At 42.6% G+C, this 57,671-nt stretch carries 55 protein-coding genes, 1 tRNA gene and 1 pseudogene (1 of these 57 running past the window's edge); 7 read left to right on the top strand and 50 right to left on the bottom strand.

All coding sequences use genetic code 11. The features are described 5' to 3' along the window. The 8 genes from G5B11_RS08315 to G5B11_RS08280 all read right to left on the bottom strand — a co-directional run. A protein-coding gene (locus G5B11_RS08315; RefSeq protein ID WP_158422505.1) for an aldose 1-epimerase family protein crosses the window boundary here: on the bottom strand, nt 1-107 show its 5' end (the start). It extends 922 nt beyond the left edge of the window; only the first 107 of its 1,029 coding nucleotides appear in the window; its start codon is at nt 105-107; its stop codon lies beyond the left edge, outside the window. An 11-nt stretch (nt 108-118) separates the two neighbouring features. Next, the gene (locus G5B11_RS08310; RefSeq protein WP_173727593.1) at nt 119-1,651 is read right to left on the bottom strand and encodes a xylulokinase; all 1,533 of its coding nucleotides are present in this window, start codon (nt 1,649-1,651) and stop codon (nt 119-121) included. Nucleotides 1,652-1,696: 45 nt separating this feature from the next. Next, complete coding sequence (gene deoC, locus G5B11_RS08305) at nt 1,697-2,404, bottom strand: deoxyribose-phosphate aldolase (RefSeq protein ID WP_173727590.1); 708 nt, start codon at nt 2,402-2,404, stop codon at nt 1,697-1,699. A gap of 1 nt (nt 2,405) precedes the next feature. Next, nucleotides 2,406-3,977 carry a sugar ABC transporter ATP-binding protein gene (locus tag G5B11_RS08300; RefSeq protein ID WP_173727588.1) on the bottom strand — a complete coding sequence of 524 codons (1,572 nt, stop codon included), beginning with the start codon at nt 3,975-3,977 and terminating at the stop codon, nt 2,406-2,408. Nucleotides 3,978-4,061: 84 nt separating this feature from the next. After that, on the bottom strand, nt 4,062-5,081 hold the full coding sequence (locus G5B11_RS08295; RefSeq protein ID WP_173727586.1) for a sugar ABC transporter substrate-binding protein: 1,020 nt from the start codon (nt 5,079-5,081) through the stop codon (nt 4,062-4,064). A gap of 166 nt (nt 5,082-5,247) precedes the next feature. Next, nucleotides 5,248-6,240 (bottom strand): ABC transporter permease, encoded by a 993-nt coding sequence (locus G5B11_RS08290; protein ID WP_173727584.1) that lies wholly within the window; start codon nt 6,238-6,240, stop codon nt 5,248-5,250. Between the two features lie 202 nt (nt 6,241-6,442). Continuing rightward, a complete protein-coding gene (locus tag G5B11_RS08285) occupies nt 6,443-7,225 on the bottom strand; it encodes an SDR family NAD(P)-dependent oxidoreductase (protein ID WP_173727583.1) in 783 nt (260 codons plus the stop codon). A gap of 18 nt (nt 7,226-7,243) precedes the next feature. Further along, nucleotides 7,244-8,011, bottom strand: a complete 768-nt coding sequence (locus G5B11_RS08280; protein ID WP_158422512.1) for a GolD/DthD family dehydrogenase — start codon at nt 8,009-8,011, stop codon at nt 7,244-7,246. 465 nt (nt 8,012-8,476) lie between these two features. Between G5B11_RS08280 and G5B11_RS08275 the strand changes: the two genes are divergently transcribed. Beyond that, nucleotides 8,477-9,502 (top strand): LacI family DNA-binding transcriptional regulator, encoded by a 1,026-nt coding sequence (locus tag G5B11_RS08275; protein ID WP_173727582.1) that lies wholly within the window; start codon nt 8,477-8,479, stop codon nt 9,500-9,502. Nucleotides 9,503-9,868: 366 nt separating this feature from the next. On the opposite strand, the gene G5B11_RS08270 is transcribed toward G5B11_RS08275, so the two are convergent. The 23 genes from G5B11_RS08270 to G5B11_RS08165 all read right to left on the bottom strand — a co-directional run bounded on the left by G5B11_RS08270 (nt 9,869) and on the right by G5B11_RS08165 (nt 34,437). Continuing rightward, nucleotides 9,869-10,237: an ArsR/SmtB family transcription factor gene (locus tag G5B11_RS08270; RefSeq protein WP_173727580.1), complete on the bottom strand. Its 369-nt coding sequence runs from the start codon at nt 10,235-10,237 to the stop codon at nt 9,869-9,871. Between the two features lie 27 nt (nt 10,238-10,264). After that, nucleotides 10,265-12,133 (bottom strand): heavy metal translocating P-type ATPase, encoded by a 1,869-nt coding sequence (locus tag G5B11_RS08265; RefSeq protein WP_173727578.1) that lies wholly within the window; start codon nt 12,131-12,133, stop codon nt 10,265-10,267. 35 nt (nt 12,134-12,168) lie between these two features. Further along, the gene (locus G5B11_RS08260; RefSeq protein WP_158422223.1) at nt 12,169-12,387 is read right to left on the bottom strand and encodes a cation transporter; all 219 of its coding nucleotides are present in this window, start codon (nt 12,385-12,387) and stop codon (nt 12,169-12,171) included. Between the two features lie 181 nt (nt 12,388-12,568). Further along, complete coding sequence (locus G5B11_RS08255; RefSeq protein ID WP_173727576.1) at nt 12,569-12,991, bottom strand: flavodoxin; 423 nt, start codon at nt 12,989-12,991, stop codon at nt 12,569-12,571. Between the two features lie 66 nt (nt 12,992-13,057). Beyond that, a complete protein-coding gene (locus G5B11_RS08250; RefSeq protein WP_191868079.1) occupies nt 13,058-13,627 on the bottom strand; it encodes a DUF3793 family protein in 570 nt (189 codons plus the stop codon). A 319-nt stretch (nt 13,628-13,946) separates the two neighbouring features. Then, nucleotides 13,947-16,028 (bottom strand): heavy metal translocating P-type ATPase, encoded by a 2,082-nt coding sequence (locus G5B11_RS08245; RefSeq protein ID WP_173727574.1) that lies wholly within the window; start codon nt 16,026-16,028, stop codon nt 13,947-13,949. A gap of 2 nt (nt 16,029-16,030) precedes the next feature. After that, nucleotides 16,031-16,366 (bottom strand): DUF6110 family protein, encoded by a 336-nt coding sequence (locus G5B11_RS08240; protein WP_173727572.1) that lies wholly within the window; start codon nt 16,364-16,366, stop codon nt 16,031-16,033. 201 nt (nt 16,367-16,567) lie between these two features. Then, nucleotides 16,568-17,035 (bottom strand): transcriptional repressor, encoded by a 468-nt coding sequence (locus tag G5B11_RS08235; RefSeq protein WP_330603101.1) that lies wholly within the window; start codon nt 17,033-17,035, stop codon nt 16,568-16,570. A gap of 84 nt (nt 17,036-17,119) precedes the next feature. Next, a complete protein-coding gene (feoB, locus tag G5B11_RS08230; RefSeq protein WP_173727570.1) occupies nt 17,120-19,267 on the bottom strand; it encodes a ferrous iron transport protein B in 2,148 nt (715 codons plus the stop codon). 107 nt (nt 19,268-19,374) lie between these two features. Further along, complete coding sequence (locus G5B11_RS08225; protein WP_158422218.1) at nt 19,375-19,596, bottom strand: FeoA family protein; 222 nt, start codon at nt 19,594-19,596, stop codon at nt 19,375-19,377. A 107-nt stretch (nt 19,597-19,703) separates the two neighbouring features. Further along, nucleotides 19,704-19,916: a FeoA family protein gene (locus G5B11_RS08220; protein ID WP_158422217.1), complete on the bottom strand. Its 213-nt coding sequence runs from the start codon at nt 19,914-19,916 to the stop codon at nt 19,704-19,706. 206 nt (nt 19,917-20,122) lie between these two features. Further along, entirely contained in the window at nt 20,123-21,298 is a 1,176-nt protein-coding gene (locus G5B11_RS08215; RefSeq protein ID WP_158422216.1) for an NAD(P)-dependent malic enzyme, read from the bottom strand. 82 nt (nt 21,299-21,380) lie between these two features. Then, nucleotides 21,381-22,253, bottom strand: coding sequence for a phosphoribosylaminoimidazolesuccinocarboxamide synthase (locus G5B11_RS08210; protein WP_173727568.1), 873 nt, complete (start codon nt 22,251-22,253; stop codon nt 21,381-21,383). 111 nt (nt 22,254-22,364) lie between these two features. Further along, nucleotides 22,365-22,625, bottom strand: a complete 261-nt coding sequence (locus tag G5B11_RS08205) for a heavy-metal-associated domain-containing protein (RefSeq protein ID WP_173727566.1) — start codon at nt 22,623-22,625, stop codon at nt 22,365-22,367. A gap of 24 nt (nt 22,626-22,649) precedes the next feature. Then, on the bottom strand, nt 22,650-25,007 hold the full coding sequence (locus tag G5B11_RS08200; RefSeq protein WP_330603100.1) for an ABC transporter permease: 2,358 nt from the start codon (nt 25,005-25,007) through the stop codon (nt 22,650-22,652). Between the two features lie 9 nt (nt 25,008-25,016). Further along, complete coding sequence (locus tag G5B11_RS08195) at nt 25,017-25,715, bottom strand: ABC transporter ATP-binding protein (RefSeq protein ID WP_173727608.1); 699 nt, start codon at nt 25,713-25,715, stop codon at nt 25,017-25,019. 138 nt (nt 25,716-25,853) lie between these two features. Further along, on the bottom strand, nt 25,854-26,774 hold the full coding sequence (locus G5B11_RS08190; protein ID WP_173727565.1) for a transglutaminase domain-containing protein: 921 nt from the start codon (nt 26,772-26,774) through the stop codon (nt 25,854-25,856). Nucleotides 26,775-26,895: 121 nt separating this feature from the next. Next, nucleotides 26,896-28,374 carry an FMN-binding protein gene (locus G5B11_RS08185; protein ID WP_173727563.1) on the bottom strand — a complete coding sequence of 493 codons (1,479 nt, stop codon included), beginning with the start codon at nt 28,372-28,374 and terminating at the stop codon, nt 26,896-26,898. Between the two features lies 1 nt (nt 28,375). Further along, complete coding sequence (locus tag G5B11_RS08180; RefSeq protein WP_173727561.1) at nt 28,376-31,606, bottom strand: penicillin-binding Tp47 domain C-containing protein; 3,231 nt, start codon at nt 31,604-31,606, stop codon at nt 28,376-28,378. Between the two features lie 82 nt (nt 31,607-31,688). Then, a complete protein-coding gene (locus tag G5B11_RS08175; protein ID WP_173727559.1) occupies nt 31,689-32,786 on the bottom strand; it encodes an FAD:protein FMN transferase in 1,098 nt (365 codons plus the stop codon). A gap of 228 nt (nt 32,787-33,014) precedes the next feature. Continuing rightward, a complete protein-coding gene (locus G5B11_RS08170) occupies nt 33,015-33,779 on the bottom strand; it encodes a 4Fe-4S binding protein (RefSeq protein ID WP_173727557.1) in 765 nt (254 codons plus the stop codon). Beyond that, nucleotides 33,776-33,883, bottom strand: a complete 108-nt coding sequence (locus tag G5B11_RS19560) for an FMN-binding protein (protein WP_244092947.1) — start codon at nt 33,881-33,883, stop codon at nt 33,776-33,778. The genes G5B11_RS08170 and G5B11_RS19560 overlap by 4 nt, the downstream gene beginning before the upstream one ends. Further along, complete coding sequence (locus tag G5B11_RS08165) at nt 33,859-34,437, bottom strand: FMN-binding protein (protein WP_244092946.1); 579 nt, start codon at nt 34,435-34,437, stop codon at nt 33,859-33,861. The genes G5B11_RS19560 and G5B11_RS08165 overlap by 25 nt, the downstream gene beginning before the upstream one ends. Nucleotides 34,438-34,621: 184 nt before the next feature. Here G5B11_RS08165 and G5B11_RS08160 point away from each other — a divergent pair, with 184 nt between their 5' ends. Together G5B11_RS08160 and G5B11_RS08155 are read left to right on the top strand one after the other, a co-directional pair. Next, the gene (locus G5B11_RS08160; protein ID WP_173727556.1) at nt 34,622-35,113 is read left to right on the top strand and encodes a Gx transporter family protein; all 492 of its coding nucleotides are present in this window, start codon (nt 34,622-34,624) and stop codon (nt 35,111-35,113) included. Nucleotides 35,114-35,247: 134 nt separating this feature from the next. Further along, complete coding sequence (locus G5B11_RS08155) at nt 35,248-35,958, top strand: glycosyltransferase family 2 protein (protein WP_158422204.1); 711 nt, start codon at nt 35,248-35,250, stop codon at nt 35,956-35,958. A 66-nt stretch (nt 35,959-36,024) separates the two neighbouring features. Here G5B11_RS08155 and G5B11_RS08150 read toward each other — a convergent pair whose 3' ends face one another. After that, entirely contained in the window at nt 36,025-36,462 is a 438-nt protein-coding gene (locus tag G5B11_RS08150) for a GatB/YqeY domain-containing protein (RefSeq protein ID WP_158422203.1), read from the bottom strand. A gap of 78 nt (nt 36,463-36,540) precedes the next feature. Then, on the bottom strand, nt 36,541-37,626 hold the full coding sequence (locus G5B11_RS08145) for a serine/threonine protein kinase (protein WP_173727554.1): 1,086 nt from the start codon (nt 37,624-37,626) through the stop codon (nt 36,541-36,543). Between the two features lie 59 nt (nt 37,627-37,685). Here G5B11_RS08145 and G5B11_RS08140 point away from each other — a divergent pair, with 59 nt between their 5' ends. Next, nucleotides 37,686-38,156: a hypothetical protein gene (locus tag G5B11_RS08140; protein WP_158422201.1), complete on the top strand. Its 471-nt coding sequence runs from the start codon at nt 37,686-37,688 to the stop codon at nt 38,154-38,156. A 143-nt stretch (nt 38,157-38,299) separates the two neighbouring features. After that, nucleotides 38,300-38,848, top strand: coding sequence for an OB-fold protein (locus tag G5B11_RS08135; RefSeq protein WP_173727552.1), 549 nt, complete (start codon nt 38,300-38,302; stop codon nt 38,846-38,848). Nucleotides 38,849-39,000: 152 nt separating this feature from the next. Here G5B11_RS08135 and G5B11_RS08130 read toward each other — a convergent pair whose 3' ends face one another. The 5 genes from G5B11_RS08130 to G5B11_RS08110 form a co-directional block, all read right to left on the bottom strand. After that, nucleotides 39,001-39,735, bottom strand: coding sequence for a class I SAM-dependent methyltransferase (locus G5B11_RS08130; protein ID WP_173727550.1), 735 nt, complete (start codon nt 39,733-39,735; stop codon nt 39,001-39,003). 87 nt (nt 39,736-39,822) lie between these two features. Further along, the gene (locus G5B11_RS08125; protein WP_173727548.1) at nt 39,823-40,380 is read right to left on the bottom strand and encodes an HD domain-containing protein; all 558 of its coding nucleotides are present in this window, start codon (nt 40,378-40,380) and stop codon (nt 39,823-39,825) included. Continuing rightward, nucleotides 40,380-41,504 (bottom strand): DUF362 domain-containing protein, encoded by a 1,125-nt coding sequence (locus G5B11_RS08120; protein ID WP_158422197.1) that lies wholly within the window; start codon nt 41,502-41,504, stop codon nt 40,380-40,382. Before G5B11_RS08120 ends, G5B11_RS08125 begins: the two co-directional genes overlap by 1 nt. 313 nt (nt 41,505-41,817) lie before the next feature. Further along, nucleotides 41,818-41,891 (bottom strand) — tRNA-Arg (locus tag G5B11_RS08115). A gap of 246 nt (nt 41,892-42,137) precedes the next feature. Further along, complete coding sequence (locus G5B11_RS08110) at nt 42,138-43,532, bottom strand: aminopeptidase (protein ID WP_173727546.1); 1,395 nt, start codon at nt 43,530-43,532, stop codon at nt 42,138-42,140. 191 nt (nt 43,533-43,723) lie between these two features. Here G5B11_RS08110 and G5B11_RS08105 point away from each other — a divergent pair, with 191 nt between their 5' ends. After that, the gene (locus tag G5B11_RS08105; protein ID WP_173727544.1) at nt 43,724-45,445 is read left to right on the top strand and encodes an ABC-ATPase domain-containing protein; all 1,722 of its coding nucleotides are present in this window, start codon (nt 43,724-43,726) and stop codon (nt 45,443-45,445) included. 453 nt (nt 45,446-45,898) lie between these two features. On the opposite strand, the gene G5B11_RS08100 is transcribed toward G5B11_RS08105, so the two are convergent. The 5 genes from G5B11_RS08100 to G5B11_RS08080 all read right to left on the bottom strand — a co-directional run bounded on the left by G5B11_RS08100 (nt 45,899) and on the right by G5B11_RS08080 (nt 49,256). Beyond that, the gene (locus G5B11_RS08100; RefSeq protein WP_158422194.1) at nt 45,899-46,303 is read right to left on the bottom strand and encodes a HEPN domain-containing protein; all 405 of its coding nucleotides are present in this window, start codon (nt 46,301-46,303) and stop codon (nt 45,899-45,901) included. Then, the gene (locus G5B11_RS08095; protein ID WP_158422193.1) at nt 46,296-46,631 is read right to left on the bottom strand and encodes a nucleotidyltransferase domain-containing protein; all 336 of its coding nucleotides are present in this window, start codon (nt 46,629-46,631) and stop codon (nt 46,296-46,298) included. The genes G5B11_RS08100 and G5B11_RS08095 overlap by 8 nt, the downstream gene beginning before the upstream one ends. 295 nt (nt 46,632-46,926) lie before the next feature. Continuing rightward, on the bottom strand, nt 46,927-47,877 hold the full coding sequence (locus tag G5B11_RS08090; protein WP_173727542.1) for a hypothetical protein: 951 nt from the start codon (nt 47,875-47,877) through the stop codon (nt 46,927-46,929). Between the two features lie 52 nt (nt 47,878-47,929). Beyond that, the gene (locus tag G5B11_RS08085; RefSeq protein WP_173727540.1) at nt 47,930-48,253 is read right to left on the bottom strand and encodes a hypothetical protein; all 324 of its coding nucleotides are present in this window, start codon (nt 48,251-48,253) and stop codon (nt 47,930-47,932) included. A gap of 277 nt (nt 48,254-48,530) precedes the next feature. Further along, on the bottom strand, nt 48,531-49,256 hold the full coding sequence (locus G5B11_RS08080) for a histidine phosphatase family protein (protein ID WP_158422191.1): 726 nt from the start codon (nt 49,254-49,256) through the stop codon (nt 48,531-48,533). Nucleotides 49,257-49,482: 226 nt separating this feature from the next. Here G5B11_RS08080 and G5B11_RS08075 point away from each other — a divergent pair, with 226 nt between their 5' ends. Beyond that, complete coding sequence (locus G5B11_RS08075; protein ID WP_158422190.1) at nt 49,483-50,088, top strand: outer membrane protein assembly factor BamB family protein; 606 nt, start codon at nt 49,483-49,485, stop codon at nt 50,086-50,088. Between the two features lie 120 nt (nt 50,089-50,208). Here the strand turns inward: G5B11_RS08075 and G5B11_RS19420 are convergent, their stop codons facing one another. From G5B11_RS19420 to G5B11_RS08040, 7 genes and pseudogenes are all read right to left on the bottom strand, one after another. Beyond that, nucleotides 50,209-52,032, bottom strand: coding sequence for a leucine-rich repeat domain-containing protein (locus G5B11_RS19420; protein WP_173727538.1), 1,824 nt, complete (start codon nt 52,030-52,032; stop codon nt 50,209-50,211). Between the two features lie 124 nt (nt 52,033-52,156). Beyond that, entirely contained in the window at nt 52,157-52,681 is a 525-nt protein-coding gene (locus tag G5B11_RS08065) for a hypothetical protein (protein WP_173727536.1), read from the bottom strand. An 80-nt stretch (nt 52,682-52,761) separates the two neighbouring features. After that, on the bottom strand, nt 52,762-53,613 hold the full coding sequence (locus G5B11_RS08060) for a hypothetical protein (protein WP_173727534.1): 852 nt from the start codon (nt 53,611-53,613) through the stop codon (nt 52,762-52,764). 84 nt (nt 53,614-53,697) lie between these two features. Beyond that, nucleotides 53,698-54,324, bottom strand: a complete 627-nt coding sequence (locus G5B11_RS08055) for a DNA-binding response regulator (RefSeq protein ID WP_158422186.1) — start codon at nt 54,322-54,324, stop codon at nt 53,698-53,700. Further along, nucleotides 54,272-55,612, bottom strand: coding sequence for an ATP-binding protein (locus G5B11_RS08050; RefSeq protein ID WP_244092945.1), 1,341 nt, complete (start codon nt 55,610-55,612; stop codon nt 54,272-54,274). Before G5B11_RS08050 ends, G5B11_RS08055 begins: the two co-directional genes overlap by 53 nt. Continuing rightward, nucleotides 55,609-57,276, bottom strand: a complete 1,668-nt coding sequence (locus G5B11_RS08045) for a histidine kinase N-terminal 7TM domain-containing protein (protein ID WP_173727530.1) — start codon at nt 57,274-57,276, stop codon at nt 55,609-55,611. Before G5B11_RS08045 ends, G5B11_RS08050 begins: the two co-directional genes overlap by 4 nt. 195 nt (nt 57,277-57,471) lie before the next feature. After that, nucleotides 57,472-57,671: pseudogene (locus G5B11_RS08040) on the bottom strand (SPFH domain-containing protein); the annotation flags it as partial.

The raw sequence follows: 57,671 nt of genomic DNA, 5'->3' as shown, positions 1-57,671 counted from the left end.
GCCTTTCCCTCTGAAAGTACACAGGGCCTTGCATCAGCAACCTGTGAAGGATCACCCACATATTTCATAAATTCCTCTTTTGTCAATTTCTTTCCATATAATTCCATTTACATCCTCCTTAAAGCTTAGCAAGCTGGTCTCCCATGTCACAAAGCATGTCAGTAAACTGATTATAAAGATCCATCTCTTTATTATAAAATTCCATATTTTCAGGAATAGGTTTTACGTATTCTTCTACCTGATGAAGAGCATCGATCCGCTCAAAATCTTTCCATATGCCAGCTCCAACTGCTGCACATGCTGCTGCGCCAAGAGCTGCTGCCTGCTGATCAATATTTGTCTTCACCACATTCATTCCATAAATATCTGCATAGATCTGTCTCCACAAGGAAGACTTGGAACCGCCTCCCACAAGAAGCATCTCATCTCCCACACTGGTCAGCTTACGAATCTCATCCAGACAGGAACGAAGTCCCATAGTGATGCCTTCCATGGTTGCCCGGATCACATCTGCCCTTGTATGAATCAAATCCAAACCAATATAAGATCCTCTTAAATTATAGCTTTTATTCATAGGCATTCCGCCGCCAAGACTGGGGTTAAAGATCAGTCTGTTGGCTCCTACCGGGGATTTGGATGCCTCACGTGTCATATAATCGTATTCATCCTCCCCAGTCTCTTTTGCAGCCGCTGTAAATTCGTGTGCCAACTGATCTCTGAACCAGCGGAATGCTGTTCCCCCTGCCGTTACACATAGTGCAGATGCGTAAAAGCCAGGTACTACGTGAGTAAATACATATGGTCTTGTATTTACATCTAATAATGGTTCTGTAGAGGATACGGCGATCCAGGAGGAAGAGCCAAGGGAATTGTAAGCCCGTCCTTCTTTAAAAGCTTTTGCTCCAAGTGCCATACAGGAATTATCCACACCACCGCAGACAACCTTTACGCCAGCTTTCAGCCCAAGGCATCTTGCCGCTTCTTCTGACATCAGGCCAACCACATCTGTGGATTTGATCACCTCCGGGAAAAGATCTCTGCCAAATCCCATTGCGTCCATCAATTCTTCTGAATAATCCCATTTCAGAAGATTCCAAACTCCGCATCCGGATGCATAAGACGGATCTGTACAGATCCTGCCAGTCAGTTTATAGTTGATATAATCTTTTGTTCCGATAATTTTCTTTGTTTTTTTAAACATTTCAGGTTCATGGTTTCTGTACCACATCATCTTAAATGCAGTATAAAATCCTGCTGTGAAACCATTTCCTGTCATCTGATACCATTTTTTCTCATCATAGGTCTTAAAAAAATCATCAGCTTCTTTGATTGCTCTTCCATCAGACCAGATGGGGGTATACTCCCGAAGAAGATCCCCATCTTCTCCAATGGGTACTGTTCCAAGAGAATGCCCGGAAATTCCACAGGCTATGATCTCTTCCGGATCCACCCCTGACCGCTTCAGAAGCTTTGCTGTACTTTGCACAACCGCATTCCACCAGTCCTCCGGGCGCTGCTCATGCCATCCATGAGCAGGATAATAGGTATTATATGAAGTAAAATCAGACGCAAGGCAATTTCCTTCTTCATCATACAATGATGCTTTATTCCCTCCGGTTCCAAGATCCCATGCAATAATTTTTTTCCCCATGACAGCCTCCTTTTCCGGCATATAACTCTCTGGATTTTTATATTTTTAAATAGTTAAATAAAGAGTTCCTGTTTCTTCTCTTTCTTTTGCTTCCCCAAGGATTTTCTCTGAAGCTCTGGTTCCGCAACGTACTACTCCGATAGACATCAGTGCCAGACAGTCATCCAGTGTGCGGATACCGCCTGCTGCCTTAACCTTCATCCCCTGTGCATGATCAACCATCACCTGCATGTCCGAAAGCACTGCACCGCCGCCTGCATACCCGGTAGAAGATTTGATAAAATCTGCCCCTGCATTTTTAGCAAGCTGGCAGGCTTTCACAATCTGATCTTCTGTAAGGTAGTAATTTTCAAAGATTACTTTCAGAAGTGCGCCACCTTCATGAGCAGCGGCTGCAACCTCTGTGATCTCGTTCTCCACATAGTCATATTCTCCAGAAAGAAATCTGCCTATGTTCATAACCATATCTACTTCCACTGCGCCCTTTGCAACAGCGTCTTTTGTTTCAAACACCTTTGTCTCCTTTGTACAGGTACCATGAGGAAAGCCGATAACTGTAGTAACAAGAACGCCTGTACCTTTTAATTCTTTATCTGCGATTTCCACATCAGATGGCCTGACGCATACAGAAATGCAATGATACTTTGCAGCCAGTTCACAGCCTTCTTTCAAACCTTCAACTGTAATGTCCGGTCTTAACAGAGAATGGTCAATAGTATCTGCTACATCCTGTACTGTAATTTTTTTATTCATGTTAGTGTCTTGCCTCCTCATATTCTTCAGCTGAACGTTTTCTGTCATCCAGCTCGTCCTGTGTCACTGCATCTTCCAATGTATAGGAAAGAATCTTAACCTGATCTGCCTCATCATTCATCAGCTCGCCACGCTTGTATCCGTGATGCATAACCATGATACGGTCTGCCAGGGAAAGGATCTCCGGCATTTCAGAAGACAGAAGGATAACTGCTACTCCTTCTTTTGCAAGATCATCAATAATCTTGTAAATCTCATTTTTTGCGCCAATATCAATTCCATGGGTAGGTTCATCCATAAATAGCACTTTCGGCTCATTCATCAGCCATCTGGCAACAATGGTCTTCTGCTGGTTTCCTCCTGAAAGACTGGAAACAGGTGTATCCAATGTAGGGGTTTTTACTCTCAGCTTTTCCCTGTAAGCCTGGGCAATGCTGTTACTCTCCTTCACATTTCGGATCCCCATTTTTGCTTTCTGTTTCTCATAAACGATCATCTCGTTCTCTTTTACAGACATTTTCAGGAAAAGTCCCTGAATCTTGCGGCCTTCCGGGATCAGTCCAATTCCCAGCTTGATCGCATCATTACAGTCATTGATGTGAACCTCTTCCCCATTCCAGAAAATCTGTCCGGACTTCATTTTATTAGCTCCGAAAATACACTGAAGCACTTCTGTACGTCCTGCTCCCACCAGACCTGTCAGTCCTAAAACCTCGCCCGGATACAAGTCAAAGGAAACATTTTTCACTTTCCCTGCCATATCATAAAGATTTCGCACAGATAGAATGGGTTTACGTCCTTCATAATTTCTTATAAAATCACGTTTCCCAACGCCCTGGAATTCACGCCCTACCATGTAATTCACCATTTGCTGCTCCGTCATCTGGGATGCCGGCTTTGTGATGATGTGCTGACCGTCACGAAGCACGGTAATGGTATCTGCAATTCTCCGGATTTCTTCCAGCTTATGGGAAATATAAAGAATAGCTACTCCCTGTTCTCTTAGCTGCATAACAACCTGCAGAAGGAATTCAACTTCAGAGCTTGTAAGGGAGGATGTCGGCTCATCCATAATGATCATTCGTGCATTCAGAGAGATTGCTTTTGATATTTCCAGAAGCTGCTGCTCGGAAATACTAAGATTCTTTGCCTTTGTTTTTGGTGAAATATAGCTTACATTCAATCGTTTCAGGTATTCCATACAGTCATTGTTCATCTTCTTATAATCAATGAACCCGAACCTGTTTTTTGGCATACGATTGATAAACACATTTTCGGCGGCAGTCATCTGGGATGCAAGGGATAATTCCTGATGGATCATTGCAATTCCCGCCTGTCTCGCCTCGTTTGTACTTGCGAAATGGCATTCCTGGCCTTCAAAAATAACCCGTCCTCCTTCCGGATGATATACACCTGAAAGAATATTCATCAGGGTAGACTTTCCAGCACCATTCTCACCAACAATCGCATGAATTTCTCCTTTTGCTATATCAAAAGAAACCTGATCCAGGGCTTTCGTACCTGGAAATTCTTTTGTAATATTTTCTATCTTACAGATAATCTCTCGCTCCATATCCTGCCTCCGTCTGTTAAAATAAGGGCGGGCGCTTAAGCAATCCCGAAATAGGAAGCGCCCACCCCATGTATATCTCAGTTTTTATTCAAATAATTCTGGGAACTGATCTTTTACTGTATCCGGAGTTGCGATAACTGCATCATAGGTATTAATTTCGTCACAGTCCTGATCAGCAACCAGTTTATTGAATGCACATACAACCGGCTGATAGCCCTGGTTAAATGGATCCTGATCGATTGCAACAGAGATTGTTCCATCTGCGATATAATCAGCAACTGCATCAAGAACATCGTGGCATACCAGTGTAACCTTGCCGTCCATACCAGCATCTTTCAGAGCCTGAGCTGCACCTGAAGGACCACCAGCTGTTACATAGATGGCTTTGATATCCGGGTTCGCTGTGATAAGGTCTGTTGTAAGGCTGTATGCTGTATTTGCATCATCATTGTTCTCATACTCACCAACAAGTTCCAGTCCTTCCACTTCATCTGTAATGGAGCGGCATCCTGTACGACGTTTCTCGTGACCTGTTACAGAGAAGCTGCCTGTGATGATTGCATATTTTCCACCATCTGGCATAGCATCTTTGATTGCGCTACCAGCAGTCTCACCTGCCTGATAATCATCCATTCCGAACCATGCAGTACGGTCTGTGTCCGGAAGGTCACCATTGAAGCAGTATACAAGGATTCCGGCCTCTGTTGCCTGATTAACAACAGGATCAAGTTCATCAGATACACCAAAGATACAAATCGCATTGTAGTTAGCAGCGATACAGTTCTCAATTGTGGATGTCCAGTTCATAGCTTCAAAATTTTCTACAGAGATAACATCTACTGTACAGTTACGGTCAGCAAGAACCTCTTTTGCGTAGTTCTGTCCTACCATAACAGCTGCGCCCCATGGATTGGTCTGAACACAAATTGAAGCAATTTTGATCGGGTCTTCTGCTACCTGGTCAACAGGAAGTGTTCTTAATGTTTTTCCTGCCGGTACCTCAAGATCTGCTGCTTTCACAAAGTCGTCTGCCATAGCTGTTACCCCCGTACCAGCTACTGCCATCATACCTGCCATCAGCATTGCCATCATTTTTTTCTTCATAAGTCCCTTCTCCTTTCGACTTTGGGGTTGGGCTTTTCCCACCCTTTTCTTTGTATTGTTTTTGAACATCCACTGATGTAAAAACCTTACATTATTTAGTTTTTATTGTTTTAGTTTTTGCTTTATTAGTTTTTGCTTTATTAGTTTTTGTTTTCACTTGAAGCTCTTATCTTGCTTCCCGTTTCTTTCTGCAGCAATCAATTGCTACAGAGAAGATGATAACAATACCAAGAACAACTGTCTGCCAGTATCCTGGCACTGCCACCTGTACGAACAGGTTCTTCAGCAGAGACATCAATGTGGCGCCGAGGATAACACCAAAGATGTTTCCTTCACCACCTGTCATGGAAATACCACCGATTACACAGGCTGCGATTGCATCCAACTCATAACCATCGCCATAGGAAGGGCCAGCCTGTTTCAGCTGCCCAAGCATCAGAAGACCTACAAAAGCGCTCATCAGTCCGCTGACTGCGTACGCAAAAATCGTTACGTTTTCAGTATTAATACCGGAAAGCTTTGCAGCCCTCTCATTACATCCTACAGCGTAAATATTACGTCCAAGCACTGTATATTTCGCAAACATCCAGGCCAGTACTACAACAACGATCATAAAGATTACGGAAACCGGAATAGATCCGATATAAGAACCACCGAATACACTGATCCAGGACTCTCCATACTTAATCGGAGATCCGTTAGAAACAAGAAGTGCGATACCATTTCCTATTTTCAAAACACCCATTGTTGCGATAAACGGTGGAAGTCCGATCTTTGCTACAAGAACACCATTGAGAAGACCAAATACAAGTCCTACTGCAAGGATGATCAGAAGAACCAGGAAAGGATTAACTCCATTCTCTGTATTCAGGTTTGCGTATGTTGCCACACATATGGAGCAGGCGATCACTGCACCAACAGACAGATCAACTCCTCCTGTGATGATTACGAACCCCATTCCTACTGCAAGGACTGCGTAATGTGAAGCCTGTCTAAGTACATTGAAGATATTAATGGTTGTGGGGAATGAATCCGGCCTCACAATAGATAAGTAGATTGCCAGCAAAATGATTACCAATACCACTACCATTTCCTGATGCGCCAGAAGCTCTTTCAGCTTGCCAGCACCTCCCGGCTTATTTTTTGCTTTTACATTCATGTCGTTTCCCCTTTCATGGTGTTTTGTTTTTCGCCTCCGCTGGTTTGTGCGCTTTGCGTTTTTGTTAAATTGATTATAACCAATTTGTTATCGCTTGTAAATACCCTTTAGCATTTTTTACTTTTTGCACAGTATTTATTATATATATTTGTGCAATATTAACGTTTTCTTCTCGTTTTACTCTAATATTGGTTATACTCTTTTATTCGGTTTTAGCACGCTTATACGCCAGATATGCGTTCTGTACCTTAAACATACCACCGTCTACACCAATGATCTCACCGGTAATATAACCAGCTGCATCAGATACAAGGAAACTTACAAGTGCAGCTGCATCTTCCGGTGTTCCAAATCTCTGAAGGCACAAATCCTGTACCTGTTCATCCCCACGTTCTGTGATCATTGCATGTGTCATATCCGTATGGATGATTCCAGGTGCATATGCATTTACCGTGATTCCATAAGGTCCAAGTTCTCCTGCTCCAATCTTTGTCAGCATATCTACCGCTGCCTTGCTGGCTCCATAACCTACAAGGCCGCAGTCCGCAAAATGTCCTGAAATAGAAGATGCATTCACAATACGTCCGTATTTATTTTTCTTCATCCACGGAATAACTGCTTTTACCATAAAGAACTGGCTCTTAAAGTTAATCCCAAGAATACGATCCAGGTACTCCTCTGTCATATCTTCGATATAGCAGAAATCAAAAATCCCCGCATTATTTACAAGAACATCCACTCTGCCCCATTTGTCTGTAACCTGAGCAACAATAGTCTCTGCTGCTTTCTGGCTGGAAACATCTCCGCAGATCACCTGGCATTCAGGCTGAATCTCCTGCAGTTCCTTCTCAGTTTTTAATGCGCTTTCCTGGTTAGAATGATATACAGCATTTACAATGTATCCAGCTTTTGCAAGAGCCACACTCATTGCATGTCCCATACCTCTTGTACCGCCTGTAACGATAGCTACTCTCTTTTCTGTCATGATTTTCTTCCCCCTTATTTAGCCGATGGTAAATCCACCGTCAATTACAATATTTGCGCCATTGATCAGGCTTGCTGCATCACTTGCCAGATAAACAGCACACGCTGCCACTTCCTCCGGATATCCGAAACGTCTTGCAGGAATGGTCTGCTTAAAAGCTTCTCCAGCTGCATTATTCCAGTTCATCTCACCTAAAGCGGTAAGGATAACAGTAGGTGAAATTGCATTGATGTTGATGTTATATCTTGCCCACTCAAGTGCACACTGTTTTACAAGCTGGATGATACCTGCTTTCGTACAGCCATATGCCACATGCTTGTCAAGAGCTACTACACCGGCCTGAGACGCAATGCAGACAATTTTTCCACCGCCGTTCTTCAGCATGGTTTTCCCCACTTCTCTTGTCATCTTAAAGCTTCCGGTCAGATTTACATCAAAAGTTTTCTGCCAGATAGAATCTGTTACTTCTTCTACCTTTTCAAGAATACCGATGCCTGCACAATTAATGAGCACATCGATTTTTCCAAATTCCCGGATTGCTGTATCTACTGCTCGTTTAATATCTTCATCCTTTGTAATGTCACCAACAACACTTACAAATCTGCGTCCAAGCTTCTCAACTTCTTCTTTCGTATGCTCTCCTTCTTTCAGGTCAAAGCACACAATATTTGCTCCTTTTCTTGCAAACATGATTGCAGTTGCCTGTCCGATCCCCTCTGCTGCACCAGTTACCAGAACTGTCTTTCCGTCAGCGCCAAAGTTAATGTCAAAATTCCTGTAATCCATTTTTAAGCCCTCCATTTTGCTTATTTTTATTACATTTATAGGTTATGTTACATTCACAAACATTTGTTTTGTATGTGTATTTTATTGTGCTCGTGCATAATTTCAATATAGCATACATTATATTTGTGTGCAATATCCAATTATCATAAATAGCAATTCTGTTTTTTATCTATTTTCACTATTTGCTTTTATTTAAATATGTGTTTTATTGCTTTTTGCACAATTGTTTTTGTTGTTTTCCACACTTTTTACCATAAGCGCCTTTCTCAAAGAAACCATTTTTTATTATTCTCTTACGCATATTGTGCTCGTGCTCAATACGATATTTTATAATTTTCCCAGCATACGCTATTGCCTGTCAGACTGTTTTGTGTTAAAATTTTTCTAATATCAAGCGGGAACATAACTCATTACAAAGACCGCAGCACAGGATATGTACCGTAGAAGCAAGAGGTGATAAGATCAATGGCTGTTACCATTAATGAGATTGCCCAGCTGGCAAATGTATCCAGGGCAACTGTAGATAAAGTAATACATCACCGTCCCGGTGTTAAGAAAGAAACACGGGAGCGGGTAGAATTTATATTAAAAAATATGGATTATCGTCCCAATCTTCTTGGAAAAGCACTTGTGCACAGTAAGAATCCTATGAAGATCGGAATCATCCTTCCACCGGATTATAATGCTTTTATTCAGGTTCTTCTGAAAGGAATCCACAAAGCCCAGGCAGAGTATGCTCCTTTTGGATTTGAAGTAGTAGTTAAGATGCTTACCTCCCTGGAGCCTGTGGAGTTTATGGGGCTGCTTCTCCAAATGGAAGCCGAAAATGTAAACGGCCTGGCAATGATTCCTATTGATGATCCTCAGGTGATCAAGAAAATCAACCAAATGGAGCAAAATGGTATCCATATTCTTACATTCAATTCCCCTATTAAAGAATTGAATGGATTCTGCTATGTAGGACAGGATCATAAGAAAGCTGGTACTGTTGCCGCCGGTCTTATGGAGAAGCTGCTCCCTCAGGGTGGGAAGATCGGTGTGATCATTAGTTCCCATTCCCTTACCTGTCATACAGAACGTCTGGATGGATTTTGCAGCCGCCTGTCCCAGCGTCCTAACGGGATCCAGATCATTGGCACAGAGGAGAATCAGGACAAACAGGAAGATGCCTTCCGTATTGCCTTAAGTTACCTGAACCGTCATCCTGATCTGATGGGCTTTTACCTGTCCGGTAATGGATGCCGTGGTGTACAACAGGCACTGTCTATTGCCAATATTTCCCACCCTGTAAAGATGATCTGCCATGACCTGGTTCCGGAGTCTGTCCAGATGCTACAGGATGGCTGCCTGGATTTTGTGATCACACAAAATGCCCAGGAACAGGGATATCAGATCGTGAAGCAGCTTTTCGAGTACCTGATGCTTGCCCAGAAGCCTGCAGATTACTTTTATGAAATTCCTATCCAAATTATCACAAAAGAGCTTCTCTGATTTTTTGCTATTTTACTTTTACAGCTTCAAGTCGAACAGTCGCGAGACTTGGCGCGTGATTCTGGTCAGCGTAAGCTGACATATTCTTTACAGAATCACTGCGCATCCTCGCGGAGCGTTTATCTCAGTCGGAGATTGGACTCCCACTGAAACGAACTTGCTGTTACTCACTACCTGAAAGAGGTGGGAGTCTTCTCGACTGAGATAAACCCTTTTTGTAATAGAAACGCTGCGAAGTATTTCGTACTACACAAGACAAAAGCTGCTGTATCTCCGGTTCTTCCAACCAGCATATACAGCAGCTTATATTTTATATCAATTCTGGCAATACCTGATTACGCAGGCCTGCTTATTTACAGATTATGATTACGGTCGATCTTCCTCTATATGATCCCGGCCCTGGTCGATGATGGTCCGCACATGCTCATCTGCAAGGGAATAAAAAATGGATTTTCCTTCCCTGCGGCTCTTTACCAGCTTATTCTGCTTCAGGATCCGAAGCTGATGGGAAATAGCAGACTGATTCATATTCAATACCCTGGCCAGATCGCAGACACACACCTCTGCTTCAAAAAGGACAAACAGAATCCGTATTCTGGTGGAATCCCCAAATACCTTAAATAGCTCTGCCAGATCATATAACTCTGTTTCTTCCGGCATGGTATCATTCACGGTCTTCAGAAGATCCTCATGTACTTCAAAACAATCACACACCTCAAGACCCTTTTCCTCCATACGGTTTCTCCTCTCTTTCTTTTGAATTTAAAGATTCTTTACAAACAAAGCTCTTGTTGCATTCAGTACGGCGATCACCATAACTCCCACATCTGCAAAAATTGCCATCCACATATTTGCAATACCGAGAGCACCAAGGAGCAAGCAAATCCCTTTGATACCAAGAGCAAACCAGATATTCTCATAAACGATCCTAAGACACTTTCTGGAAATCCTGATCGCCTTTGAGATTTTCAGAGGGTCATCATCCATCAGCACCACATCCGCTGCCTCAATCGCAGCGTCAGAGCCAAGCGCTCCCATGGCAATACCGATGTCGGCTCTGGACAAAACAGGGGCATCATTAATACCATCACCTACAAATGCCAGTTTCTCTTTTTGACCTTTTGTAGAAAGAAGTTCTTCTACTTTAGTTACCTTATCTGCCGGAAGCAATTCACTGTAAACCTCATCAATTGCCAGCTCGTCTGCAACCTGATCAGCCACTTTCTTAGTGTCTCCGGTAAGCATGACCGTTTTCCTGACTCCAGCCTTTTTCAGCGCCTGGATTGCTTCTTTTGCATGGGGTTTGATAATATCTGCAATGAGGATGTGTCCCGCATATTTACCGTCAACAGCCATGTGAACAATTGTGCCCACATGATGACAATCAATATATTTAATGCCCAAATGATCCATCAGCTTGGTATTTCCAGCTGCTACGGATATTCCGTCAACCTTGGCAATCACACCATTGCCGCTGATCTCTTCAATATCTGTCACACGACTTCTGTCTATCGCTTTGCCATAAGCCTTTTTCAGGCTTTTGCTGATCGGATGGGAAGATGCACACTCTGCAAGTGCTGCATACTCCAGAAGCTTGTCATCACTCATGTCACTGTGATGGATGCCTGCAACCTCAAACACACCTTTTGTCATAGTGCCTGTTTTGTCAAATACAACGTACTTTGTCTGGGACAATGTTTCAAGATAATTGGATCCTTTTACAAGGATTCCCTGATTACTGGCTCCGCCGATCCCTGCAAAAAAGCTTAGCGGAATACTGATCACAAGGGCACACGGACAACTGATTACAAGGAAAGTAAGTGCTCTGTAGATCCAGTCCCCCCACTCCGGAGAAAGGCCCATAACAGCCATCCTTACAATCGGAGGAATGATCACCAGTGCCAGCGCAGAGTAGCATACTGCAGGTGTGTAATATTTGGCAAATTTGGAAATAAAATTCTCAGATCTTGACTTTTTGGAGCTGGAATTCTCTACCAGATCCAGAATCTTGGAAACAGTAGACTCACCAAACTCCCTGGTGGTACGGATCTTCAACACACCATTCAGATTGATGCATCCGCTGATGATCTCGTCATCACATCCAACCTCTCTCGGAAGGCTCTCTCCTGTAAGTGCACTGGTATTCAGTGTGGATTGTCCTTCCACTACCACACCATCAATGGGCACCTTCTCGCCAGGCTGTACAACGATCACAGTTCCTACTTCCACCTCGTCCGGATCTACCTGGCAAAGGGTACCATTCTTTTCCACATTGGCATAATCCGGTCGGATATCCATCAGCTCACTGATATTCTTCCTGCTCTTACCCACTGCATAGCTCTGGAAAAGCTCCCCGATCTGATAGAACAGCATAACAGCTACGCCTTCTTTGTAATCCTTCAGGGCGATCGCACCGATGGTTGCCACTGCCATAAGAAAATTCTCATCAAATGCCTGTCTATTCAGGATTCCCTTCCATGCTTTTTTCAGAATATCATATCCGATCACCAGATAAGGAATCATAAACAAAGCGAACTGCACGTATCCTTCTACCGGAAGTAATGACAGAATAATAATCAGGGCAGTGGAAATAATAATCCTAATGAACATTTTTTTCTGTTTCTTATTCACAATTCATGCCTCCTGTAAATCTGCCTCTCTAAAGCTTAAAGAAAAATCTCGCAATCATCCTCAACTTTCTTGCAGTTCTTCAATACATCCTGCATAACAGCCTTAGGATCCTGGCCATCTTCAAACTCAACGATCATCTTCAGTGTCATAAAGTTTACAGTAGCATCCTTAACTCCTGGGGTATGCTTGGCAGCGTCCTCCATCTTATTTGCACAGTTTGCACAATCAACGTCGATTTTGTAAGTTTTTTTCATGGTCTACTCCTTTTCTACCTTCACCGGCTGCTTACGATCCTGCCTAAGGTCTTTCATAATTTCGTTTTATCATATGAACATTTATTCATATGTTTGATATTATTATAGCACCCTAGACCTTTTTGTCAATAGGGTGCTATAATATTTTTAGACATTTTCAAAGAAATATCCCATAATATTTTCAGGCAAGTGCTTTTCCAAGATCCTGGCAAGCTGCCTGTGCATCATCATCCGGCTCCTCGTTGCAAAGCACAGGATCAGCGACAAGTGATACACCTGCACCTTTTGCATTTTCTTCCCAGGTACGCATCCACTCTCCGTCTCCCCATCCATAGGATCCGAAAAGACCTACTTTTTTACCTGCAAGCTTTGGCTCACACGCCGCATACATCGGCTCAAAAATAGTATCTTCCAGTTCTTCATCCCCCATAGCAGGGCAGCCGAATGCCAGTCCGTCAAACTCCTCCACTTTGTCAGCAGAGAAATCCTCTGCACTAAAAACAGAAACCTCAGCGCCTGCTTCTTTTGCGCCTTCCGCTACTTTATCTGCCATAGCCTCTGTATTGCCAGTTCCGCTCCAGAAAACAACTGCAACTTTACTCATAATATAAATACCCCTTTCATTCATATTAAATTTTATGTTAAGCAAACTTTTCACCAGGTCAGCCCATCATGCACTGGCACCGGCTACTGTCAGCTGCACAACACTTCTTCCATTTTGCCACAGACTGCGGTAAATATTCCTGCACTTCCGGTACTTATGAAACAGCTTCATAGTTTCACATTCATTACAGTATACTTTCCAACAGCCTGCACACTTATAATTCTGTCCGCTGTTTTTGATAAAACCAATCACATCCCCAAGTGGATAATCTAAAAAAATCCCAATTTCATGAGGAAATTCCTCCTGCCTGGAAAACCGTTCCACAAGGCGGTTCAATGCATACCCTGCATCTGTGGATGTATACCCGTACTTTTCCAGAAAACCTGCAACACCGGATTCGTCCAGCTTTTCCTGCAGCTTTTTCTCACGATATACATATACAAGTGCTCGTCGTCCATGATTACGCAAAACCAGAAGCTTAACTCCCTTTGGATTCATCAGGCGATTCCACTGTTTGACTTGTTCAGCCAATTCCTGGTCATCTTCTATCACTGCATTAAACAGATTGGCCGCCTTTACAGACGCCAGCGTAGGGGAACAATGTTCAATCAGATATCTTTCTATGTTTTCCGCCAAAATGAATCCTCCTTCTTGTATTCATTTAATGATAGGTAATTAGTTATTTGCAATACATATAAGTTACATCTAACCGTCATTTAAAAAAAATAAGGTCATCACCTATTGGTAGTTAGCATTTGCTAACCACATAGATAGATTACTTTATCTATGCTTTTTTGTCAATAGATGATGACTCCCTTATTTGTATAATAATTCTCATTATGATGTCAGTGACTGGTACAGTGAATATTAAGTAACCGCCATATTGACTTACCTGATTTTAACTGTACTAATTAGTCCTCATAATAACCAGATTTTCGCCCATACAAACCTCTGTTTATTCCGGAAGAAGATTCTTCATACTCCTCATCCCGATCAGCAGTGTGGAGGTATTATGAAGAAGTGCTGAAGTAGTAGGCTGCAGGATACCAGCCACCCCCAGAATGATCAGTCCTGTATTAAAGCCTACAATGGTTCTGTAGTTGCATCTGATTCTCTTCATTAGTTCATCACTAATGTATTTCAGTGCAAGAAGGCTATACAGATCATCAATACCAATGGTAATATCTGCCACTTCTCTTGCGATCTGTGCACCTTCACTGACAGCTATACCTGCGTCAGCCGCCGAAAGTGCAGGCGAATCATTGATGCCATCTCCAAGCATCACTACCTTACGTCCTGCGGCTTTTTCCTTGTCTACGAATCTGGCTTTATCTCCAGGAAGGACTTCTGAATAATATTCATCTACCCCAACCCTTTTGGCAACTGCAGCTGCTGTACGCTCACTATCCCCGGTCATCATCACCACCTTGGTAAATCCGGCGTCTTTCAGCCTGCGGATCACCTCCGGTGCTTCCTCCCGCAGCGGATCCTCAATGCAGATCACTGCAGCCAGTTCACCGTCTATAGCAAGGTAAAGGTGGGAATACTCTTCTGGAATCTGTTCAAACTTCTCTTCCATTCCCTGCGGGATCTTGCATTTCTCATCCTCAAATACAAAATGAGAGCTTCCGATCACAGTTTTGTGATCGTTTACAAATGTGGAAATGCCATGGGCCACAATATACTCTACCTTGGAATGCATCTCCTCATGGTCCAGCCCTTTCTGCTTTGCCGCATTTACTACAGCTTTTGCCATGGAATGAGGGAAATGCTCTTCCATACACGCAGCCAGACGAAGCATTTCATCTTCACTGTATCTGCCAAAAGAAATCACCTTTGCTACGGTTGGTTTTGCCTTGGTAAGAGTGCCTGTCTTGTCAAATACAATGGTATCTGCTTCAGCTACAGCCTCCAGGAATTTGCCTCCCTTAACTGTGATCTTATACCGGTTAGCCTCACGGATCGCAGACAATACGGAAATAGGCATTGCCAGCTTCAAGGCGCATGAAAAATCAACCATCAGCACTGCAAGTGCCTTTGTAGCATTTCTTGTGAGAAGATACACCAGACCCGTGCCGCCAAGAGTATATGGAACCAGACGGTCTGCCAGATGTTCTGCTTTGCTCTCCAGTCCGGATTTCAGTTTCTCGGTATCTTCGATCATAGCAGCGATCTTTTCATACCGGCTGCTGCCTCCTACTGAGGAAACAGTAAAGACCACTTCTCCTTCTTCTACAACTGTGCCTGCATACACGGTGTTGCCGGATACACGACGTACTGGTACAGACTCACCTGTAAGAGAAGCCTGGTTCACCATAGCCTCACCTTCAAGGACTGTACCATCAAACGGGATCACATTGCCCATATGCACAACCACACAGTCACCTGGCTTTATCACATCTGCATCAGTTAGTACTTCTTGTTCATCTTCTGTGCGCAGCCATACCTTGCCCACATTCAGGGACATGGTACGAGCCAGATCGCCTACTGATTTCTTATGGGTCCACTCCTCCAGCAGTTCACCTACTCCCAAAAGGAACATTACAGAACCGGCAGTTCCAAAATCTCCCCGGATCATAGAAACACTGATAGCAGTCGCATCCAGTACCGGTACCTCGATCTTGCGCTGCCATAAAGTCTTCAGGCCTTTCCAGATATATTTTGCAGATACCACACCTGTATAGATGGCTGAAAATGGCATTGGAAGCATAAACTTCCTTGCGTAATGAAAGATCACTTTATTAACAAGCTTCTCTTTATACTGTTCATTTAATTCCCTGCCGGAGCTATCCAGCACAGCTGCCGGAACTTTCACATTCTCATAGCGGAAGCACTGCAACTTGCCAAGAAGCTCCTTCCTGTCGCCTTTGTAACTGATGGTGGCATCACAGGTTTTATCATAAACATTTGCCGTTATCACTCCGTCAGTATTTTCCAGATAATACTGCAGGATATCTGCCTGCTGATAAGTCATCCGTTTCTGGAAAATATGGATCCTGATTCTTCCCCGGATCTCATGTTTAATATTAAAACGCATCTTTATTCTGCCTCTTTGAATGTATCCTCTTCTGTTTTATCCTCTTCTGCCTTGACTTCCTGGTCTGTCTTTACTTCCTCGTCTGCCGTATCCTCAAAAGTCTCCTCAGCAGCAGCACGGTCTTCGTTGATCTGCTTTGCCCCCTCATAAATGTCACCGCAGTTTTCCTGAACTGTAGTAACTGTCTTCATAACGCAATCCTTTGCGCGAAGAACAGCTGCTGTGCAGTTGGTATACAGCTTCTTTGCGTCCTTACTGGACAGTGCTTTGATGCCTGCCGTGCCAAATAAAACTCCTGCTGCAAATAATCCTGATTTTTTCCAGTTCAAATCTGCCATAATAGATTCCTCCTTATATTTTGCAGTCAGATAATCTCTGCTGCTTTTCTTCCTTTATAAAAGTTTAAAAGTCAGTATAGCATTCGTATTTTTACTTGTCCAGAAACTTTTTCTTAATCGAGAAACATTCTCAATTATTTAATATTCTCACAGCCAAGAGGTAAAATGCATTCCCATATCCTGTAATTACCCTGCCTGCTTTCAGGCTTCGCATTTGCAAGCCTTCATTTCAATACTGGCGATTTCCTGTTCCTTTATATATCCGCATTCTTTCATGCCTGCCTTCATTACTTCCCGCCACATTCCGGGAGAAAGCCTGCATATTGTATCGTCACTTAATTTTACATAACAGGATTTTTCTTCACAACAGGTACTGCAGTCTGCGATCTTATACATGTTTTTCCGGCTGATGGCTCCAATATTCTCAAGCACGTTCACCATACGGTAAATCGTTGCAGGACCAATATTCTTATCTTTTTTCTGAACTTTAAAATAAATCTCTTTACAGCAGGAGCACTCCTCTGCCAAAATAATATCCAGGATCGTCCTTCGTTGTCTGGTGATCCTGCATCCTTGCTCACGAAGCTTCTGGATCACCATGGTTTTCTGCATTTTCGTCCGCTCATATGACTGAGACTCCCTTGCTGCTTCTTCCTTTCGTTCTCCCACCAAAACTCACCTCCTGTTGCTCTGGGCTGATGCAGTAACAGCCTGCACCCTGTTGGATGCAGGCTGTAAAAGTGCCTGTCTTTATCAGGCTTTTACACTTACTTTTAATGTATTGCTCTCTTTGTATGGTCTGAATAACAGATAAATAAAGCATGCAACCAGTATGAAAGCAACCACTGTGCCAATACCGAAAGTTCCAGTAGTGATCAGTGTACCGATCTGATAGATACAAAGTGAAACCACATAAGCAAGACCGCACTGATATCCGATTGCAAACCAGAACCATTTTTTGTTGTTCATCTCTCTCTTGATGGCGCCCATTGCTGCGAAGCAAGGTGCACAAAGAAGGTTGAATACCAGGAATCCATATGCTGCGATAGGTGTCATAACCTGTGCCAGGTTACCCCAGATCTCAGCGCCGTCTTCTGCAACTTCAGCAAAGCCAAACAGCATACCAAAGGTAGCTACTACGTTTTCTTTTGCGATCAGACCAGTTACAGCAGCAACAGCCATCTTCCAGCCTTCGCCGGCTTTTGTCCAGCCCAAAGGTCCAAAGATCCAGGCAATTGCAGAACCGATCTTTGCAAGGATACTGTTGTTCAGTTCCTCGACCATTCCAAAGGAACCGCCTTCCCATCCAAAGCCCATTAAGAACCACAGAACGATGGTTGAAAGAAGGATGATCGTACCGGCCTTTTTGATAAAGGACCAGCCTCTCTCCCACATGCTTCTTAAAATATTTCCGGCGGTTGGCCAATGGTATGCAGGAAGCTCCATAACGAATGGTGCCGGATCACCTGCAAACATCTTTGTTTTCTTTAAGATAATACCAGAGCAGATGATTGCCGCAATGCCTACAAAGTAGCAACTTGTAGCCACCCATCCACTGTTGCCGAAGAATGCGCCTGCGATCATGGCGATGATCGGAAGCTTTGCGCCACAAGGAACAAAGGTAGTTGTCATGATAGTCATCTTACGGTCTCTGTCATTCTCGATGGTACGGGAAGCCATAACACCAGGAACACCACATCCGGATGCGATCAGCATAGGAATGAAGGATTTACCGGACAGACCAAATTTGCGGAAGATTCTGTCCATAATAAATGCAACACGAGCCATGTAACCGCAGGACTCAAGGAATGCAAGGAAGAAGAACAGAACCAGCATCTGCGGTACGAAACCAAGTACAGCGCCAACACCAGCAACAATACCATCCAGGATCAGTCCCTGCAGCCATGCAGCACAGTGAACAGCCTCCAGTGCAGATTCAATCGCAGGAGGGATGATCTCGCCAAAGAGAACATCATTTGTCCACTCCGTTACAATCGTACCAACCGTAGTTACTGATACATAATAAACAACAAACATTACAACTGCAAAGATTGGAAGTGCAAGCCAGCGGTTTGTCACGATACGGTCAATCTTGTCAGATGTTGTAAGTTTCTTTCCTTTTGCGGATTTTGAATAGCACTGTCCGATAATGGAAGAAATGTATACATAACGTTCATTGGTGATAATACTCTCTGTATCATCATCAAATTTATCTTCAAGAGCCTTAACCTCAATAGATACATCCGGCACGCTTTTCATCTGTTCTGTGATCTTGCTGTCTTTCTCCAGAAGCTTGATAGCAAAGAAACGCTTCTGCTCCTCAGCAACAATACCTGTAAGCTTTGTCTCAACAGTCTTGATCACATCCTCAACTTCCTGAGCAAACTCATGAACAGGTGTTACGCTGCTTTTCTTCTGGGCTGCCGCAATAGCTCTTTCAGCAGCTTTACTGATGCCAGTTCCCTTTAAAGCAGAAATCTCAACTACTTCGCAGCCAAGCTTTTTGCTTAATTTGTCAATATAGATTTTATTCCCTGTCTTCTGAACCAGATCCATCATGTTGACAGCCATAACTACCGGAATGCCAAGCTCCATGATCTGAGTGGACAGATACAGGTTTCTTTCCAGGTTTGTACCATCAACGATATTGATGATTGCATCCGGTCTTTCATTGATCAGGTAATTTCTGGCAACTACTTCCTCCAGTGTATATGGGGAAAGGGAATAAATACCAGGAAGGTCCATAATGATCACATCTTTGTGTCCTTTTAAACGACCTTCTTTTTTCTCAACGGTTACGCCAGGCCAGTTACCAACAAACTGGTTAGATCCTGTCAACGCATTGAACAATGTTGTTTTGCCGCAGTTCGGGTTGCCTGCAAGCGCAATCTTAATCGACATTTTCATGCCTCCTCTTTCTTTCCTGATTTAATTTCGTTTTAAGCTTCTTCCATTTGTTAGAATATACAGTTGTTAATTAGCAATCACTAACAGCCGTGTAAAAAAAATCATTCCACTTCGATCATCTCAGCATCCGCTTTTCTTAAGGACAGCTCATAATCTCTCACTGTTACTTCCACCGGATCTCCAAGGGGTGCAACTTTTCTCACATAAATCCCTACGCCCTTTGTGATTCCCATGTCCATAATACGCCTTTTTACAGGCCCTTCGCCGTGGAGCCTTTTAACAGTAACTGTCTGGCCAACGGCAACTTGACGTAATGTTTTCATAACAAACTCCTTTTCATGAAAATATGTAACTTTTTATTAATTCACAATCCCCGACAGACTCTCATGTCTGTCGGAGGCTGAAAATCTCCAAGGATATAAGATGCTGTTTACACCATAATCTTATTGGCCATGTCCTTACCAATCGCCACACGTGAATCTTTTACATTTACGATCAGATTACCGTCATTCTCAGAAACAACGGTCACTGTACCTCCTACAACAAAGCCAAGGTTTTCCAGGAATTTGCGTATCTCTTCTTTTCCACCGACTTTCCGGATCACGTTCGGCTCCCCTTCATTAACCATAGACAAAGGCATCATTACACTCTCCCTTCACGTTGTCATAGCTATATCTATTAAATATTGTTTCTCGCTTACGTTAATTAGTATATTCTAATATCTTTTAGTAGTCAACTACTTTTTTTATTTTTTTCTCACAATGATTAGCAGCATTTATCTCAATCAAAAAAGGCTGCCGCAAACGAATGCGACAGTCCTTAGTAAATCATTTTACTATTTTAAAAAGCTTATTTAATCCTTGCAACACCGCTCTTGATGGCAGCTTCTGCAGTTGCCTTTGCAACCGCATCTTTTACCCTTGGATCAAAAGCAGCCGGAAGGATGTAATCCGGATTCAATTCTTCATCACTTACCAGTCCTGCAATAGCATAGGCTGCAGCGATCTTCATCTCATCATTGATATCAGATGCACGTACATCCAGTGCTCCACGGAAAATACCAGGGAAGCAAAGTACGTTATTTACCTGATTAGGATAGTCGGATCTTCCTGTGGAAACCACAGCTGCACCTGCTGCCTTCGCTTCATCCGGGAAGATCTCTGGTGTAGGGTTAGCACATGCAAAAATGATCGGATCCTTTGCCATGGTACGTACCATATCCTGAGTAAGTGTTCCCGGAGCAGATACACCGATAAATACATCTGCGCCTTTGATCACCTCTGCAAGAGTACCTTTTTCATGAGCTTTATTTGTGATCTTAGCCATTTCTTCCTTGATTGGATTCAGACCCTCTCTGCCCTCATAGATAGCACCTTTACGGTCAGTCATGATCACATTCTTAAGACCCATGGAGATCAAAAGCCTGATAATAGCAATCCCTGCTGCACCGGCACCTGATGTAACGATCTTAATATCTTCCATCTTTTTGCCAACTACTTTCAGTGCATTGATCACACCAGCCAAAGTGATCACTGCAGTTCCATGCTGATCATCATGGAAAATCGGAATATCGCAGCACTCTTTCAGCTTCTTCTCGATCTCAAAGCATCTTGGTGCAGAAATATCCTCAAGGTTTACACCGCCAAAGCTGCCTGCCAGAAGGCGTACAGTCTCAACAATATCATCCACATTCTTGCTGCGTACACATAATGGAATGGCATCTACATCGCCAAAAGCCTTAAACAGAACACATTTACCTTCCATAACCGGCATACCAGCCTCTGGTCCGATATCTCCAAGGCCTAAAACTGCGGTACCATCTGTCACAACAGCAACCGTATTCCAGCGTCTGGTCAGCTCATAGCTTTTATTAATATCCTTCTGGATCTCCAGACAAGGCTGTGCTACCCCTGGTGTATAGGCAAGACTTAATGCATCCTTGGAGTCTACTGCTGCGCGGCATTTGATCTCCAGCTTTCCTTTCAGGTCATAGTGCATCTTCAACGATTCTTTCGCATAATCCATTTCATTCATCCCTCTCTTTTATTTAATCAAACGACAGTAAATGATCCACCGGATATCCCCACTTATGCCGGTGTTTTAAAGATCAGTCCAGTTCTTTGCCTGTAAGCATTTTATAGCTCTGCAGATATTTCTGAATAGTCTTATCCACGATCTCCTGGGGCAAAGTCCAGTTGTTGTCCGGATTTGCCTTCAGCCAGTCACGGGCAAACTGCTTGTCAAAGGACGGCTGTCCATGTCCCGGTTCATATACATCTGCAGGCCAGAAACGGGAACTGTCAGGTGTAAGCATTTCATCGCCAATGGTAATATTGCCATTCTCATCAAGCCCGAACTCAAACTTGGTATCTGCAATGATGATCCCTTTTTTCAGTGCATACTCTGCACATTTCTTATAAAGTGCGATGGTCAGGTCACGAAGTTTCTCTGCATACTCCTTACCTTTACCAGGATAATATTTCTCCAGATGGTCAATACTCTGTTCAAAAGAAATATTCTCATCATGATCACCGATCTCAGCTTTTGTAGATGGTGTATAAATAGGCTCAGGCAGCTTGTCAGACTCTTTCAGTCCTTCCGGCAGGCTGATCCCGCAAACCTTGCCGTTCTCCTTATAGCTTGCCCAGCCGCTTCCTGTAATATAACCCCGGACAATGCACTCCAATGGAAGCATTTCCAGCTTCTTGCACATCATGCTCTTACCGTCGTATTTCTCCTGTCTGAAAAATTCAGGCATATCATTCACATCTGTAGAGATCATGTGATTTGGAAGAATATCCTTGGTAAGGTCAAACCAGAATTTGGACATCTGAGTAAGCACCTTGCCCTTATTGGTAACTTCATTATTAAGGATCACATCAAAGCAACTGATACGGTCTGTGGCAACCATGATCAGGCTGTCTCCATTGTCGTAGATCTCACGTACTTTACCTTCTTTGATTGGCTTCATTTCCTGCATTTTTTTACACCTCGTCAGCTTCCGTATTTAATTCATTCAACGGGATAAAGGTAACACTATTCCCCCTTTCCTGTCAAGCCAAACAAAGGCTTATTTCTTTCACTCTCATTTTTATTTCTTCCGTAATCTTGAAAAGAACCCTTTCTTCTCATAATGAGCCTTTTCCATCCCCTTATACTCATAGCCAGTTTCTTTGATCACAGCCTGCAGTCTGTCTTCCGGAATATCCTCTTCTGTAAGGATCACAGTTTCTCCTTTTGTGTGAGAGGATGTAACCTTTTTCACAGGAAAAGCCCTGCGGATAGAATCATTGACATGGGACTCACACATCCCACACTGCATACCGTCGATTTTAATAGTAATCTGTATCATATTCTTTTCTCTTTTCTGTTTAATTTATTCCACATTCTTTAATGCCTGATCCATTGGGATCTTCTTAATTTTCCTATACTGCATTGCAGCCACAAAACCATAAACACCAAGCCCCATTGCTACCATTTCCGGATAGATCACAGGATCCAGATACAATGTCAGCCACCCACTGAAATCCATCATGATCACCTTATAAATGGCAGTCATGATCCAGGAAGCAGCTGCCAGACTGAGAATTATGGAAAATATGACCACCCAGGTAGTTGATGTAAGATACAGACTTATGATCTCTTTATTCTCATAACCCAGGATCTTTACCATGGATATGGATGCACTGTTTTTCTCTATGATCAGTTTTGTCAACAGATAGATCAGGATTGCAAAAAGTATAATTGCAAACATATTGACCAGGTAAAACATGCTTCCCATGGACACAGTCAGCTGTCTGGATACCTTAGTCAGATCATCCTCTGTAATGGTTGTGGCAATATACTGTTCATCAATATCTTTAATTTCTTCATTTGAGAAGTATCCGTTAAAATAATCCTCTGCCTTGTCAAAGGTATTCCTGTACTCCTGGATAGGCATGAACACTGCCAGAGCAGCCGGATAATCATAGGTTCCTGCCACCTGAAATGTATAAGTATCGTCTGCATAAGGCTCTTTTAATGTTAATTCATCCCCGATATGGATATTGTATTTTTCAGCCAATCCGTCAGACAGATATACCCCTTCATCCTTAAAATCAAGGTCTACATACTGGCTGTCGTCCTGGATACCGTATACGGTAATGCTCTCTCCATCACGATTCTTCGGCATGTTTTTCAAGGAATAAGCACAGAATTTCTCAGCTCCTTCTGTCTTCGTATCAAGAGACGGTATAAGCATTTTCTCCAGGATTCCCATCAATGTAAGCTTATTTTCTTCTGAATCTGCGTCCGCTTCTTCATCCTCTTCGTCCTCCGGTACATTTAACATGTACTGATACTTTGCGATCATGTTATCCATGATCTTCTTCTGATAATTTGACAGAAGCGGAGTCATCATCATACCAAACAGAAGCAGGATATTGGCAAACAGAATTCCAATAAATAAGGTAATATAGCCTGATTTATTCTGTAAGATAATGCGGATACGAAACCGGTTCATAAAACTGAATGCCGGCAGGCGTACTGCCTTTTTCTTTTTGGATCTGCTTAAATCCCTGCGGAGAAATTTAAGCGGGGAGAGAGTCAGCTTTCGGTAGATCAGCATAATATTGATCACCAGCATCAGCACAATAGGCACTACTGTAGTAAGCACAAATGCCTTTCCATTCCACCGTGTCACATAAGTAGGAAGGCTGTAGCTTCCGTAATACATATCTGCACAGATATCTTTTAAATAAGTATAGCCTAATATATTTCCGATCACAGCAGCTGCCAGTGTTACAAGAATAGGCAGTGCAATATAGTGCCTCAGCAGTTCTCCTCTGGTATATCCTGAAGCTCTTAAAGTACCGATCACAGAAGCCTCTTTTGTGATCGTATTATTAGTAGTGACAGCAAATACAAAGGCCATGATCACGATCAGGATATACAGAAGAACCTCCATCATGGTCTGGTCCCCCCCAATATCATCCCCTGCAAAATGGATCGCCTGATTGGAATACTGTGGGATATAGTCTGTAAGAGAAACATTTCTGGCAAGGACCTTCATAAAATCCTCAGACATATTTTTTTCTTCTGTTTCGTTCTTTGGAGCCTTATCATACTGCCAGGAATACCGGTAGCTGAGATGAGCAGTTCCCAGACTGTCAAAACCGGGATCTGTCATAATAGCAACCCCGAACTTTACAGCGTCAAACATCATATCGCTGTTATCAGAAAAAAGACAGCTGTAATCGGACAAGGCCACCAGCCCTGTGATCTTCATATCCTTATCAGCGATCTTCATGGAATCCCCAACAGACAAATGGTTATTATCCGCATACATACGGTCAATGGCGATCTCATCCTCTGCCTCTGGAAGCTCTCCTTTCATCACACAGATCAGATTCATGCCTGTCCGGTTCTTGTAAATTCTCATGGTTCCGTCTGTCTTCCCGTCAGAATCTGCGTCTGCATCTTCTTCCACAAAGAAGTTTTCTTCAATCCTGACTCCTTCCTTTTCCAGCCTTTCCAGTTGTGCCTGCGAAGCCTTTGAAGACAGTGTAAAATTACCATCTTCTATATTATATTTTTCAAAGCTTTCATCGTAGGCAGCTGACATGCTGGATCCAGCCACCAGAAATCCTGATACAAAGCCAATGGTCAGTGTCATAAAAAGAAAGATCACCAGGTATTTCCCCAGATCTGTCTTTAATTCTTTTGGAAGACGTTTCAATAATGGATTTTTCATCATTTCACCGCCTTACCAGTCAAGATCTTCCGCCGAGATCTTGGTTTCATTCACATAGTTTTTCCGGATCTGACCATCCCTCAGCTTGATCACACGGTCTGCCATATTCTTAATGGCATCATTATGTGTTACCATGATCACTGTATTGCCATATTTACGGTTCACCTCCTGGATCAGCTTCAGGATCTCCTTGGATGTATTATAATCCAAGGCACCGGTGGGCTCGTCACAAAGCAGGATATCCGGATTTTTTACAATAGCTCTTCCAATAGCAGTCCTTTGCTGCTGTCCACCGGAAAGCTGATTTGGCAGCTTGTGTCTGTGTTCATAAAGCCCCAGTGTTTTCAGAAGATCATCTATATCCAATGCCTTATCGCTTAAGTAGGCCCCTACCTCCACATTTTCCTTTACATTCAGGTTCGGGATCAGATTGTACATCTGAAACACATAACCCAGATGCTTTCTTCTGTATTTTGTAAGGGTCTTTTCATTCATATCTGCAGTCTTTTCGCCTTCAATAGAAATATACCCCTCATCTGCATCATCGATTCCACCGATGATATTCAACAGTGTTGACTTTCCTGATCCGGATGGCCCAAGCAACACACAGATTTCCCCTTTTGCAACAGAAAAATCAATTCCGCGAAGAACCTCTGTCCTGCTCTCTCCATCTCCATAGCTTTTTTTCAGATTATGTATTTCCAAAAACATAACTTCTTTTTCTTCCCTTTGGGAATCTCCTTCCTCCTTTTTTGTTAGTATCATCTAACTCCAATTATTCTACTGCTTTTCTCTCCAAAAGGAAATGGCACCAATTGAGTTATTTTTCTCAATTAGTGCCATTTTTCTTTAGAATTTATAAATCTGATCGGAATTATATCGGTTAGGGGAATTAGGTACACCCATTTTATTTCCCATGTTATCCCAGTATCCGCCATTGATCAGAACCCAACAATGAGTCATAGGCAGCTCAATCACATAAGGCTTGTATCCCAGTTCCTTTGCAAGTGCTGCAAATGCATTAGCGAACCCGTAGCAGTTGCCGCACATGGTATCCAGAAGGTCGTAGGCACAGTATTTTGGCCAGTTCTTCTGACTGGTAATAGGAAATTTATTTGACTGGAAACGGATCGTATTCAGGTAATACCAACACTGCCTTAGCTTTGTATTGGTTGAAGCAGAAGGCGTAGTCACTTTATTAATTACTTCCATACATTTGATCTTCAGCCTGGTATTAATATCATCCCTGGCATATCCGTTCCTGGTGAAACGGATCTCCCCAACCTTCCTGCCGGCTGCACATTTACCATTCCTGTAGGAATAATACAGTTTTCCCTTTACCACATTCCATCCGGTAACAGGGGTTCCTGAAGGCTTTACATAATAGTATGCGTTCTTTACCTTCATAATGGCATTACGCCTTGGTGCCAGAAGCTGACCCTTTTCGTTGAAAATATAGTAGGTACCCTTGATCTGTACAGATCCGGTTGCTGCATTGCCATTATTTCCAAAGTAATATTTCCGACCACGGATCTTCTTCCATACCCGGCGTACCTTCTGGCCTTTTACATAATAACAGTAATTCCTGCCTTCCCGAACCAAGCCTTGTTTTTTCTGAACTAAGACCGGTGCTGCTGTATCCGCCTCATTCTGAACAGTTCCTTCCTGGATCTGTGCCTGCGCCTGCAATGGCAGACCTGCAAAAAACCACACAGACGCTGTCGCCAGAAGCCACATTGCTGTCTTCTTCATGTTTACAGTGACTCTCATTGTAACAACTCCTTTTCCCCCAAAAGTATATCCGAATTAATTGTAAATACTTTTGTCCGAATAATCAAGGTGAAAAAACAGTTATAAAAAGATGTTGGGAGGGGCAAAAGTCCTCTTTATTTTATTTTGCCTGGACAAGAGCTGTCTTAACAGCATCCAGAATACCTTCTGATGAAAAAGTTGCCCCACTGACTGTATCGATTCCTTCCGCTTCCTGTTTTGCCAGGATCTGTGGGTAAATGCTTTCCCATGCATCACCAAAATATTCTATGGAATCACTGTTAGTCTGGTTTATAGCTGTGATCCTGCCTCCAGAAACCGTTACCGTTACTGTGACAATACCGCTGTATCCATAGGACTGTCCTGTATAGGTACCATCCTTATAGAGAACAGAAGGTGTAGGCGTAGTTTCCGCTCCTGGTGTAACCTCCGGATTTTCTGGCTCCGGGGCAGGCGTTGGCATCGGTGTTTCTGACGGTATTGGTGTGGCTGTAGGCGCTGGTACAGCTGTGGGTTCCGGATCATCCTGATCCGGCTGGGTAAGTGGAACGTCCTCCGGTACTGTTATCGGCTGTGAGGGAATCTCCACGCTTTTCCTTGCTTTACTAAGAGCTTCGTTTATTGCGCCCATGATTCCGGCGGAAGAATAGGTGGCTCCGCTTACTGCATCCACTCCCTCCAGAGACTGATTTGCCAGGATCTTGGGCTGGATACCCTCCCATGCCTTCTGGAAGAATCTTGGGGTATCCTTGTGACTGGAAGTGATCTGGGTGATCCTGCCATCTGCAATAGTAACCGTTACCGTAACGATCCCGTTAAAGCCCTGAGAGCTTCCCTGATATGTTCCGTCTTCATAACCGTCTGATGCTCCCTCATCAAGCCCGGACAGCATCTGTGACAGATTCTTTTTCATTTCCTTTTCACTTAGATGTTCTTCTTCCTGTGCGGCATCATCTGTACTGGAGCTGCTTTTCCCTGCTTTGGAAAGGGCATTCTGAACAGCAGAAATGATCCCGTTGGAAGAATAAGTGGCTCCGCTTACTGCATCCACATTTGGATTCTGAGCAGAAAGAATCTTACTGATCACGCCCTGCGCTTTGGAAAGATAGCTTCCTGTCTCTCCGGATGCACTTACAATATTCACAGCTGTGATCTTTCCTCCTGCAACTATAACCTGTACGGAAATCTGTCCTCCAAAGCCGGTGCCGCTTCCTGTATAGGTACCGTCCCGATAACCGTCTGACGGAACTGCTGTGGTAGGCGTATGGGTAGTTCCCATTCCGCCTCCAACTGCTGCCCCGGAAGAGGAAGAGGCCGGTCTTGTATGACTGGCCTTCTTAATACTATTCCTCTTATTACTTGTTTTGTCAGACCGGCTTTTTGTGCCTGTCTGACTTTTTGTACCTGTCTGGCTCTTTGTATTTTCCGTTTCAGAAACGGATTCCGTTTTCCAGATTGCCAACTGGGAAGCCTTCACGATCTGTGTCTGTGCAATTTCCTGCCCGGAAAGGACTTCATCGCCCTTTCCGGATACAAGAATGGCTGCTATTACAACCGCCGCTGGTGCAAGCTTTCCCCAATGGCTGTATTTTTTACTCATATTATTTTACTGTCACCTTAAATTTCTTAGATACACCATTGCATTTTACTGTAATGGTTGCTTTTCCTTTTTTTACGCCCTTTACAACACCCTTGGATGTAACGGTTGCGATCTTCTTATTGCTGGAAGTATATGTGAGCTTACCGGAAATATTTGTAGTTGCTTTGATAGAAGTTTTTCCTTTTACCTTGATCACTGCGGAAGACTTCTTCAGCTTCAGCTTCTCATTTACATAAACAGCTACCTTTGTTTTGTAATTTCCGCATTTCACAGTAATCACAGCTTTACCTGTTTTCTTCGCTGTAACTTTACCCTTGGAATTAACAGCAGCAACCTTTTTGTTGCTTGATTTATAAGTTACATTTCCGCTGATTCCGGTAAGTACCGGTACGATAGCTGCGGACTTTCTGGTCTTCAGGTTAAGTACAGCTTTCTTAACAGTAAGAGAAGGTTTCACTTCCGGTGCCGGTGTCTTTGTTGGCTCTACGGAAGGTGTTGGCGTTACGGTTGGTTCTGCAGAAGGCGTTGGTGTGGCAGTTGGCTGTGCCGGCACTGCAGTAGGGACAGGTGCCTTTACAAGTGCTGCGATTGCTGCATTTAAGTGCTGGATCCCTTCATTTAATACTGGTGCCTTAGGTTTTGCTTTTTTAAGTGCATCTTTCAGTTCGCCTAATTCTGTCTGCATAGCAGCCCAGGACTCTGCGGTATAGTCACTTTCTTTCAATGCTTCTGCTGCATTTACTGCAGATGTTGCGGATGCAATTTCCTCTTCTGTAGCATTGGCCATAGCCTTAACTATATTTTCCTCTGCTGCATTAACAATAACCTGTGTATCTGCATATCCAAGTGCATAAACGGTAATCACCCATTTTCCGGTTCCGTCTGTTCCTTCCGGAAGCTGGCAGCGAAGAGAATTTGTCAGTCCAAGCTGGATTCCGTTTGTTTTGTGCATCCAGTTATCTGCTGCGAATTTTGTTCCATAAGATGCGAGAACCGTTTCACCTGTGCCATAGTAATCCCAGCGTACTGCCTGCATATGTGCACCAAGATCACCATAATTGCCGGTAAGATCAACTCTTAAAAATTCTCCGTAGCTTCCATCTGCCGGTTTTACAGTTACGACCAGTCCATCCGCTGTCTTTAACGCCTGATCCTGAAGCCCGGACTCTGTACCTGCATTGTTTCTTGCACTGAATGCAAAGCTTCCGTTCTCCTGTAATACAGCTGTCTTTAAACCATTTGTATTCTCAGTAACAGTTGCAGTTGCTGTGTAAGCACTCAGTTTCTGTTCTCCGTAGCCGCCGCTCATGGCTGCGCCATTCTCTACGATCTTGCTTCCGTAAGCTGCTTTAAAAGCTTCCAGATCCTCATTGTTGACTTTTACAGGCACATATTTCAGCCCATATACATCATACTCTTTCAGGACATGTGAACCTTCAGCATCGGTGATAACGCCTCTTTTATAAGCAGCCGTGCTTCCATCTGTAAGGATCATAGTGCCGCCATCTGCGCTCCAGCTCTGAACCGGGAATGTTTTTCCGTCTGTTGTATAAATAACTGTAGTACACTGGAAGCTTCCTCTTTGAAGTCCGTGATTCACAGTAGCTCTTGTAACTGTATCAAATGCACCTTTGTCATGTTCATCCCTGTCGTCAGTCTCAGCATTTGCCTCTGTGCTTCCTGCCATGTATACGCCTTCGTTTGCCCAATACTCAGACCAGGTAAGGCCTACATACATATAGCTCCATTCATCTGATTCAGACCTTACGGCTGTAGTGGTAAGGTCAGCATAATCATCACTGGTCACCTTTACGGTGTACTCTTTGCCAGCCTGTGCCACCTTCTCATCTGCAAATGTTACTGCTGCAGATCCATCCTCACCGATTGTAACTGCTGTTTCCTCTGCCATGTAGGTCGTCTTGGAATTTCTTCCGGAACCTGTTACATAGTAAACAGAAACCTTTGGATTTTTAAATTTGTCCAGGCCTGTTACTTTGACAGTATTCTTGTTTTCAAAAGATGCTGTTACAGCCTGTTTCATAGCATCTGTAGCCTGTTTCTTTACATAGATTCCATTTGCAAAAGAGTATACATATCTTCCTTCTGGAATAATGTAAGTAATCTCTGTAATCGTTTCTCCCTGAAGACCTGCATCTTTGGAAAATGCCAGTTCATATGGCTGTACCCAGATTTCCTGCAAATGGCGAAGGCCTACTGTCTTGCCGCTCTTTGTTTTCAGGATCACACCCTGTACGTTGGCAGCTACCGCAAAATCTCCTTCTCTGGAATTGCGGAGATACTTTGTGCTTGTCTCATTGACCTTGATCACATAATCTCCCCAGCGTGAAGAGGTTTCCAGTGTTGCTGTTGCATCCGTTACCTTTGTCTGCGCAGCATCTGCTATCTGCCATTTTCCATATGAGCCGCTGGAGCTTAAGACTTTATACTGAACCACTTCATCTGAAGGACTTTCATTCAATACGATCCCTGCCGCTTTTGCATATACACCATCAGAGGGCAGTTCCCCTGCTGCTTCAAGGATCTTTGCCTCTACATAATCCTTATCCCCAACCTTAACACTTACATTTTTTACACCATTGATCTTATATCCATTTTCATCAGGTGTAGTTGCATCTGCATTTGCAAAAAGCTGATTCTTTTTCGTTGTTGCCGAAGTTACTGAATCATAAACCGTGGAGTCAAATGGCCCTGTTTTATAAAAATCTGTATAACTTAAAGTTGTCTTACCATAATAAAAACGCCATGAAAAATAAGTGTTGCTTTCATCTACTTTATAGTAAACGTTTGAATCACCAATCTTATTGTATCCTGTCGGAGCAGTGGAGCCATCTGCAACCTTTGTCCATGGATAGGTGTAACCGGCAACCTGAACCTCACCTCTATCAGCAACATCCTCTGCCTCTAAAGTATCGGTCTCTACAGTCTCTTCTTCAGATGTAAATAATGAATCCTCCTCAGAAGCTGCATCCTCTGTTACCTCTTCAGGCACATCTGCAGTGTCCTCCGGCACCTCTTCTACGCTGGCATCCGTTGGTGCTTCTTCTGCCAAAACATCCTCTGACACTTCTTCTGCGGAAACATCCTCTGTTTCTACAACGGTACCATCACCAAATGCATCTGCTGCCAGGATTGTGGTTGGCATGCTGGTTGCTGCCACTGCCAGGCTTAAGAAAACCGGTGCTGTTTTTTTCAATACATTCCACTTATGCATAACCTCTCTCCTCTCTGAGTTTATAATTTTTCATCTATAGATATCCCGTCCAAAAATGTTTTGGGAATCATCTATCATTTCTTTAATCGGTCTGTAATGCTTTTACTGTGTAGCTGTCCTTTAAAAGACGAAACCGTTCTTTCATCCCATCGGTCATAGTCACATGATGGTCTTCATCTACAAAAAGTGCTTCTGCATTGTATTTTTCCAGAAGTGACTGTGACTTTTCCCTGCCCAGTATAAAACAGGCTGTGGAAAGGCCGTCTGCTGCCACTGCATCATCACACACAACGGTTACAGAACACACACCGCTATTTGCAGGATATCCAGTTTCAGGATCCAGAATGTGATGATATCTGACCCCGTCTTCCATAAAATACTTTTCATAATCTCCGGATGTGGAAAGAAATTCTCCACCGTCAAGGGCAACTGCTCCCAGATAATCCCCTTCTGTTTCCCTTGGATCCGTGATAGCGATCTGCCATTTACTTCCATCTGGCTTTGTACCGTAAGTCAGCACGCTGCTGCCTCCAAGATTTACAAGTCCGGCCGTGATCTTTTGCTGCTTCTGCAGATAATCTGTAACCTCTGCACAGCCGATTCCTTTTCCAACTGCCCCAAGATCCAGAGTACAGCCTTCATCCAAAGTGATCTTGTTTCCCTCCAGATGAACTTTCTCATAACCGGTTAGTGCCAGAAGCTGTTTCAGTTCATCTTCATCCGGAATGTGAGGATTTTCGCCGCCAATATCCCACAAACGAATTACCTGTCCAAGAGTAGGATCCAATGCACCGTTACTGTTTTCACTTAACTGCATTACTTTCTCCAGATAAGAAGCCAGCTGATCCGGTACTTCCATGGTCTGCCCTTCACTTGCGTTGATCCTGGCGATCATAGAATCCTCCTGAGTCCAGGAAAGCCAATCGCTTTCTATCTTCCGAAGCAGGGTGCCAATCTCTCCGGTCACATCTTCCCCGGTGGTGTAAATACTTTCTGTAACTACCGTATCCATGGCAAGATCTGTTGCTGTATATAATTCAGGCTCTGCGGCATATGCAGCCTGACAGAGGGCGATTGTCCCGGCTGCACATACTGCCGCAAGCAAGAATTTCCCATATGGATTTGCTTTTCGGTTTATTTCTTTTTTATTTATTTCTTTTTTTATTTGTCTCTTTCTCATTTATTTCTTTCTCATTTGTTTCTGATCTATCTATTAGTATCATCTAACCGTGCTTAGTTAGTATAATATTGTATAGAAAAAAATGTCAATTCTTTTCAATCAGTCTTATCTAACTTTTTTTATCATTTAAAACGTAAATAAGTTTGTTCTAACCATTGGACATAGAATTACCCTCGACTCATGCTTTAGTTCCATGTCATCATAGTATTTTACAAATATTAACATCCCTTATGCATCGCCTGTATGGATGTTCTGCTTGGGACAAATAGCCTGGCAGGCATGACAGCAGATGCATTCCCCTGATCTGGACGTATCACCGTCAATATCCAGATGCGCAGGACATCTTTTTTTACAGGCTCCACATTTCTGGGGACAATTCGCCCTGTCTCTTTTCAGAAGTGCTCCGGGCACAATGGGAAGAATAGCAAAAACAGCTCCCATAGGACAAAAGAACTGGCAGAAGAACCGTTCCTGGGTACACATTCCTATCATGATCAGAACAAGAAGGAGGACTCCGACCTTATAAGACGCTCCCGGCAGTCTTCCTGCACGAAGCATGGAAAATACATCCCAGGGACTGGTACCCTGAAGCTTTCCGTATGTTCCGGTGGCACAGGCCAGCAAAATAGCTGCCAGGATCACATATTTGATCTTCTGCATAAAATAAACCGCTTTTTCCGGATAAGCCGGTTTCTTTTTCCTGTGCAGGACTTTGATCCAGAACCAGGAAAAGGTCTCATATAAAGCATCCCCAAGACTTCCAAAAGCACAGGCATAACCACAGAAATGACGCCCGAATAAAATCGTTGCAAGCACCAGGATCCCTGTGATATCAAGAAAAGAATTCCATTCTACCGGTGTTCCCTGCGAGATGGAATCGAAAATGGATCTGACTCCTGCAAATGCAGTAGAAAAAAGAGAAGGCGCCAGGATAAAGAACAAAAGCTGTATCCCGGCCCTGATCAGCCGGGTTTTTCTTATTCGCTTTTTCATTGATTTTCCGCCTTTCCCAGGGCATCCTCTACTGCCATCAAAATACCGGTAGAGCTGAAAGTAGCACCGGATACGGTATCTACATCTGTGCTCTGGGCTTCCAAGATACGGGGTCAATCACTGCTTTTCCCTGAGAAAGATACGCACTGTCTTCTTTCTCTGCACTGACTACCTGAATATCCGTTAAGGTATCATCCGCAATGGTGATCTGTACCTGGATATTGCCGCCAAATCCCTGACCATCTCCTGTATAAGTTCCATCCTTATATACCGGATCTGCTGTGTCTGTGCTGGTTGCAGTTTCTGTGTTGTCTGCATTTTCTGTGCTGTCTGCATTTTCTGTGCTGTCTGCATTTTCTGCGCTGTCTGCATTTTCTGCACTGTCTGTATTTTCTGTACTGTCTGCATTTTCTTCGCTTTTTGTCGTTTCTGTTTTCTGCTTTTCGCTTTCTGCCTTTGCCTTCTCCTGTACATCAAAGTTTTCCTGAAGTGCTGTAAGGATTTCCTGCTGCTGCTTTTCCAGTGCATCTACCCGCTTGGTCAGCTCCTCATTCTGTGTCTGATATTCCTTTTCCTGGGTTCTTGAATTATAAAAAAGGACTGCACCAATGATCACCACCAGGCAAAGAACCCGCATATAGAAATTTTGATTTTTCATAAATCTGTTTGCTCCTTTTGCTATTTACCTATTATGTTTCCAACTTGTGAATTGTATCATCTTTCATTTTATATGTCCATAACTTTTGTTACATATGTCTAATTTATATTTTTGTATTCTAACTTTTCATTGCATTTTCTTTTTGACCATGTTATGATTCTCTTTGTATGAAAGGAAGCAATCTATGAAACAAAAAACAGCCTATCTGGGGCTTTTTACAGCTGTAGCCATTATCTTTGGCTACGTAGAAACACTGATCCCGGTTTTCGCCGGGATCCCGGGCATTAAGCTTGGTCTGGCCAATTTAAGTGTTCTTTTTATTCTGGAAAGATACTCATTAAAAGAAGCAACCTTGGTATCTGCAGTGCGGATCCTGGTGATCGGCTTTCTTTTTGGCAATATGTTCAGCATTCTTTATAGCCTGTCCGGTGCAGCCCTCAGTCTTATCGTCATGACACTTATGAAAAAATTCTCAGATTTTTCCATTCCAGTCATCAGCGTAGCAGGAGGCGTCACCCACAATGTGGGACAGCTGCTTGTAGCCATGGTCATTGTGGAAAATACCAGCCTTTTGTATTATGCACCTGCACTTCTGGTGTCTGGTGTGATCACAGGCCTGCTGATCGGATGGCTCACAGATGAAGTACAAAAAAGAGTCCCCGTCTCTTATTCATAATCTGCTCTACGCAGACTGCCGCATATCATCTGCTGGCTACATAGTTCACCAGCATTTACAAACGGCCATGAAAATAGTATCCTATAAGCATCAAAACAGGTGGCAGCTTCGCTACACATTACAAGGAGAATTTCATGGATAAATTATTTATAGTAATCCCGGCTTATAATGAAGAAACCAACATTCGGCGTACCATTGATGAATGGTATCCGATTGTAGAAAAATATAACGGCGATGGACAGTCCAGACTGGTGATCATCAATGACGGCAGTAAAGACAATACCTACCAGATCCTGTGTGATTGCGCCAAGACACGCCCGCTTCTCACCCCTCTTACCAAGCCTAACGGCGGACATGGTCCTACTTTGCTTTACGGATACGATTACGCCATCAAAAATGGGGCTGATTTTATCTTCCAGACAGATTCTGACGGCCAGACCAACCCGGAGGAATTCCATCAGTTTTGGGCAGCTCGTAACAGCTATGATGCAGTGATCGGCCAGCGCAGTGTACGAGGCGACGGCAAATCCAGGAAATTTGTGGAAAATATTGTTTGTTTACTTCTTCGGATGATCTTTGGTATCCGTGTTTCTGATGCCAATGCTCCTTTTCGTCTTATGAAAGCAAACCAGACCGCAGAATTCATCAAAAAGATGCCTGCTGATTTCAATCTTCCCAATATCATGCTTACCACTTATTTTGTATACTACAAAAAGCATGTGAAATTTATTGAAATTTCCTTTAAACCAAGACAGGGTGGTACTAATTCCATCAACATTAAAAAGATTGTGAAAATTGGCTGGAAGGCTCTTGGGGATTTCCGGCAATTAAAAAAAGAGCTGTGATTCGCTCTTATTTGTTGAAATAATATAACGAGGCCGCAAATCGTGGCCTCGTTGTTTTGTCTGGTTTTATTTGCAAATATCAGCCACCACCTGGTTGATCAGCTTGCCGTCTGCTTTTCCTTTCAGATCACCCATTACAGTTTTCATGATCTGGCCTTTATTCTTTGTTGCAAGAAGATCAGCAAATTTCTCTTCCAGATATGCACGGATCTCCTCTGCTCCCATCTGCTGCGGTGCGTATTTGGCGATCACATCATATCTTGCCTGATACTCTGCATGCAGGTCTTCTCTGCTTTCTGGACAGGTATCCAGCTGTTCTTTTACTGTTTTTAATTCCTTAAGAATCACCTGGTCTACCATACTCTCCGGAACATCCTCCCTGCATCCTGCATCAATAGCAGCTTTTTTAACAGCGGAAACCAGAGATGATACCGCATCCTTTGTTGTTTTATCTTTTGCTTTCATGGCTGCAACCATGTCTTTTCTTAAACCTTCAAGAGTCATCCTCAAAATTCCTCCTTTATTCTTTTCTGAAGATATCATAGCACTTTCCGAATTGCTTGTAAAACACAAAATGATTACTCAAAAATACCTGAGGACCATCTCCAACAGTAGTAACAATAAAAAGATCAGACACGTATCCAGAAGAACAATCCCAAGGTAATGAACGCTCCGCTTTTTACTGCCGCATAGGGGCATCAGCTTCTGGATTCCAAGGTAATTTCCGCCTACAAAAACCAATACAAGAGCACAAAGCAGAAAGCAAATCCGATTGATCCAAAGTGACGCCCCATAAGTCTTTTCCACAGTAATCCCCATAGATACACTAAGCAGCACAAAATAGCCTGCAAATGCCAGAAAATTCTTCCACAATACAGGTGTGCGGAATCCCGGCGGGCAGTATTTTCTCCACTGAGTTTCCTTCTGTTCCTGGCTTTTGCCATCACTGTAAGTGAAATCCTTAGTATTCCCCAAAGTACCAGCAAGTTCCTGTACGGATTGATAACGATCCTCTGGGTTCATCTGGGTACACCGCTGGATCACCTTTTCGTAAATCTCCGGAACCTTTTCATATACACGGATCCGTCCTGTCAGTTCCCTGATCAACACCCCCATCCCGTAAATATCCGTAAGCGGGGATGAGCTTCCAAAACCATACTGCTCCGGAGCCGCAAAGCCTTTTGTCCCAATCAGCATGGTGTCCTCTGCTTTTCCCGGAGTATAACTTTTCGCAGCATTAAAATCAATCAGCACTACCCGGTCTTCTGGTGTTATAATGATGTTAGAAGGCTTTATATCTCTATGGATCATCGGAGGCTCCTGCTGATGCAGACTGTTCAGGATCCTGCACAGTTCTCCTGTATATCGACGGATATCCTTTTCCGTTAATCTGCAGGTATCTATTTTTTCTTGAAGGGTATCTCCTGAAATATATTCCTCAATAAGGACCGCCTGTCCTTCCCCTTCCAAAAACTCCCTGATTCTTGGAACCCCTTCCAAATTAAGCTGCTGCAAACGTCGGTAAACTTCACCGTTGTAAACGGTCAGAAGCTTTTTTACATATATCTTCTTCGTTTCACGATGCTGAACGACTGAAATATGATGTTCTTCATTCAAAACTGCAATTTCCTGATAATAAGAAAGAACTAGCTGATTTTCCAGATTCATAAGCTTATCATTCCTTTTCTTCTTACAACGTACTATGATTTTATCACAAGGAGGTTTCTATGTGCACAAAAAATACCAGAGAACTAGAGGAGATTTTAGAAAACACCCATACCGGAACATATGACCAGTACTGCCGTACCTATGAGGACAGTCTGCTTCCTTCCCTCAATCCTTTTGGTGTTTATCTGAAAGAATGTCTGAAAAATAATCATATCACTCAGCAGCAGACATTTCTCCAGGCACAAATTCCTGAAGGATACGGGTATAAACTGTTATCCGGTGAAAAAAAGACCCGGCAAAGAGATGTGATCCTGAGGATCTGCTATGCCGGAAAGCTTACGCTTGCTCAGACACAACAGGCTTTGAAAAAATATGAAATGCCGCAGCTTTACGCCAAAATTCCACGGGATGCACTGCTGATGATCTGTTTTAATGACCGTCCCGGCAGTATCATTCAGGTTAATGAACAGCTTTGCCGCTACCAGTTTGAACCACTTAAATCCAGTGGCATGCAAAGTGAATCTGTATAGAACATACTTATAATTTTTCATACTTTTTCATAAATGTTCAGCACTTTCACAGTACAGTTTTTTCGTAATTTCCCACCCCTAGAGGGAGAATCATAACCCTAATAATATGCTATACTTTTATGCAAAACGAGGGGGAAATACATATGAACAATGAAAAAACCAAGAAATGCAAATATTGTAAATCAGAAATTCCTGCTGATGCCAGGATTTGTCCGCAGTGTCGTAAAAAGGTGAAGGGTGGAAAGCTGAAATGGATCTTTCTGCTGCTTGTGATCCTTATGATTGTAGGTGCTGCTTCCGGAGGTAAAAAGGAGTCTTCCAAAGGTTCAAGATCAGCAGGCTCCTTTGGCGAAAAAACAACAGTGACGCCTATCACTTACTTATCTATATCCGTAGATGATATGGTAGCTGAACTAGAAGACAACGCACTGAATGCATCGGATCATTACAAGGACACTTATCTGGAAATCACAGGGAAACTGTCCAATATTGATTCTTCCGGTAAGTATATTAATCTTGACCCTGTAAATTCTGACTTTTCCATTTACGGTGTGCAATGTTATATTTCAGATGATGCACAGCGCAATGCTATTTCCAATATGAAAAAAGGCGATACTGTTACCCTGAAAGGACAATGCACCGATGTTGGAGAAGTTCTCGGGTACTCCCTGGATATCGACGAAATTGAGTAGTCAGACCCGCAAAAAGGCTGTGAACTGCCACCTCTCAGGCAGCTCACAGCCTTTTTTGAACTCTAAAATACCGGAGACTATATCAAATGTGAATTTATCTCTCTTTTTGTAAACTGAGTACTGGAGACTATATAAATGTAAGTTGGTCTTTCTCATTGGGTATAACAATCATACCGAATTGCTTTTCCATTCAATGTATACGAAGGTTTCCTGCCTGCAAGAAATTCACTTTTCAGCGGTCTTTTTACAATGATCTTCTCCGGGTCTGCCTGAATCGCTGCATCAAAAAGATCCGTTTCTGCTGAGCATGGAGGTTCCAGTTTCTGGATCAGCTGAAGCTTTTTATTGATCAGGCTTGATTTCTGCCTGGCTGGGAACATAGGATCCAGATAGATCACATCTACAGGATCCAGTAATTTTCTCATGCATTCCACACTGTTGCCCTCTACCAGCTTCATCCTGGCAGCAATCTCCTTCAATACAGGATGCTTTCGTGCACGACGAAGTGCGTCTTTTAGAAGTACGGCAATCACAGGATTCTGCTCATACAAAGTCACTTCATATCCCTGTGCAGCCAGAAGGAACGCATCCTCACCCATACCAGCTGTTGCATCGATGGCTTTTCGCCCCTCTTTGTCAGATTTTGCTGCGCGCACCAGCATTTCATGCTGAAGCCTTCCGTTGGTCACACGGTGAAGCATGTTTTCAAAATCCCCCTGATATACAAGTCCATATCCTGTAAGGGAAACGCCTTTTGCATGAAACAACACGGTCAAACCGTTTCCAGGATGACTGGCAATGCTGCTACCAGTCTTTCTGGCAAACGACTCTGCCTGGTCACGCTGACCGCCTTTTTCAACACATATTACAAACTTATTATCATTCATACAATCTTATCACTTTCAGGAATTTCCGGTCAAATACATGTGGAACGCATTATGATACGGCCTATATAGCAACAGGATTCTTATCTCTCACCCTTTATAAAAACGGGAGTCTTCTCGGCTGAGATAAAACAATCGTCTGTATTCTTCTTCCACCTCTTCAAACGGCCGCACAGTATAATCCAGCTTAATATGGATTTCCGGCGGATCCCCAGGTTGTTTTTCATTCAGCAGTTCTTCCAGATCATACCAGAGCATAGCATTATCAATTGTCTTCACTGCTTCCCACTCTGTTTCTGTCAGATCAGAATTAAGAAATTTCTTAAAAATCATGCTTAAAAGCTTATCTTCCTGCTCCTGATATGCTTCCAGTTCTTTCTTAAAGGGCCGTGGTACATCAGACATATAGCATTCGCTTGCATCATGTAAAAGACATGCCAGTATGATCTTATTTGAAAATCCTCTGGCACGTGCTTCCTTTGCACAACATATGCTGTGCTCTGCCACTGACCAAAAGGAATGTACATGACCATTTCCCCGGCATATCATAGGCAGCGCATGGGCAATATCTTCCATACAGATTGCCGAAGGATCCGGATCTGTAGGATAGAAATGTTTCCCGGTAAAAGTTGTAATATAATCGCCCATTATTTCACAACTTTCAATTCATATTGTCTGGTACCCAGTCCCACCTTCTCAGCCTGATCTAATGTTGCCTTCCACTCAATATTGGGATTGGAATCTTTGAAATGATCATGATGACAATGCCAGCCCGGCTCTGCTAGATGCTCTCCCAGCTGACTGTTCCTGATAGGAGTTTCTTTCAGACATGCATCTGCACATGCCTGATCCAGGGCTACAGGGTCAAAGCTTGCAAACATTCCTACATCTGGAAGGATTGGAGCGTCATTCTCCCCATGGCAATCACAGTTGGGACTGATATCCTGTACCAGCGAAACGTGAAAACAAGGACGTCCATAACAGACAGCCTGTGCGTACTCTGCCATTTTACGATCCAGAAGTTCATTTGCACAGCTATTCGGATTGTATACTGCATCATAGCTGCAGGCTCCAATACAGCGGCCACAGCCTTTGCATTTATCATAATCGATCACAGCCTTTTTATTAACATATGTAATGGCATCGCTTCCGCACTCCTTTGAACAGCGTTTGCAGCCACGACAGGCTTCTGCGTTGATGGCCGGCTTCCCGCTGGCATGCTGTTGCATCTTTCCTGCACGGCTTCCACAGCCCATTCCAATATTCTTCATGGTTCCACCAAAACCGGTAGCTTCATGTCCTTTAAAATGGGTAAGACTAATAAAAATATCTGCATCCATAATAGCACGTCCGATTCTTGCGGTCTTGCAATATTCTCCGTTTACCACAGGTACTTCGATTTCATCCGTACCTCTTAAGCCATCTCCGATCAGGATCTGACATCCGGTAGTAATGGGATTAAATCCATTAATATTAGCACAGTCCAGATGTTCCAGTGCATTTTTCCTGCTTCCCGGATAAAGCGTGTTGCAGTCTGTAAGGAATGGCATTCCTCCCTGCTCCTTACACAGATCCGCCACTACCTTTGCGTAGTTTGGACGAAGAAAGGCCATATTGCCCAGTTCTCCAAAATGCATTTTGATTGCCACAAATTTTCCATCCATGTCAATGTCTTTAATTCCTGCTGCAATGCAAAGCTTTCTCAGCTTATCTAACTGGCTGGTTCCCACTTTGCAACGAAAATCCGTAAAATAAACAGTTGATTTTTCCATAATATACAAACCTCCTGAAAAGAATATTCCAGACATATGATCACACAAACATCCCATATCTTCCACATAGTGATCATATTCTCTACTAAATAGCATACCAAAAGTATGTTTGAAGTCAAGTTTTTTCACGAAATTGAATTGTGTAAAATATGAATTGTCCCCGATAGCAATGACTCAAACTATGAGAAACACGCTCCGCGAGTTTCTCAAGTTATCGCGGCAGTCGCCAAGGTCTCGTGCAAGCACGGACTTTGGCTCGTTGCTCGCGTAAAAAAAGGACAGAGCTTCATGCTCTGTCCCTTTCTTTTATCAGCGTGCGTTAGAGGATTCGAACCCCCGGCCTTTTGGTCCGTAGCCAAACGCTCTATCCAGCTGAGCTAAACGCACATCTTTTGCGAACTTGTTTCGCAACACTGAATATATTAGCGTATACGGACATTTTTGTCAAGCCTTTTTTATATTTTTTTATCGCATTTTTTCACATTGCTTTACAGCACTTTTTAACACTGCTTTACCGCGCTTTTATTTCTCAAGGCTCCCACTAAATATAAAGCCGGAAGAATCAGCATATTCACCAGGTGCAGTCTTCCTGCCGGTTACAAATAAATTCCTCATAGCCAGCTCTCCCAAGCTTTAGGCATCAAGCAAAAAAGCTTTATATGCTTTCTTAGCCTCATATACATCTGCCTTACTTGTAGCTTCCCATGGAGCATGCATGCTCAATACAGCCACTCCGCTGTCAATTACTTCCATCTCATAAAGAGCTGCAATATAAGCGATGGTTCCGCCGCCACCAAAATCTACTTTTCCAAGCTCTGCTGTCTGGAATGCAACGTTGTGGTCATCAAAAATCTTGCGCACTCTTGCCACATATTCTGCGTTTGCATCATTAGAACCGGACTTTCCTCTTGCTCCTGTAAATTTGTTCAATACGATTCCTCTTCCCAGATATGCGGAATTCTTTTTTTCAAAAGCCTCTGCATATGCCGGATCATATCCTGCACTTACATCAGATGAAAGCATGCTGGATCTGGAAAGTGCCCGTCTTACCTTCAACTCGCTGTACTGTCCAAGTGCTTCCATAAGCTCTGCCACACTGTTTTCAAAGAATCTGGACTGCATACCTGTAGCACCCACACTTCCGATCTCTTCCTTGTCTACCAGCAGGCAGCAATGGGTACGCACCGGTGTGTCCTCAAGCTCCAGCTGTGCCAGCAGGGAAGTATATGCACAAACTCTGTCATCCTGCCCGTAGGCAATGATCATGCTGCGATCAAGTCCACCTTCTCTTGCTTTTCCTGCCGGAACGATCTCCAGTTCTGCAGAAAGAAAATCTTCCTCATCAATCCCATATTTTTCATTGAGAAGCTTCAGCACATTCTCTTTTACAGCTTCTTTCTTCTTGTCATCTGGCAGATCCTTCAACGGTTTGGTGCCGATCAGGATATCAAGATTCTCCCCTTCGATCACTTCTGCAGCTGTCTTCTGAAGCTGCTTTGCGGAAAGGTGGATCAGCAGATCTGTAATATAAAGCACAGGATCTGACTCATCCTCACCAATCTTTACGTCAACAACTGTACCGTCTTTTCTTACGACTACACCATGCATTGCCAAAGGCAGGGCTACCCACTGGTATTTCTTTACTCCGCCATAATAATGTGTGTCAAGATAAGCCAGGTCTGTGTCCTCATACAAAGGATTCTGTTTGATATCCAGCCTTGGAGAATCAATGTGTGCGCAAAGGATATTCATACCTTTTTCCAAAGGCTCCTGGCCGATATGATAAAGGGCAATGATCTTTTTCATGCCAACTGTGTATACTTTGTCCCCTGCTTTTACAGATCCTCCCTCTGCCAGTTTTTTCTCAAGAGACTCATATCCTGCTGCCTCAGCTTCACGGATGATCTGTGTAACACATTCTCTCTCGGTCTTGCCTTGATCCAGGAAATAACGATATTTCGCTGCTGTTTCCTCCAGTTCTTTTTCTTCTGCTTCTGTATAAGCAAGCCATGCATTTCTACGTTCCATATTTTTGTTCCGCCTTTCTTTTTTTACCGTACAAATCTTTATTTATTATAAACCAATATCCGTTTTTTTTCCACTGAATTATGTCAGTATGATAAAACACCTATCTCTGAACAAATCCTTTTTTATTTAATACAGTTGTGATACAGTAATCATAAGAACCCAGGATCAAAAGATCAAAAGGAGGAAATATTATGCAATCAGCGGCTCAACTCCAGGAACTTCTTCGTTCCATTAACCGAAAAAGCTATCCTGCTTATAAATCAACAAAAGGAACTTATCAATTTAAAAACTATATCCTGTCCATCGACCATGTACAAGGCGATCCATTCGCCTCTCCCTCTCACGTAAGCATCCGGATCCGCCACACAGACAGCCGTATTCCTGCAGAATATTATCAGGATACCCTTACCAAAATTACTCTTGCAGACTTCCTTACCAGACAGTTTGAGCGCCAGGTCAGCCAATATACCTTCCGTGCAAAAGGCTCCGGAAAAAGCGGCCTGATCCTTGTTACGCACTGTGGACAGGAGGTTCTTTCCCGCACTGCCTGTCAGATTACAGATCAGGAGATTGTGGTTCGTTTTTTCATTGGCTTTCCGGCAAACGGCCGTACAATCAATTCAGCAGAGCTTGAAAAAATACTCTTTGAATTCCTGCCGGTATGCGTTCAGAAATCCTTTTTTTACAGAAACCTTAACAGCAAAGAGCTGGAAAAACATATCCATACAGCCCAGGATCAGGAATATATCCGCCAGCAGCTTCCAGTCCGCCACTTATGTGCTTTTGTTGCTGACAATGCCATTCTTCCCCGAGAAAGTGGAATTTCATCAAAACCAATGAAGAATTGTGTGCCTTTTGCTTCTCCGGAAAGTCTTCGCATTACCATGGCTCTTCCTCATCACGGAACCATCACAGGCATGGGTATTCCCTGGGGCATTACCTTGATCGTGGGCGGTGGATACCATGGCAAATCCACGCTTCTAAATGCGCTGGAGCTAGGAGTCTATAATCATATTCCAGGGGATGGCCGTGAATATGTGATCACAGATATCTCCGCACAAAAACTCCGTTCCGAAGACGGTCGTTTTATAAAAGATGTGGATATTTCCATGTTCATCAATGATCTTCCCAATAAAAAAGACACCCGCAATTTCTGTACTGAGGATGCCAGTGGCAGCACCTCCCAGGCTGCTGCCATTATTGAGGGTATACAGTCTGGCAGCCGCTTATTCCTTCTGGATGAAGATACTTCTGCTACTAATTTTATGGTTCGAGATGCTTTTATGCAAAAAGTGATCCTTAGAGAAAAGGAGCCAATCACCCCGTTTTTGGAACGTGCTGTGGACCTTTATACCAAAGCTGGGATTTCCACTATTCTTGTTGCAGGAAGCTCCGGTGCTTTTTTCCACATTGCAGATACAGTTATCCAGATGGACAACTATATTCCGGTGGATATCACCGCCAAAGTCAAAAAGCTTTGCCGGGATTTTCCTCTTCCTGCTTCGGACACACCAGCCTTTGTACTGCCACAGAATCATCGGATTATGACGAAAACCCCCACTGCAAAAACACACAAAGATTATTATGGAAACACCAGAAATCAGCCTGAACGGCTGAAAGTCAAAAATCACGGATGTGACGGATTTTCCCTTGGCAAACAGGAAATAGACCTGCGTTATATTGAACAGCTGATCGACAGTGAGCAAACCGCCTCTCTTGGTCTGCTTCTAAAATATGCAGCAGAACATTTGATAGATGGTAAACGGACAATTGATGAGATTATTGCTTTCCTTGCTTCCCATCTGGAAAAAGAAGGACTTGCGTTCTTCTTTGACGGCTATACCTCTTGTGGCTATGCCATCCCCAGGATCCAGGAAATCTACTCCTGCTTTAACCGCTGCCGCAGACCCTGAGTTTCATACAAACTGATATATCAGCTGGGAGATGGCTCCCACCTCTATAGGGTGGTGAGCAACAAGTTGATATCAGTGATGGGAGTCAATCCCCCAGCTGATACAGCCTCCGGCAGGATTGCAGAGGTGCGCAGGAGAAGTATGTCATGCAATTGCATGACGCGCACCTCGCAGCAAGAATGCCGAGGCATTCTTGAATCAGCATATACAAAACCACCACCCTATAACTGTTCTTGTATATAAGGTGGTGGTTTATGTTTTTGTTTTACATTTTTCTAGGGAAAGGAAAGAGTTTGTCTTAAGAGTTCTTTCTCTTAAGATGTATATATCATACAATACAAATGTGAGAAAACTTTGTCCTATTTCTAATAAATCTATAAAATTTATAAAAAAACTGGTAGCAATTATAAACATGCCACCCCCATTGCAAACACCAGATTATATCCAGTAACCTTAGTATTGAATGTTTTTCCTGTCCAAATACTTCTTTACCTCAGCAATGATAAGTTCTGCAGCTGCATACTGTTCTTCAGCATCTGTAGAGGACGCAATATAAAAATCGTCATAATCACTAGTTTCACGTTCTTGTTTTAATCTTCCCAGTTTTTTTCCAATCTCTCTTGGAAAAATATCTGTTGCAACATATGTCTTATTAAAATGTGCAACAGCATCTTTATGTCTCTTAAAATCTATCTCTTCTAAAGCCAACACCGCCTTCACCGCATAAAAGGCAGCATAATAGCTACGGTTTATTGAATCCTTATAATGCTGGCTTTCCAGACATAATGCAGATACACCCAACGTCTCAATTGCGCTTCTCATGCGATATATACACAAATCTATTTTCTTTTCACTCACTAACTACTATCCCCTCATCCCTCACGTTTCGATAAAAAGGTAACGTATCTACCCAATATTCATACTGTTCTTCATTTTTGATAACTGGAGATATTTCAATCCCTGTGTTCATCTCTACCTCAAAAGCAAGATCATAAATATCGTTTTTAACAGTCCGAATTTCTTCATCAGTCATTTTTACCAGTATCATAATATCTACGTCAGAATTATCTCGATAATCGCCTCTGGCGTACGAACCATATACAATAACCTTTGTCAGTTTTTCTCCCAGCAAACGCTTCACTTCCCGTGAAAAATTATATATAATGCTGCTTACATTTTCCGGCATACAATCACTTCCTTCATCAGACATTCATGTTCCTTATATATTGCCATAAGAATTCCTATGATTCCCATAATTCTAAGTCCATCTGCACTGATACATTTCTTACTTTTGCTTCATCCATCAGCAGTAAATCCTCTTTTAATTCATCCGTGAAAACGATTGCTTCACTCGCTCCCCTGGTCAAGACCAGTTGCTCTCTTCAACAGCTTACTCCTTTTTTATATTATAGCTAATATCCTCCCTTTCTACAACTGCAACATTGAAAAAGGGAGTTTCAAACGTTTCAGTCATTATAGTTTTACTCTTTCTTAATATACATTTCCATATATTTATTTTCATCAACTAATGTATAATTCTTTTTTAAGTAGGTTTTTATCTGTGTATCATACTTGGACGTTTGAAAAATCTTTTTTTTCTTATAATCCCTATACTTGATCACTACGATCTCGTTTCTGCCGCTTAATATGGATTCTGCCTGACTGTCAATGGGTTCCGGAAATTTACTATAACTGATGGATGGAATGTAAAAATATTTTTCCTGGGGAATAACACCAAAACTATTATAAATAACTGCATTATTATTCACAGCCAATACGGCTTTTTTATTACTGTACTTTTGTTTATACAGTGTGGAAAATTCATTCACAGGTTGTGCATATCGCTGCATTTGCGTGTAGGAGTAAGAATGCAGCTTAGATGGATAACTGACCATTAGCGTCAACAGCAATATTAGCGGGATTGCTGCACATTGCAGCTTTTTGGAAAATACTTTTGAAAATATCCTGGAAGCAGCAAATATGACCGGCAGAAGAAAAGGAACAAAATATTCATAATAATGTCCGTAATTTCTTCCGGAAAGGGCAACCGAATACAGTGAAATTAATAAGCAGGCTGTATATAATACCTTGAATTTCAATATATATCCGGAAAAAATAACCAAGCATAAAGAAATCATGGACAGGTAAACCACCCAGGATGTCTTTACAGATGTAAATAGTGAAAGAATCCGGAATTTTCCACTATCGGCATATGCCAGATTAAACAAAATAGACTGTTGAAACATATCTTTTAAGCTATGGGTGTACGCTCCATAAAGAAGCATTGGGCTAAACCCAAGAATCAAGCCAAGCATCCCGGATAAAATATTAGCCCTCGCATTCTTAAACTTACGGTTCGCAAACAGTCCCCATAGTATTAGGACAGCAATGGGAACCCACATAGCTGCAAGATTCGCACGCAGACCCAGCATAACAGCCACACAGACACCGTGAATCAGCATATATACTGGAGGATGTTTAGTTTCATGGCTTAAATAATACTTTACAACAAAATAGATGGAAATGAGCTGAAAAGTCACCCCATATGTTTCCATGCTGATATGTAATGAAATTAAAAAGGAAAAACAGCATAAAGCTCATCGTCAGATTGATCCTCAACAGATCATCATTGATCAGCATGACAATTATGTAAATCAGATACACATTTGCCAGCATAAACAAACATTCTATTACAAAGAGCCCGACTGTATTGTTGGGACTGATCAGCGCTCCAAGACAGTTAAAAAAATAAATATACCAGCCCTTATGGTCAAACAAATCTCTGTAAGGAACTTTTCCATCAGCCATAGCACGCCCCATTGTATAAAAGACGGAACTGTCTACGTCCATATATTTCAAAAACGGAGAGGAACCAGCTAAAAAAACATAATACCAATCGTTACCGGTATCCAAAAAAGCAGCCTTTTACAGCCAGTATTTGAACGTGAAATTACATTATCCAAATTATCTGCCTCCTTCAGCAAAATATTAATTACATATCATTCTGGTACTTGATATTCGCCAACTTTTTTCTGCATTCCCCCAGCATATAAAGCCTTGGTAAAAAAAAGTATAATTCCACTTGTCAGTGCCGTGTATCATCTTCAAACGTTTCACAAAAACGGACAGCAAAAGACGGTTCTTCATTACCGGCATACAGGTGGGAAATATCCCCCATATAGTTCATACGGAAAGCACCGATTCCCTTTTTACGCTCTTCAGAAATCAAAAGCGTTACAGCTGAAGGCAGCACGCAGGTGTTATGCCATAGAATCATAGGTGATACTCCCAACAAATGGCTTAAAAGGACGCATTCCAATCCAAAATGACAGAAAAGGACTACCAGGTCGTGATTTGCTTTTACCACCCGATAAAAATGACCTTCTCTTTTATAACCATATCCTTCCATAAACTGATCAAATTTCTGGATGACCTGATCATATTTCTCCTTTACCCCATATTTCTGCATATATTCATTTTCAAGCCATTGGTCATAATGGAAAAAGCGTTCGTCAGCCATCCAATCCTGAGGCAGCCAGTCCCAGGTCACTGTATCTTTTTCCGGATAATTCGGTTTACGCATAGGTGCATCAAATTCATGCAGCCAGGGCAGCACTTTTGCCTGCCGCCCCATTTTCTTTAATGTAAAGGACGCCGTATCCTGTGCCCTTCCCAGTGGTGAAACATAAAAATCCTTTATATCCAGCTTGCTCAGTCTCTTTGCAAGCAATTCTGCTTCTCGCCATCCCTTCGGTGTCAGTGAATCTATGGAGTAATCCGGCTCTCCATGCCGCACGATCATTAATTTCATTTTCAAATTCCTTTCTGTATTCCATTACTCATTCTGTAGAATAAAATACCAAAAATCCTATGAAAACTCAAGACAGGAAGCAATCTTCCGTAACTGAACTGCTTACATTTTTATTCTCAATATGGTATGATAATAATATCAAAAGATGTGCAGCGATTACAAGGATGAGCTTATAATATTATGCCCAATCCTAAACCACTCATTTATCAGAAAGGAGCATGTGTATATGAAAAAGAAAATCCAACCAATCCTTTTAATGTCACTATTGTTTTTGTTCTCCATACTGATCATATCTGTTCCAGCTCAGGCTGCCGGTCCAGAAGCTACAACTGTTAAGTTCAAAACCTCTTATACAAATTCCAAAGAACGCATGATCGTAAGGGGGCTGGACGCAAATAAGCAAGCGGTCTGGAAATATGTTACAAAGAAATACACGGCTACAGAGCTTCCTAAAACCAAATGTATCATCCGCAAGGATAAGGTTTATATTTTTGATAATTCCAAAATCGTTGTCCTTAGAAAAAAAGACGGCAAAAAATTATGGACGGTAAAAAAAGTCAGTCCGGCAGGACATCTTTGCAAATTTGACAAAAATGGCAACCTGTATGTAACAGGCTACTATGATCAAACTGTTTACAAAGTATCTAAAAAGGGCAAGATTCTCTGGAAAACAAACATATCCAAAACCGGTAATTACTGGCCTTATAAAATAACCGTTTCCCGAAATAAGATAACCATTCTGTATGAATGCAGTCCTGATGATTATTCATCTGATAAAACACACAAAATTGTTTTTAATTCAAAAAATGGTAAAATCATAAAATATTCATAAGTTAACGATCATGAAATGAATCACAAAAACAGCGACAGAGCCTTGTCGCTGTTTTTGATGAATCCCATCAGTTCAATGATCAACTTACTGTTCTTTTTACTGTTCTTTTTACTGTTCTTTTTATTCTTCTTTTTCCATCTTTGGACTGGCATCAAAACAGTCGTCCGGTATTTTCGTCAGACTTTCCGGCATATCTACCTGCTCCAGATTCTCACAGAAAGAAGCAAACATGGATGGTAATTCCGTTATACCCTCACCCAATGTGATCTTTTTAATTTTTGAACCGGAAAACGTTCCGTAACCTTCAAAAACACATTCTTCTCCAAATACCGCTTCCTCAAATCCTGAACTGTTAAAGCAGCAGCTTCCTATTTTTGAACCCTTTCCTATGTGAATATATCCTCCGGCACCTGCGCCATCAAAAACTGAATCTGCAAGAAAATGATTCTTTAATGACAGATCCACATCTCTCAAGGCTGTACAGTTTCTAAATGCAGAGTTCTGAAGTTGCATGACTCGATTTCCAAAAACCACAGTTTCCAGACTGGTACAGCCCGAAAAAGCATACGGACCGATCCATGTCAGAGAATCCGGAAGTATTACTTTCTTCAGACTGGTACACCCCTCGAAAGCAGAGTCATCAATCGAGAGCATTCCAGCCGGACATTCAACGGAAGTAATCTTTGTATTGTCCTTAAATGCCACTGCCGCAACACCCTTCATGTCAGTACCATCGATACTGGAAGGTAAGACAAGATCTGTTTCTTCTCCCGTATAACCGCTTACCTTCACCCCATTATTCTTTTCATACCCTGTACCACTCTTCTGTCCCTTTTCAGGATTTTCAAGCAATTCCTGATCGATCTCCAGACTTTCCAATAATGTTTTCATTTCTTCTCTGTCCAGGAATTTCCAAAGCTCTTCTTCAGAGCAGTCAGGAATACTCACAAGTATCAACAAACTCTTCCGGTCAGTCAGGTTCTTATGCAGGGTTATGTGCGAATCCTGCTTATTGCATGCCACGTAATAATGACTGTCACCTACGTCTATTTCTTTTATGGCTCCGTCTGCTCTTGATTCTGCCTGTGCCTTTGCGTCTGGAGCTGAGATAGTCTGAATATTCAGGAGGCCCTCATAAGCACAATGGATCTTTCCACCTACAAAGAAATCGTCTAATTCTCTGCCCTGCCATCGAGTCGGCATTTTCACTGTAATTCCTTTGGAAGTTACTTCTTCATACTGGATTCCTTCCTGGAATTTGATTCCATTCAGTACCGTCTGTATCAGTTCATCTTCCATCACTGTATATATGTCATCAAAACGTTCCGTGGTTTTTACCTCAATCTGCAGGCCATCCCATGGTCCTATATAATGATCCTCATATTTGAGAATTGCAGCATACTCTCCTGTGCCCAGATATATTACGGTCTGATCTGGTCCGTTTTTAGATTCATCCAGATTGGAACTAAATACAATTGCATTCATACCGCAGATATTGGTTTCTTCGGTTTTGACCTGCTTTGCGCCTTCTTCCCGGTATTTCTGTGCAGATTCTATACTCAAAATACAATTAGAAATCTGCCCTGCTGTTATAGGCTCAATTGTCATCGTCCATTTCCCGTTTGGATCTGTAAATTCCAGTTGGCCTTCCTGCTCTATTGGTTCTTCCGCTTCATAGGGCAGAGTAATCGTAAGATTTCCTTCTGCATAATCATACTCTTTATACTCTGGAATCGGTGTAGGTGTCGCTGTCGGTGCTGGTGTGGCCGTTGGTTCTGGCGTCACTGTCGGTTCCGGTGCTTTTGTGGGTGCTGGTGTCTCTGTAGGGGCTGGTGCCTCTGTGGGTGCAGCCGCTTCTTTGGATTCTTCCTTCTCTCCACATGCACACAAAAGAAACATACACAAAAATACAGCCGTAAGCATTATTCTTTTTAAGCTTTTCACATCTATTCTCCTTTCCAAATCTTTCATAGTACAGCATTCTGCAAATAGCTGTACTAAATGATGTCGTCGGCAGGTGATATGTCTGTAAGCTACACAGTCTTTTACTCCCTTTTCAAACCTTATGTCATGGGGTGAGGCGCTGTCCGCAGTATTCACAATTGCTCAGACGGCCTTTTATGACCTGATTCTTCGCACCGCAGCTGGAACAGGTAACTGTAATATAAATCTTCTCATTCACACGTCGGTTTGGTGCAGTAATCAATATATAATCCCCTTCTCTGTCTATCTGGATATTCCGAATATATCCTCTGGCAATATATTTTTCCAGTTTTTTTACTGCACCTTTTCCCATCTCCTTCTCATACTTTTCAAATGAGAGCGTACTCTGCGCATAAGATTCAAACCAGCAGGCAATTTCACTGGCTTGTTTCTTCTTTCGTATTTTCTGAATTTCCCTGAAAGTAGGATACAGAAACAACAATCCCAGTAATATCTCTGTTGCTGCCATTCCCAATCGTCTTTCACCAATATACTTTTCTGAGGCGCCAATAGCACCCAGGGACAAAAGTATACATAAGCCACAAAGAACCCATTTTATTTTCCCCAGAACTCCTGCTTTTTTATTTTTTTCTGTCAAAAAATCACTCATGTCTGTTTCCTCTTTCTCTGGTTAATCAAATGCAATGATATATTGGTGAATCTTCTGTCTGTCCCTGCGAAATACCTTTATCAGCCTGCTCCCAGCAGAAGCCATGCGTCGCCTGTCGCATCATAGTAATAAACCACATTGTCTCCTACTGCATAATAATTTTCTTTTGTAAAATGATCCTCATGATCTGTTCCAAGTACAAATACCGGACAATTTCTTCCTTCAATGTATTCCTCTGTACCTGTATACCACAATGACATACCAAGCCCCAGATAGTAACGCACCTCGTCAGTTTGTGAAAGCACTTCCCGGGCAATATTTATATCCAATGATGAATCATCCTCCGAGTGATACTCCTCCCAATCATGATATATGGAAAAATCATAACAGTAAGCTTCTGTGGCAAGATGCCCATCCTTTAGTGATACCATAGGATGGTATTGCACACTCATATTCTGCTTCTGCACTGAAACCATCACATTGGAATGGATCTCACTCATATTGCATCGCAATATAATGATTTCGTCCTCCTGCCCTATATAATATGGGGCGTTCAGGTCATCCAGATATTCCCCGTCTTCCGTAATCTGAGTCGGATAAACACTGATCTTACAATCGCATCCCGGAACAATAGCATAAATTTCATATCCCCCTGCATCAACAACTGTCCCCTCCTGTAAGAAAGGATAAGCCGCTGCCACTTCTTCCATTTTAGTATATTCAAGTATATCTGACGCTTCTGCAGTTTCATAGGTATATCCAAGAAATGCCATTCCCACCTGACATTCATTTTCCCTGATGATATCCCTTAAAATTGCCAGATTCTCTTCTGCCCCAGGTATTTGGGCAGACACTTCTCTCACACATTTCCCATAAATACCAAAAGAAAGCAGTGCCGCACAAACACATACAACAACAGAAAATTTTTTCATGCTCGTATCTCCTTCCTGTCATAATATGTTTCTACATTCTGTGTGTTTTCATAACTGTTCTGTATCCTCACAGTTACGGATTTTCTATTTTAGTGTAGTCACAATCAATTTACTTTCCAGTGCAGCTGCTATCAGGTCTTCCTTGCAGCTATATCCTGCCTTGGCAATCATTTCCTGAAAATTCCATCTTACCCCAGAGGTGGAACATTCCATTTTCTTGGCAATCTCTGAATATGACATTCCATGAATATACAGGCGCAGCATCTCCAGCTGTCTTGGGCTGATATCTCCACTTGTGATCCAGTTAAGTTCCACCTTCGGCGTTACATCCGGAAATACACGCTCACCATTTAAAGTTCTGTAAATCACATTCCGTATTTCCTCTTCACCATGATCCTTATACCAAAGGCTGTCTGCACATCCGCTTTTGGCTCTTTCCAACACTTTGGGATCAATCAGGGAAGTAACAATCAAAACCTTTGTATGTGGATACTTTTCCCTGATCGTTTTGCCGGCACTTAATCCATCATGATTATGAAATGTCTGCACATCCATAAGCACAAGATCTATTGCCGAATAACCACAGATCTTTACAGCTTCACGGGCATCCGAAATCGTCTGGACATGTCGTAATTCCGAATCCTGCATAAGCATATATTCAAAATACTTCTGCATGATCTTCTGATCTTCTACTATCAGTACCCGTACCATCGAATCTCATCCTTTCTGTCATAGGCATTTTCAATACCAGGCAAAACTCAGGGGCAAAAGAAATCTGCATCATACATTTCTCTGATTCAACCGCTTTTCTCAGTGCTGACAAGCCACCGCCTTCTTCTGCATTTTGTTCAGGCGCATCTCCATCATTGGTGATCTGAATGTTGTATTCATCTGCGCATTTATCTATCTTCACAAAAACGATACTGCCATGGGCATGTCTGGCGCAGTTTGTCACACATTCACGAATTGCTCTGTCTGCCAGCAGCCTATATGCAGGATGCTGCGGAAAGCTTCCAATGATCTGAACGGAGATTCCAAGCTCTTCCGCATGTTTCACTGTGTCCTCATACAGCTCTTCCATATTTTCAACTGTTGAACCAGTAAGAATATAAACCTGGTGCTTCAATGTGGACAACTGTTTATCCATTTTATCCTGTTTTTCTTTTCTTTCCAATATTCTGCGTATTGACAGTAAGCTTCGTCCAAAATTATCGTGAACCTGCATTTTCAAAGCAAGAGTTTCCTGTTCTCTGATCTTATCTCCGATTTTTTCGTACATTTCCTCCAGCTTACGGTTCAGAATCGCCAATTCTTCATTGTTTGCCCTGATCTTTTCACTATTGTAGTATATTTCTGACACATTAACAGCTACTGTCTGCAGGTATCCTTCCCAATCCGGTTCCTGCAGATGATATTCCTGAAACATCCAAACAGAAGCATCCGGAAAATAAAATACATTGCTGTCGCTGCTCAACCTGAAAAAACCTTCGGAAACAGGCTCGCCATTCATTACTTTTCGCAAGGTTTCATAATCCTGCAGATAGGAACCTGTCATCATTCTGCACAATTCCTGCATCTTGGTATTACATAAAACAATCCTTCCCAGAGGATCTGAAAAGCACACTCCGCAGGGAACATCATCCACCGCTTCATTCACAGACCAGTATGATAAAGAATGCTGATATCTGCGTTTCTCCCTCCAGATCGCCGAGCAAAGATACAAAGTCAATACAATTACCACTGCAATTAAAATGCTGACCGGATACCTAAGCATAGGCTGATATGCGCTTTCTCCCAGGCAATACCTGTGGTCATTCATAAGAAAACCCATAAGAATAAAAGAAACTACAAAAACAGTCATTGCCGTTATGACTTTCTTTTTCCCGGACAAACCGGTGATTCTTGCCATCAGAAGGATCAATTCCAGAATCAGGCATATCTCAAGGAGAATCATCAGAAAATTCTGCATTACCATGCTGCATTCCCCAAAACTGGTCATCTGCTGCCTCCTTTTCTGAGTACGATACACCCAACAAACCATTCATTTTCATCTTCCTGCTGTACTTTTAATTCCGGTCTTTCTGACACTAAGTCACGCAGATCCGCTTCTGACACAATATGAACGGAAATTCGAAGATCCTCATCAATCTGCGATACACGGTAAAATATAGAATGCATAACATCAGATAACTGTTCCACAAGCCATTCAAAAGTATCATAGCATTTTAGTATATCATCTGCATTCAGCTGCACATCTCCGCTTTCAACGTAATAGGCAGCACGAATCTTGCATAGTTTTAAGCTATCACAGGATTCTGCAATGCTTTGTCTAAGATCTTCCATTGTAAGCAGATTTCCATCTGATGTGTGCTGTGTCAATACCAGATTCTTTCTCCGCTTCAAATACGTACCAACAACTACAATTTTACCAAGAATCCAATTATATCGATCCCTGGACTCTGTCTTTTCCAGTTCATCCATCAGCTGTGACAACAATTCCAGCTGGCCGGCGGTCTGACTCTGTATCATATTTAACAGCCGATTTTGTTCTTCAGCCTTTCTTCGCTCCGCTTCTTTCTGATAGTTTTTTTTCAACAGCCTGTTTCTGGCAGTCAGTTCTTCCTGCTGTTCCCGAATATCCTGATATTGATCCAGCAATACCGAAATATCTTCCGACCAAAACAGATGCCCTCCTCTTATGGGAATGTGATTGATCCGAATCCCCTGTTCCTGTACAAATGATCTGTTAACGATCATTGAACGCAATTCAGGCGAAAGCTGCGGAAAATCACCGGAATGATAATAACGCTGAAAAGAATGATCTGTGATCTCTGCATCCAATCCTCCGGAAGTCTGAAATAATTCAAAATAACGATTGTTCGTCTGTATCAGTCCGCATAAGATACAGCCCTGATAAATTGCTGCCATTAAAAGACAACATACTGCAGTCATATCCCCTGCAAAGGTTTGGATAAAAGGCAGTCGGAATATATTTCCTATGTTCCATCCCAGAAGCAGGATTCCCGGAATAATTGGCAGCCAGAACTGTTTCTTTCCCGGGATTCTGCTTTTTCTGATCAGTATGATTTCCATCCCAGTCAGGCAAATCAACATCCATCCCTGTATCACCATAAAAAGAATGCCATAACTGTAATCATTATCTGAAAACGGAGGCTGTTTTGCAAAATGAAACACCATCTGATGCAAATCATTTGTAAAAACACTTACGATCAATATTACCGCCACAGTCAACAGAATTTTGATTCTTCTCACTGTTCTTTCTTCATCCTTTTCACCAAAGAGCATGGCTGCTGCCAAACCCAAAGCCGGGATCAAAATCATTGGAATATAATACAGATACCAACAAACGTGTTCTCCAAGAGGGTCATAAAGAATATGAAATTTCACTGTCCTTACAAAAAACCAGAATACCATCAGACAGCCAATTGCAGTGAGGCATCTGCGCATTTTCTTATGTACTACATGTTTTTCCAGGTAAATCACCCAGGCACAGTAGATTCCCAGATAAATACAGTTGCGGCACTGGTCTGCAAGGTTTCTCATAAAAGCATTTTCCGGTCGTACCAGTCTGCAGATATAAGCCAGTAACACGCTAATCAAAATCACTCCACACGACAACATCTTTTTTTTATTGTATGTCATGAAAATTCCTCTCTCATTAATACTTTCTTGTACTAAGTATACTATAAAACCATGTACTGGCATATAGTTTTTAGAGAAATTGGTTATCTGTTCACACCGGGTAGGCTGGCAAGCATTAGAAACTCCCACAAAAACTTTTTATTCAACCAGATTCTATAAACAGGACGGCCTATCATAGCCCTTTTGTTTATATTTTTAAAATGGTCTCGGCAGACCACAGTATTCACAAAATCTTCCTGTATTCTCTGCGCCACACTGGCATTTCCACGAACTACCCTCCGGCTGCATTCCTCCATTCATGTTCATCCCGGACATTCCCGGCTGCATTCCTCCGTTCATATTCATCCCGGACATTCCCGGCTGCATTCCTCCGTTCATATTCATCCCGGACATTC

Origin of the sequence: Blautia glucerasea (genome assembly GCF_013304385.1) — a bacterium.
GTDB lineage: Bacteria > Bacillota > Clostridia > Lachnospirales > Lachnospiraceae > Blautia_A > Blautia_A ammoniilytica.
This window is presented reverse-complemented; position numbering and strand designations above follow the sequence as displayed.

What these genes read in the sequence shown, in the direction of transcription:
- G5B11_RS08310 (WP_173727593.1), bottom strand. Translation starts at nt 1,651, where the DNA reads ATGGGGAAAAAAATTATTGCATGGGATCTTGGAACCGGAGGGAATAAA.
- deoC (WP_173727590.1), bottom strand. Translation starts at nt 2,404, where the DNA reads ATGAATAAAAAAATTACAGTACAGGATGTAGCAGATACTATTGACCAT.
- G5B11_RS08300 (WP_173727588.1), bottom strand. Translation starts at nt 3,977, where the DNA reads ATGGAGCGAGAGATTATCTGTAAGATAGAAAATATTACAAAAGAATTT.
- G5B11_RS08295 (WP_173727586.1), bottom strand. Translation starts at nt 5,081, where the DNA reads ATGAAGAAAAAAATGATGGCAATGCTGATGGCAGGTATGATGGCAGTA.
- G5B11_RS08290 (WP_173727584.1), bottom strand. Translation starts at nt 6,240, where the DNA reads ATGAATGTAAAAGCAAAAAATAAGCCGGGAGGTGCTGGCAAGCTGAAA.
- G5B11_RS08285 (WP_173727583.1), bottom strand. Translation starts at nt 7,225, where the DNA reads ATGACAGAAAAGAGAGTAGCTATCGTTACAGGCGGTACAAGAGGTATG.
- G5B11_RS08280 (WP_158422512.1), bottom strand. Translation starts at nt 8,011, where the DNA reads ATGGATTACAGGAATTTTGACATTAACTTTGGCGCTGACGGAAAGACA.
- G5B11_RS08275 (WP_173727582.1), top strand. Translation starts at nt 8,477, where the DNA reads ATGGCTGTTACCATTAATGAGATTGCCCAGCTGGCAAATGTATCCAGG.
- G5B11_RS08270 (WP_173727580.1), bottom strand. Translation starts at nt 10,237, where the DNA reads ATGGAGGAAAAGGGTCTTGAGGTGTGTGATTGTTTTGAAGTACATGAG.
- G5B11_RS08260 (WP_158422223.1), bottom strand. Translation starts at nt 12,387, where the DNA reads ATGAAAAAAACTTACAAAATCGACGTTGATTGTGCAAACTGTGCAAAT.
- G5B11_RS08255 (WP_173727576.1), bottom strand. Translation starts at nt 12,991, where the DNA reads ATGAGTAAAGTTGCAGTTGTTTTCTGGAGCGGAACTGGCAATACAGAG.
- G5B11_RS08245 (WP_173727574.1), bottom strand. Translation starts at nt 16,028, where the DNA reads ATGCGTTTTAATATTAAACATGAGATCCGGGGAAGAATCAGGATCCAT.
- G5B11_RS08240 (WP_173727572.1), bottom strand. Translation starts at nt 16,366, where the DNA reads ATGGCAGATTTGAACTGGAAAAAATCAGGATTATTTGCAGCAGGAGTT.
- feoB (WP_173727570.1), bottom strand. Translation starts at nt 19,267, where the DNA reads ATGTCGATTAAGATTGCGCTTGCAGGCAACCCGAACTGCGGCAAAACA.
- G5B11_RS08225 (WP_158422218.1), bottom strand. Translation starts at nt 19,596, where the DNA reads ATGAAAACATTACGTCAAGTTGCCGTTGGCCAGACAGTTACTGTTAAA.
- G5B11_RS08220 (WP_158422217.1), bottom strand. Translation starts at nt 19,916, where the DNA reads ATGATGCCTTTGTCTATGGTTAATGAAGGGGAGCCGAACGTGATCCGG.
- G5B11_RS08215 (WP_158422216.1), bottom strand. Translation starts at nt 21,298, where the DNA reads ATGGATTATGCGAAAGAATCGTTGAAGATGCACTATGACCTGAAAGGA.
- G5B11_RS08210 (WP_173727568.1), bottom strand. Translation starts at nt 22,253, where the DNA reads ATGCAGGAAATGAAGCCAATCAAAGAAGGTAAAGTACGTGAGATCTAC.
- G5B11_RS08205 (WP_173727566.1), bottom strand. Translation starts at nt 22,625, where the DNA reads ATGATACAGATTACTATTAAAATCGACGGTATGCAGTGTGGGATGTGT.
- G5B11_RS08200 (WP_330603100.1), bottom strand. Translation starts at nt 25,007, where the DNA reads ATGATGAAAAATCCATTATTGAAACGTCTTCCAAAAGAATTAAAGACA.
- G5B11_RS08195 (WP_173727608.1), bottom strand. Translation starts at nt 25,715, where the DNA reads ATGTTTTTGGAAATACATAATCTGAAAAAAAGCTATGGAGATGGAGAG.
- G5B11_RS08190 (WP_173727565.1), bottom strand. Translation starts at nt 26,774, where the DNA reads ATGAGAGTCACTGTAAACATGAAGAAGACAGCAATGTGGCTTCTGGCG.
- G5B11_RS08185 (WP_173727563.1), bottom strand. Translation starts at nt 28,374, where the DNA reads ATGAGTAAAAAATACAGCCATTGGGGAAAGCTTGCACCAGCGGCGGTT.
- G5B11_RS08180 (WP_173727561.1), bottom strand. Translation starts at nt 31,606, where the DNA reads ATGCATAAGTGGAATGTATTGAAAAAAACAGCACCGGTTTTCTTAAGC.
- G5B11_RS08175 (WP_173727559.1), bottom strand. Translation starts at nt 32,786, where the DNA reads ATGAGAAAGAGACAAATAAAAAAAGAAATAAATAAAAAAGAAATAAAC.
- G5B11_RS08170 (WP_173727557.1), bottom strand. Translation starts at nt 33,779, where the DNA reads ATGAAAAAGCGAATAAGAAAAACCCGGCTGATCAGGGCCGGGATACAG.
- G5B11_RS08165 (WP_244092946.1), bottom strand. Translation starts at nt 34,437, where the DNA reads ATGAAAAATCAAAATTTCTATATGCGGGTTCTTTGCCTGGTGGTGATC.
- G5B11_RS08160 (WP_173727556.1), top strand. Translation starts at nt 34,622, where the DNA reads ATGAAACAAAAAACAGCCTATCTGGGGCTTTTTACAGCTGTAGCCATT.
- G5B11_RS08155 (WP_158422204.1), top strand. Translation starts at nt 35,248, where the DNA reads ATGGATAAATTATTTATAGTAATCCCGGCTTATAATGAAGAAACCAAC.
- G5B11_RS08150 (WP_158422203.1), bottom strand. Translation starts at nt 36,462, where the DNA reads ATGACTCTTGAAGGTTTAAGAAAAGACATGGTTGCAGCCATGAAAGCA.
- G5B11_RS08145 (WP_173727554.1), bottom strand. Translation starts at nt 37,626, where the DNA reads ATGAATCTGGAAAATCAGCTAGTTCTTTCTTATTATCAGGAAATTGCA.
- G5B11_RS08140 (WP_158422201.1), top strand. Translation starts at nt 37,686, where the DNA reads ATGTGCACAAAAAATACCAGAGAACTAGAGGAGATTTTAGAAAACACC.
- G5B11_RS08135 (WP_173727552.1), top strand. Translation starts at nt 38,300, where the DNA reads ATGAACAATGAAAAAACCAAGAAATGCAAATATTGTAAATCAGAAATT.
- G5B11_RS08130 (WP_173727550.1), bottom strand. Translation starts at nt 39,735, where the DNA reads ATGAATGATAATAAGTTTGTAATATGTGTTGAAAAAGGCGGTCAGCGT.
- G5B11_RS08125 (WP_173727548.1), bottom strand. Translation starts at nt 40,380, where the DNA reads ATGGGCGATTATATTACAACTTTTACCGGGAAACATTTCTATCCTACA.
- G5B11_RS08120 (WP_158422197.1), bottom strand. Translation starts at nt 41,504, where the DNA reads ATGGAAAAATCAACTGTTTATTTTACGGATTTTCGTTGCAAAGTGGGA.
- G5B11_RS08110 (WP_173727546.1), bottom strand. Translation starts at nt 43,532, where the DNA reads ATGGAACGTAGAAATGCATGGCTTGCTTATACAGAAGCAGAAGAAAAA.
- G5B11_RS08105 (WP_173727544.1), top strand. Translation starts at nt 43,724, where the DNA reads ATGCAATCAGCGGCTCAACTCCAGGAACTTCTTCGTTCCATTAACCGA.
- G5B11_RS08095 (WP_158422193.1), bottom strand. Translation starts at nt 46,631, where the DNA reads ATGCCGGAAAATGTAAGCAGCATTATATATAATTTTTCACGGGAAGTG.
- G5B11_RS08090 (WP_173727542.1), bottom strand. Translation starts at nt 47,877, where the DNA reads ATGCTGGGTCTGCGTGCGAATCTTGCAGCTATGTGGGTTCCCATTGCT.
- G5B11_RS08085 (WP_173727540.1), bottom strand. Translation starts at nt 48,253, where the DNA reads ATGGCTGATGGAAAAGTTCCTTACAGAGATTTGTTTGACCATAAGGGC.
- G5B11_RS08080 (WP_158422191.1), bottom strand. Translation starts at nt 49,256, where the DNA reads ATGAAATTAATGATCGTGCGGCATGGAGAGCCGGATTACTCCATAGAT.
- G5B11_RS08075 (WP_158422190.1), top strand. Translation starts at nt 49,483, where the DNA reads ATGAAAAAGAAAATCCAACCAATCCTTTTAATGTCACTATTGTTTTTG.
- G5B11_RS08065 (WP_173727536.1), bottom strand. Translation starts at nt 52,681, where the DNA reads ATGAGTGATTTTTTGACAGAAAAAAATAAAAAAGCAGGAGTTCTGGGG.
- G5B11_RS08060 (WP_173727534.1), bottom strand. Translation starts at nt 53,613, where the DNA reads ATGAAAAAATTTTCTGTTGTTGTATGTGTTTGTGCGGCACTGCTTTCT.
- G5B11_RS08055 (WP_158422186.1), bottom strand. Translation starts at nt 54,324, where the DNA reads ATGGTACGGGTACTGATAGTAGAAGATCAGAAGATCATGCAGAAGTAT.
- G5B11_RS08050 (WP_244092945.1), bottom strand. Translation starts at nt 55,612, where the DNA reads ATGACCAGTTTTGGGGAATGCAGCATGGTAATGCAGAATTTTCTGATG.
- G5B11_RS08045 (WP_173727530.1), bottom strand. Translation starts at nt 57,276, where the DNA reads ATGACATACAATAAAAAAAAGATGTTGTCGTGTGGAGTGATTTTGATT.